The sequence below is a fragment of the Arthrobacter sp. KBS0703 genome (assembly GCF_002008315.2).
In the GTDB taxonomy this organism is placed as follows: domain Bacteria; phylum Actinomycetota; class Actinomycetes; order Actinomycetales; family Micrococcaceae; genus Arthrobacter.
Genome location: NZ_MVDG02000001.1, coordinates 112,131 through 168,470, shown reverse-complemented (window position 1 = coordinate 168,470; position 56,340 = coordinate 112,131). Strand labels below are relative to the sequence as shown.

The 56,340-nt window shown below is 66.9% G+C and carries 52 protein-coding genes and 2 pseudogenes (1 of these 54 cut by a window edge); 31 read left to right on the top strand and 23 right to left on the bottom strand.

The features are described 5' to 3' along the window. Positions 1-8: 8 nt before the first annotated feature. From B1A87_RS00790 to B1A87_RS00780, 3 genes are all read left to right on the top strand, one after another. Positions 9-746, top strand: coding sequence for a VOC family protein (locus tag B1A87_RS00790; protein ID WP_078028715.1), 738 nt, complete (start codon positions 9-11; stop codon positions 744-746). A gap of 727 nt (positions 747-1,473) precedes the next feature. Beyond that, positions 1,474-1,770 (top strand): hypothetical protein, encoded by a 297-nt coding sequence (locus tag B1A87_RS00785; RefSeq protein WP_078028716.1) that lies wholly within the window; start codon positions 1,474-1,476, stop codon positions 1,768-1,770. A 134-nt stretch (positions 1,771-1,904) separates the two neighbouring features. Beyond that, entirely contained in the window at positions 1,905-2,597 is a 693-nt protein-coding gene (locus B1A87_RS00780) for a DUF1345 domain-containing protein (RefSeq protein WP_078028717.1), read from the top strand. A 64-nt stretch (positions 2,598-2,661) separates the two neighbouring features. On the opposite strand, the gene B1A87_RS00775 is transcribed toward B1A87_RS00780, so the two are convergent. From B1A87_RS00775 to B1A87_RS00755, 5 genes are all read right to left on the bottom strand, one after another. After that, the gene (locus tag B1A87_RS00775) at positions 2,662-3,573 is read right to left on the bottom strand and encodes an SGNH/GDSL hydrolase family protein (protein WP_078028718.1); all 912 of its coding nucleotides are present in this window, start codon (positions 3,571-3,573) and stop codon (positions 2,662-2,664) included. A gap of 123 nt (positions 3,574-3,696) precedes the next feature. Next, positions 3,697-4,467, bottom strand: coding sequence for an alpha/beta fold hydrolase (locus tag B1A87_RS00770; protein WP_078028719.1), 771 nt, complete (start codon positions 4,465-4,467; stop codon positions 3,697-3,699). A gap of 79 nt (positions 4,468-4,546) precedes the next feature. Further along, positions 4,547-5,416 (bottom strand): SGNH/GDSL hydrolase family protein, encoded by an 870-nt coding sequence (locus B1A87_RS00765; protein WP_078028743.1) that lies wholly within the window; start codon positions 5,414-5,416, stop codon positions 4,547-4,549. Between the two features lie 121 nt (positions 5,417-5,537). After that, the gene (locus B1A87_RS00760; protein ID WP_078028720.1) at positions 5,538-7,265 is read right to left on the bottom strand and encodes a multicopper oxidase family protein; all 1,728 of its coding nucleotides are present in this window, start codon (positions 7,263-7,265) and stop codon (positions 5,538-5,540) included. 200 nt (positions 7,266-7,465) lie between these two features. Continuing rightward, positions 7,466-7,654 (bottom strand): hypothetical protein, encoded by a 189-nt coding sequence (locus B1A87_RS00755; protein ID WP_078028721.1) that lies wholly within the window; start codon positions 7,652-7,654, stop codon positions 7,466-7,468. On the opposite strand from B1A87_RS00755, the gene B1A87_RS22735 reads away from it, so the two are divergent. Continuing rightward, positions 7,653-7,790, top strand: coding sequence for a hypothetical protein (locus B1A87_RS22735; RefSeq protein WP_185982189.1), 138 nt, complete (start codon positions 7,653-7,655; stop codon positions 7,788-7,790). The two genes, B1A87_RS00755 and B1A87_RS22735, sit on opposite strands and share 2 nt — an antisense overlap. Here B1A87_RS22735 and B1A87_RS00750 read toward each other — a convergent pair. The 7 genes from B1A87_RS00750 to B1A87_RS00720 form a co-directional block, all read right to left on the bottom strand. Further along, a complete protein-coding gene (locus B1A87_RS00750) occupies positions 7,754-8,095 on the bottom strand; it encodes a hypothetical protein (RefSeq protein WP_144275678.1) in 342 nt (113 codons plus the stop codon). The genes B1A87_RS22735 and B1A87_RS00750 overlap by 37 nt on opposite strands. A 32-nt stretch (positions 8,096-8,127) precedes the next feature. Continuing rightward, on the bottom strand, positions 8,128-9,846 hold the full coding sequence (locus B1A87_RS00745; RefSeq protein ID WP_078028722.1) for a hypothetical protein: 1,719 nt from the start codon (positions 9,844-9,846) through the stop codon (positions 8,128-8,130). Positions 9,847-10,187: 341 nt separating this feature from the next. Beyond that, entirely contained in the window at positions 10,188-10,811 is a 624-nt protein-coding gene (locus tag B1A87_RS00740; RefSeq protein WP_078028723.1) for a dihydrofolate reductase family protein, read from the bottom strand. A 132-nt stretch (positions 10,812-10,943) separates the two neighbouring features. Further along, complete coding sequence (locus tag B1A87_RS00735) at positions 10,944-11,369, bottom strand: SRPBCC family protein (protein WP_185982188.1); 426 nt, start codon at positions 11,367-11,369, stop codon at positions 10,944-10,946. Between the two features lie 88 nt (positions 11,370-11,457). Further along, positions 11,458-11,715: a hypothetical protein gene (locus B1A87_RS00730; protein WP_185982187.1), complete on the bottom strand. Its 258-nt coding sequence runs from the start codon at positions 11,713-11,715 to the stop codon at positions 11,458-11,460. 307 nt (positions 11,716-12,022) lie between these two features. Further along, positions 12,023-12,718, bottom strand: coding sequence for a YcnI family protein (locus B1A87_RS00725; protein ID WP_144275677.1), 696 nt, complete (start codon positions 12,716-12,718; stop codon positions 12,023-12,025). A gap of 116 nt (positions 12,719-12,834) precedes the next feature. Further along, a complete protein-coding gene (locus tag B1A87_RS00720) occupies positions 12,835-13,449 on the bottom strand; it encodes a hypothetical protein (protein ID WP_078028726.1) in 615 nt (204 codons plus the stop codon). Positions 13,450-13,732: 283 nt separating this feature from the next. On the opposite strand from B1A87_RS00720, the gene B1A87_RS23395 reads away from it, so the two are divergent. Both B1A87_RS23395 and B1A87_RS23390 read left to right on the top strand, forming a co-directional pair. Beyond that, on the top strand, positions 13,733-14,746 hold the full coding sequence (locus B1A87_RS23395) for a rhomboid family intramembrane serine protease (RefSeq protein WP_260680558.1): 1,014 nt from the start codon (positions 13,733-13,735) through the stop codon (positions 14,744-14,746). After that, complete coding sequence (locus B1A87_RS23390) at positions 14,659-16,323, top strand: bifunctional lysylphosphatidylglycerol flippase/synthetase MprF (RefSeq protein ID WP_260680557.1); 1,665 nt, start codon at positions 14,659-14,661, stop codon at positions 16,321-16,323. The genes B1A87_RS23395 and B1A87_RS23390 overlap by 88 nt, the downstream gene beginning before the upstream one ends. Positions 16,324-16,352: 29 nt before the next feature. Here B1A87_RS23390 and B1A87_RS00710 read toward each other — a convergent pair whose 3' ends face one another. Then, positions 16,353-17,552, bottom strand: a complete 1,200-nt coding sequence (locus tag B1A87_RS00710; protein ID WP_260680556.1) for an alkaline phosphatase family protein — start codon at positions 17,550-17,552, stop codon at positions 16,353-16,355. Between the two features lie 230 nt (positions 17,553-17,782). Here B1A87_RS00710 and B1A87_RS00705 point away from each other — a divergent pair, with 230 nt between their 5' ends. Continuing rightward, the gene (locus tag B1A87_RS00705) at positions 17,783-18,421 is read left to right on the top strand and encodes a low molecular weight phosphatase family protein (RefSeq protein ID WP_078028745.1); all 639 of its coding nucleotides are present in this window, start codon (positions 17,783-17,785) and stop codon (positions 18,419-18,421) included. A 137-nt stretch (positions 18,422-18,558) separates the two neighbouring features. Here B1A87_RS00705 and B1A87_RS00700 read toward each other — a convergent pair whose 3' ends face one another. Further along, positions 18,559-19,095, bottom strand: coding sequence for a DinB family protein (locus tag B1A87_RS00700; protein ID WP_185982186.1), 537 nt, complete (start codon positions 19,093-19,095; stop codon positions 18,559-18,561). A 208-nt stretch (positions 19,096-19,303) separates the two neighbouring features. On the opposite strand from B1A87_RS00700, the gene B1A87_RS00695 reads away from it, so the two are divergent. Further along, entirely contained in the window at positions 19,304-20,389 is a 1,086-nt protein-coding gene (locus tag B1A87_RS00695; protein ID WP_078028746.1) for an LCP family protein, read from the top strand. Between the two features lie 100 nt (positions 20,390-20,489). Here B1A87_RS00695 and B1A87_RS00690 read toward each other — a convergent pair whose 3' ends face one another. Further along, on the bottom strand, positions 20,490-21,497 hold the full coding sequence (locus tag B1A87_RS00690) for an alpha/beta fold hydrolase (RefSeq protein WP_078028729.1): 1,008 nt from the start codon (positions 21,495-21,497) through the stop codon (positions 20,490-20,492). A gap of 269 nt (positions 21,498-21,766) precedes the next feature. On the opposite strand from B1A87_RS00690, the gene B1A87_RS00685 reads away from it, so the two are divergent. The 3 genes from B1A87_RS00685 (at position 21,767) to B1A87_RS00675 (ending at position 25,228) form a co-directional block, all read left to right on the top strand. Beyond that, positions 21,767-23,875, top strand: a complete 2,109-nt coding sequence (locus B1A87_RS00685) for a heavy metal translocating P-type ATPase (RefSeq protein WP_260680555.1) — start codon at positions 21,767-21,769, stop codon at positions 23,873-23,875. Positions 23,876-23,968: 93 nt separating this feature from the next. Further along, positions 23,969-24,457, top strand: coding sequence for a hypothetical protein (locus B1A87_RS00680; RefSeq protein ID WP_078028731.1), 489 nt, complete (start codon positions 23,969-23,971; stop codon positions 24,455-24,457). 138 nt (positions 24,458-24,595) lie between these two features. Beyond that, complete coding sequence (locus B1A87_RS00675; protein ID WP_078028732.1) at positions 24,596-25,228, top strand: DUF305 domain-containing protein; 633 nt, start codon at positions 24,596-24,598, stop codon at positions 25,226-25,228. Between the two features lie 224 nt (positions 25,229-25,452). Here the strand turns inward: B1A87_RS00675 and B1A87_RS00670 are convergent, their stop codons facing one another. From B1A87_RS00670 to B1A87_RS00655, 4 genes and pseudogenes are all read right to left on the bottom strand, one after another. Further along, the gene (locus tag B1A87_RS00670) at positions 25,453-25,887 is read right to left on the bottom strand and encodes a low molecular weight phosphatase family protein (protein ID WP_078028733.1); all 435 of its coding nucleotides are present in this window, start codon (positions 25,885-25,887) and stop codon (positions 25,453-25,455) included. Between the two features lie 89 nt (positions 25,888-25,976). After that, positions 25,977-27,392: pseudogene (locus B1A87_RS00665) on the bottom strand (FAD-dependent oxidoreductase). Between the two features lie 20 nt (positions 27,393-27,412). Further along, positions 27,413-27,835: an arsenate reductase ArsC gene (locus B1A87_RS00660; protein WP_078028735.1), complete on the bottom strand. Its 423-nt coding sequence runs from the start codon at positions 27,833-27,835 to the stop codon at positions 27,413-27,415. A gap of 152 nt (positions 27,836-27,987) precedes the next feature. Next, entirely contained in the window at positions 27,988-28,662 is a 675-nt protein-coding gene (locus B1A87_RS00655) for a helix-turn-helix domain-containing protein (RefSeq protein WP_078028736.1), read from the bottom strand. 46 nt (positions 28,663-28,708) lie between these two features. Here B1A87_RS00655 and B1A87_RS00650 point away from each other — a divergent pair, with 46 nt between their 5' ends. From B1A87_RS00650 to B1A87_RS00635, 5 genes and pseudogenes are all read left to right on the top strand, one after another. Beyond that, positions 28,709-29,449 carry an MIP/aquaporin family protein gene (locus B1A87_RS00650; protein ID WP_078028737.1) on the top strand — a complete coding sequence of 247 codons (741 nt, stop codon included), beginning with the start codon at positions 28,709-28,711 and terminating at the stop codon, positions 29,447-29,449. Positions 29,450-29,529: 80 nt separating this feature from the next. Continuing rightward, the gene (locus B1A87_RS00645; protein WP_078028738.1) at positions 29,530-29,880 is read left to right on the top strand and encodes a metalloregulator ArsR/SmtB family transcription factor; all 351 of its coding nucleotides are present in this window, start codon (positions 29,530-29,532) and stop codon (positions 29,878-29,880) included. A gap of 167 nt (positions 29,881-30,047) precedes the next feature. Continuing rightward, positions 30,048-31,025, top strand: coding sequence for a thioredoxin-disulfide reductase (gene trxB, locus B1A87_RS00640; protein WP_078028747.1), 978 nt, complete (start codon positions 30,048-30,050; stop codon positions 31,023-31,025). Between the two features lie 54 nt (positions 31,026-31,079). After that, positions 31,080-31,358 (top strand): annotated as a pseudogene (locus tag B1A87_RS24485) (FAD-dependent monooxygenase); the annotation flags it as partial. 80 nt (positions 31,359-31,438) lie between these two features. Next, entirely contained in the window at positions 31,439-32,695 is a 1,257-nt protein-coding gene (locus tag B1A87_RS00635; RefSeq protein ID WP_260681009.1) for an FAD-dependent monooxygenase, read from the top strand. Positions 32,696-32,974: 279 nt separating this feature from the next. Here B1A87_RS00635 and B1A87_RS00630 read toward each other — a convergent pair whose 3' ends face one another. Then, entirely contained in the window at positions 32,975-34,264 is a 1,290-nt protein-coding gene (locus B1A87_RS00630) for a multicopper oxidase domain-containing protein (RefSeq protein WP_221937546.1), read from the bottom strand. Positions 34,265-34,914: 650 nt separating this feature from the next. Here B1A87_RS00630 and B1A87_RS00625 point away from each other — a divergent pair. From B1A87_RS00625 to B1A87_RS00615, 3 genes are all read left to right on the top strand, one after another. Continuing rightward, entirely contained in the window at positions 34,915-35,715 is an 801-nt protein-coding gene (locus tag B1A87_RS00625) for a glycoside hydrolase family 16 protein (protein WP_144275676.1), read from the top strand. A gap of 1,209 nt (positions 35,716-36,924) precedes the next feature. Then, complete coding sequence (locus tag B1A87_RS00620) at positions 36,925-37,683, top strand: histidine phosphatase family protein (protein WP_139362728.1); 759 nt, start codon at positions 36,925-36,927, stop codon at positions 37,681-37,683. Then, entirely contained in the window at positions 37,661-38,635 is a 975-nt protein-coding gene (locus B1A87_RS00615) for an ADP/ATP-dependent (S)-NAD(P)H-hydrate dehydratase (protein ID WP_185982185.1), read from the top strand. Before B1A87_RS00620 ends, B1A87_RS00615 begins: the two co-directional genes overlap by 23 nt. Positions 38,636-38,704: 69 nt before the next feature. Here the strand turns inward: B1A87_RS00615 and B1A87_RS00610 are convergent, their stop codons facing one another. Further along, positions 38,705-40,066 (bottom strand): ABC transporter substrate-binding protein, encoded by a 1,362-nt coding sequence (locus B1A87_RS00610; RefSeq protein ID WP_260680554.1) that lies wholly within the window; start codon positions 40,064-40,066, stop codon positions 38,705-38,707. 607 nt (positions 40,067-40,673) lie between these two features. On the opposite strand from B1A87_RS00610, the gene B1A87_RS00605 reads away from it, so the two are divergent. The 8 genes from B1A87_RS00605 (at position 40,674) to B1A87_RS00570 (ending at position 51,378) form a co-directional block, all read left to right on the top strand. Then, the gene (locus B1A87_RS00605; RefSeq protein ID WP_078027540.1) at positions 40,674-41,096 is read left to right on the top strand and encodes a hypothetical protein; all 423 of its coding nucleotides are present in this window, start codon (positions 40,674-40,676) and stop codon (positions 41,094-41,096) included. A 28-nt stretch (positions 41,097-41,124) separates the two neighbouring features. Further along, entirely contained in the window at positions 41,125-41,589 is a 465-nt protein-coding gene (locus B1A87_RS00600; protein WP_078027541.1) for a DUF4383 domain-containing protein, read from the top strand. Positions 41,590-41,722: 133 nt separating this feature from the next. After that, a complete protein-coding gene (gene ctaD, locus B1A87_RS00595) occupies positions 41,723-43,474 on the top strand; it encodes a cytochrome c oxidase subunit I (protein ID WP_144275675.1) in 1,752 nt (583 codons plus the stop codon). 321 nt (positions 43,475-43,795) lie between these two features. Then, positions 43,796-43,999 (top strand): hypothetical protein, encoded by a 204-nt coding sequence (locus B1A87_RS24480; RefSeq protein WP_185982184.1) that lies wholly within the window; start codon positions 43,796-43,798, stop codon positions 43,997-43,999. 625 nt (positions 44,000-44,624) lie between these two features. Then, entirely contained in the window at positions 44,625-46,850 is a 2,226-nt protein-coding gene (locus B1A87_RS00585; protein ID WP_185982183.1) for a S9 family peptidase, read from the top strand. A 202-nt stretch (positions 46,851-47,052) separates the two neighbouring features. Further along, positions 47,053-47,754 carry a peptidoglycan-binding protein gene (locus B1A87_RS00580; RefSeq protein WP_139362729.1) on the top strand — a complete coding sequence of 234 codons (702 nt, stop codon included), beginning with the start codon at positions 47,053-47,055 and terminating at the stop codon, positions 47,752-47,754. Between the two features lie 6 nt (positions 47,755-47,760). Further along, positions 47,761-50,247, top strand: coding sequence for a hypothetical protein (locus B1A87_RS00575; RefSeq protein ID WP_260680553.1), 2,487 nt, complete (start codon positions 47,761-47,763; stop codon positions 50,245-50,247). A 324-nt stretch (positions 50,248-50,571) separates the two neighbouring features. Next, entirely contained in the window at positions 50,572-51,378 is an 807-nt protein-coding gene (locus B1A87_RS00570) for a class I SAM-dependent methyltransferase (protein WP_078027545.1), read from the top strand. A gap of 26 nt (positions 51,379-51,404) precedes the next feature. Here B1A87_RS00570 and B1A87_RS00565 read toward each other — a convergent pair whose 3' ends face one another. Next, entirely contained in the window at positions 51,405-51,779 is a 375-nt protein-coding gene (locus B1A87_RS00565) for an STAS/SEC14 domain-containing protein (RefSeq protein WP_078027596.1), read from the bottom strand. Between the two features lie 139 nt (positions 51,780-51,918). Here B1A87_RS00565 and B1A87_RS00560 point away from each other — a divergent pair, with 139 nt between their 5' ends. Beyond that, a complete protein-coding gene (locus B1A87_RS00560; protein ID WP_078027546.1) occupies positions 51,919-53,556 on the top strand; it encodes an ATP-binding protein in 1,638 nt (545 codons plus the stop codon). Between the two features lie 148 nt (positions 53,557-53,704). On the opposite strand, the gene B1A87_RS22725 is transcribed toward B1A87_RS00560, so the two are convergent. After that, positions 53,705-53,857, bottom strand: a complete 153-nt coding sequence (locus tag B1A87_RS22725; RefSeq protein ID WP_185982182.1) for a hypothetical protein — start codon at positions 53,855-53,857, stop codon at positions 53,705-53,707. Between the two features lie 200 nt (positions 53,858-54,057). On the opposite strand from B1A87_RS22725, the gene B1A87_RS00555 reads away from it, so the two are divergent. The 3 genes in view from B1A87_RS00555 to B1A87_RS00545 are tightly spaced (each overlapping or abutting the next) and all read left to right on the top strand, a layout consistent with a single transcriptional unit that may run on beyond the window. Then, positions 54,058-55,113, top strand: a complete 1,056-nt coding sequence (locus B1A87_RS00555) for a tol-pal system YbgF family protein (protein ID WP_078027547.1) — start codon at positions 54,058-54,060, stop codon at positions 55,111-55,113. Further along, positions 55,114-55,548 (top strand): hypothetical protein, encoded by a 435-nt coding sequence (locus tag B1A87_RS00550; RefSeq protein WP_139362725.1) that lies wholly within the window; start codon positions 55,114-55,116, stop codon positions 55,546-55,548. It begins immediately after the preceding gene. Continuing rightward, a protein-coding gene (locus B1A87_RS00545; protein WP_078027549.1) for a bifunctional diguanylate cyclase/phosphodiesterase crosses the window boundary here: on the top strand, positions 55,538-56,340 show its 5' portion. It continues 733 nt past the right edge of the window; only the first 803 of its 1,536 coding nucleotides appear in the window; it begins with the start codon at positions 55,538-55,540; its stop codon lies off the right edge, out of view. Before B1A87_RS00550 ends, B1A87_RS00545 begins: the two co-directional genes overlap by 11 nt.

Genomic DNA, 56,340 nt, shown 5'->3' with positions numbered 1-56,340 from the left:
CCCCCGGCATGGCGCTGCGACTTGTTCAGGTGAATTTCAAGGCCCGGGATGACTCGGCGCTCGGCCGGTTTTGGGCGGAGGCCCTCGGTTGGGGTGTGTCCAGCGAGGGACCCGGCGTGACCAATGTTGAACCTGTGGGCTTCGTCTGGCCGGATCCCGCCGCCGTCTGCGTCGATGTCGTCACCGTCCCGGACCCCGAGACGGTGAGGTACCGCGTGCACCTCGATCTCGCCACCACGTCTGCGGCCCATCAGGCGGAGCTGGTGGCGCGCCTGATGGAGCTCGGTGCGACGCCCGCAGATGTGGGCCAGGGTGATGTGCCGTGGACGGTCCTGGCCGATCCGGAGGGCAACGTGTTCTGCGTGCTGGAGCCGCGACCGATCTACCGGGACACCGGGCCGATCGCCGCGGTGGTGGTCAACTGCGCGGATCCGCGGGCCATGGCCCGGTTCTGGAGCGATGCCACGGACTGGACCCTGCACGAGGTGACCGATGATCATGCGAGGCTGCGTTCGGCCCAAGGCGTCGGGCCGTATCTGGAGTTCCTTCGCACGTCCGGCCCGGAGACCGTGTGGAACCGTGTCCACCTCGACCTGAGGCCGTACGCCGGTGACGACCAAGCCGCAGAGGTGGCCAGGCTACGGGCGCTCGGCGCCACTGATGCCGATGTCGGCCAGGGCGATGTGCCATGGGTATGCCTCGCCGACCCAGAGGGCAACGAGTTCTGCGTCCTCACCCCGGGCTGACGCCCCGTCACTGCTTGGCCATGCGCGCAGGCCCGTGCAGCGATCAACGGTGAGCGCGATCCAGGCGTGCTTGCGGACATGGCCAGTCAAAGAATGCGAGCCAAGATTCCCGAACTCACGGAGGCCCTCACCCACCCGGTTGACCGGACACCACGGATTTCTGATCCGCTTGCACCTGGACGTCATGGACGCCCAACTCGGGCCATCACCGACCTCAACTGGCATCCTGGGCCGGCACCGTATCTCAAAGCCGCGCTGGGAATAGCAGCAATGAGCGTTTCGCGTTCCAGAACCACGTACTTCAGCGCCAAATATCATCGAATCGCCGCCCGCCGCGGCCCTATCAGGACGCTCGTTGCTGTCCAGCACTCCATACTCCTGGCAATCTGGTACATACTCACCACCAGCGAGGTCTACTGCGACCCGGCCCGGACTACTGCAGCGACGCCTTCAGGAAAGCCGCAACACACGCCAAGGAATCTACGGCACCCCACTCTAGCCAGGCGCGCACCACACCAGCATCATGGGCAGTCCCCGCTGCTCCTGGCCGTGGACGTTCTGGCCGGGCTGTTCCTGATCTGCCAGAGCATCGTCACCGGGCACTCCGGATCGTCCTCGGTGTGGGGAGGCTAGGGCGAGCCCTTCGGGATGACCCCATTGACATCCAGCGGGCCGAGGTCTATTGGTTGGCATGTCCAACACCAACCAGACCATCCAAGGAGCAGATATGGACACCGCGCCCTACGGCATCGTGCATTTCTTCGCAGGCGGCACCAAGGACCAGTACGATGCCTCAATTGCCGCTGTCCACCCAGGCGAGGGGCTCCTGCCTGACGGCCAGATCTTCCATGCCGCAGGCTCTTCTGCCGGCGGTTGGACGATTATGGCTGTCCATGAGTCGAAGGAGAGCTGGGAGAAATTCCGCGACGGCATCCTCCTTCCCCGGATGCAGCAGGGCATCGAGGGCGGCTTCGCGTCGCCTCCGGAAGAGACCGTCATCGATCTGTACAAGGTGATGCCCTAGCGATTCGGGAGGACGCTGCCGAGGGGACCGGAGGGCGCTGGACCACCGGTCACGGCTCGGGACCGGCGCGCAGGCCCGTGCCGAACAACGCGGCGCTACCGCGGGCGGGCACTGCGGGTCCCTAGACTCATCAGATGTCCTTTGACGAGAAACCCGCTCCCCGGGCCGAACACCGCCTACCCGCCGTCATCGCGCTACTCGTCGCATTGGGCCTCTACGCCACCCTGCCCACCACCTTCCTTCCGGCTCTCCGGTACACAGTGGTGGCCATCGGGCTGCTGATGCTCATCCCGCTGATCGCGCTGAACCCGGCCCGCCTCCGCCGGCAGACCCGCTGGTCCAAGTACCTTGCCACCGGCCAGGCCCTGCTGCTGGTGGCCGCCAACGAGGTGGCACTGGTGCAGCTGATCATCCTGCTGACCTCCTCCGGGAAGCAGGACGGCCCCACCCTACTGCTTGCGGCGCTCCAGGTCTGGGTCACCAACATCATCGGGTTCGCCCTGGTCTACTGGGAGCTGGACCGCGGCGGCCCGGTCTCCCGCCGGCACGCCGACCGCAAAAACCTCCCGGCGGCCGACTTCCGCTTTCCGCAGGACGAGGACCACGACGCCGTCGAGGAGGTGGCCACCAGGTCTTCCGTGAAGACGGGCTGGGTGGCGTCCTTCGTGGACTACCTGTACTTCTCGGCGTCCAACTCCATGGCATTCAGTCCCACCGACACCATGCCCCTGTCCCCGCGGGCCAAAATATTCATGGTGGTTGAGGCCGCCGGCGGCTTTGTGCTCCTGGCCCTCGTGATCGCCCACGCGGTGGCCCTCATCAACTGAATCCCGCCTGTGGGCAGCACCGCCTCCGCGTGGGCGCCGCCTGAACTCGGCGCCCGTTTGAGTCCTACGCCCGCTTGAGCTGGGCTTTGTACACGGGCTCCGTGCCGTTGATCGGGGCCGCCGGCCGCTTTCGGTGCAACTGCGGGTGCATCCCGGCACCGAATACCGGCGCAGCCTGCGGCCGCTTCGCTTGCAGGGCTGCATCCCCCGGCTGGGGCCGGATGCGCCGCAGGACCCACGGCAGGAAGTAGGTCTTGGCCCAGACCAGGTCGTCGGCGCCCGCTTCCCGCCAGCTCCGCTCCGGCAGGGCCGGGGGCGCCAGCGGCTGAAGGGTGTGGGGCACGTTCAGGGTGTTCAGGACCATGATGGCAATGGTATGGTGCCCCAGCGGGGAGAAGTGCAGCCGGTCCGGATCCCACATCTGGGGGTCCCGGAGTTCCCGCAGAGCCCACAGGTCAGCCACCACGCAGTCGTGCCGGGCCGCGATGGCGTGGATATTCTCATTGAAAATGGCCACCCTGGCCCGGTTGCGGCTGAGCACGGGCGTGCGCCACCAGTCCGGTCCGGTGAACAGCACAACGGTGGCGCCGGTGGTCTTCAGCAGTTCAACGCCCGCGTCCAGCCTGGCAGCGAGCTTGTCCGGATTGCTGTTGTGGAACACCATGTCATTTCCGCCGGCCGAAAGGCTGATCAGGTCCGGCTTCAGCCGCAGCGCCTGGGCCAACTGCCTGTCGATGATCTCCTGCAAAAGCAAGCCGCGCACGGCCAGGTTCGCGTAGGCAAAGTCCTCATGGTCAACGCTGAGTTCCTCGGCCACACGGTCGGCCCAGCCGCGCCAGCCGCCCGGGCTGCGCTCCTCGGGATCGCCGATCCCCTCCGTAAACGAATCCCCCATCGCCACATAACGGCTCCAGGGATGCGGGGCTGTCCGGCTGGTGGCGGAACCACTGAGTTCAAAGCGGCCGACGGCGTCCATCGCCTTATCCTCTCCCTCGCCGCCCGCAGGCTCCCCAGCAGCTTGGGGCGTTACTGAGGTAACGCTTCCGATTCCGTCTGCATTCCAGTAATCCGCGGAAATTTGCGGAAGACGAGCTAGCGCCTAACTGAAGAAGTCAATCAGGACCGGGGCAACAGCCTCGGGGGCGACGCCGTGGTTCTGGCCTTCCAGCTTTTCCTGCTTCATGCCGGGAACGGCTGCGGCCACGGCGCTGATGGCAGCGCCTGCCCAAGACGGGCTCGCACCCCCGTAAATCCCCAACGCGGGGAGGTTAATGTCCGCGAACCTGTCCGCGGGAACGCTGCCGTCCCGCGTGAGCGTGAGGTCATAGGGCAGCGTGTGCGCGACGCCGAGGAGGGCAGGCCACCACGGCATGCTCTTCATCCCTTCGTCGAACTCAGAGCCCGTGTGGCGGATGAACAGTTCGATCGCGGCTCCCCGGTCTCCCGCGTCCACCGCCGCCTGGACCCGGTCCCGGAAGGCTTCCCAGGTTTCGTCCGGGGCCTGTCCGGTCAGATACGGCGGCTCATAGGCAGCCAGTTTGGAAATGGGCGCCCCGCTGGCCGCTGCTTCCAGCGCCAGGATGGCGCCCGACGAGTGGCCATAGGTGTAGGACGATCCGCCCGCGGCACCTATGAGGGCCGTCAGGTCCTCTATTTCACGCTCCGGGCTGTAGGGCGGACTGTCAGTGCTGTCGCCCCTCCCGCGCCGGTCATACGCGAAGACGGTGAAGTGCGGGGCGAGCAGGGGCACCAGCATGTCGGCCGAGCGCCGGTTGTTCAAAGCGCCGCCGATAATGATCAGGGCGGGTCCTTCACCGGTCCGTTCGAACGCGATCTTGGTGCCGTCGGCCGAGGTCTGGTGTTCGATCATTTACAGTTCCTGTTCGTCAGTGCCGGATACTTCGTCATAGCCGGATGCTACTTCATTGCCCGGTGAGGCGGCCCCCGAATCAGAGGTCCTGCGGGTGCGTCCCGATGAACGTTCCCGGCGGCATCCCGGCACCAAAGACCGGGCCGGCCACGGGCCGCTTCGCCTGCAGTTCTTCCTCGGTCTCATGCCGGATCCGCCGCAGCACCCAGGGGACCAGGTATTTCCTGGCCCAGACGAGGTCCTCGGCCCGGGCATGGCGCCAGCTGCTGTCCGGCAGGGCCTTGGGCCGCAGGGGACGCAGCGTGTGCGGAACATTCAAGGTGTCCAGCACCATCATGGCGATGGTGTGGTAGCCCAGCGGCGAGAAATGCAGCCGGTCCGGGTCCCACATCCGCGGGTCCGTCAGCGCCCGCAAGGCCCACAGGTCGGCGATCACGGCATCGTGCCGGTGGGCGATGGTCCGGATGTTCTCGTTGAAGATTGCCACCTTGGCCCGGTTGTGCCCGATCATCGGCGTCCCGCCCCAGTCCGGCCCGGTGAACAGGACCATGGTGGCGCCCGTGGAACTCAGCAGCCCGACGGCGGCATCCAGCTTGGCGGCCAGCTTGTCGGGATCGGTGCCGCGGAAGACAAGATCGTTCCCGCCCCCTGACAGGGCGATCAGGTCCGGTTTCAGCGCCATCGCCGGCCCCGTCTGCTGATCCAGGATCTGCTCCAGCAGCAGGCCCCGCACGGCCAGGTTGGCGTAGGCGAAATCCTCGTGGCCCACGCTCAGTTCCTCCGCCACGCGGTCCGCCCAGCCCCGCAGGCCGCCCGGGCTTCGGGGCTCCGGATCGCCCACCCCTTCGGTGAACGAATCCCCCAACGCCACGAACCGGCTCCACGGGTGCGGTCCCGCCATCCCTTCGACGGGACCGCGGCTCTCCAAACGGAAGCCGGAAGCGTTCATCCCCTCATCCTGCGCTTCGCCGCCAGCATCCGCCAGCGAAGGACGCACGACGCCGGCCCGGTCACCCCGGGAGGTGACCGAACCGGCGTCGTACTTCTTGAAAGGTCGGTGCATGGCAGCGTCAGGTCCCCTCAGGATAGGAGGCCTTGTAGTTCGACGCGTAGTGCCCCTCAACCTCTGTCTCATCGACGGGCTTGTCGGCGTTGATGGGATCGTTGTTGTTCAGGTCGCCGACGGCAAACTGGACCATCATGTCGTGGTCCTCGTGCACCAGGTTGTGGCAGTGGACCATGTACCGGCCGCCCTCGTGCTTGCCCGTATCGAACTGCATGAGGACAGTGACGGACTCGTTCTCCCCGGCGTAGAAGACGTCCTTCGGGCCGCCCTCCCAGGCGAAGGGCTTGCCGCCGTTGGTGTTCCGGCCGATGATCTTGCCGTCGATCAGGTGGATGTGCACCGGGTGGAACCAGCCGCCGGACTCGTTCACGATGGTCCACTGCTCCACCTGGTTCTTCTGCGGGTTCGCGAAACACCGGGTGAAGTTGGACTTTTCCACCGTGTCCCAGGTTTCGCCGTTGATGGTCCACTCCCCGCTCTTGCGCTGGACCCGCAGGATCCTTTTCGCCACGGCCATGTCCGGGGTCAGCGACATGGTGTCCAGGCCTCCGCTGTCCTTGGTGGGATGCTCGCCCGGGTCAAGGCTGGCCGGGATCGAGCCGATGGAATGGGAACCGGGAATCAATGACGGCGAATCCTCCACCACCTGGAACTTCATGACCTTGCCGGTATTGGCGAAGTCCACGTTGTTCTTGTTGCTCAGGTTCCGCAGCTCCACGGTCTGCCCGGGCTTGTACTTCCGGAAGTCGATCAAGACCTCATACCGCTCGGCCGTGCCCTGCCGCCAGGACGAGACCGCCTGGACCTTCGGGGTCATGCCGGCATCCGTACCCACCACATAGAACGGGGCACCGTTGGACAGCGCGAACCGGTAGGAGCGGGTGATGGAACCGACCAGGAACCGGAACCGGTAGATCTGCGGCTTCACCTTCATAGTGGGCCAGGGCACGCCGTTGACCATCACGATGTCGCCCCACAGGCCGGAATGGCCGTTGTCGTTGTATCCCAGGGAGCCGTCCGCGTTCAGCATCACGTCCGAGACCAGGATCGGCACGTCGAACTCGCCCTGCGGCAGCTGCTCCCGCTCCTGCTCGTTGGTGATGGAGTAATACGCGGCCAGGCCGGAGTACACACCCTGGGCGGTGAGCATGTGGTTGTGGTCGTGGTACCAGAGCGTCCGGGCCGCCTGCCAGTTGGGATACTGGTAGTTCTTCACCTTCCCCGGGGCGGTCCTGTCGTTTGCGTAGCCGTCGTACTGCGGCAGCGACGCCGAGCCGTGCAGGTGCGTCACCGTGTTGGACGGGTCCGGATACAGCAGTCCCTTGGTGGAAAGCCGGTTACTGATCCGCAGCTCGGTGCGGGTGCCCTGCTCCACGCGGATGGACGGGCCCGGAAAAATCCCGTTGTAACCGGCCAGTGTGGTGTTCAGGCCCCGGGCGATCTGGGCGGTCCCCGTCTTCTGGGTGAGGCAGTACTTCTCAAAGGGCTGGCCGTCCGGATCCCAGCCCTGCTCGTACGGGATCAGCTCCGGCGGCCGGCGGAAGGCGGCGGCGAAGGGAATCGGCATGTTCTTCGCCGCGAGCCTGCTCGGCGTGGTGATGGGAGTGGTGACGGTATCTGTGCCGCCCTTGGCCGGCACACCGGCCAGGGCGGCGTCCGCGGTGGCACCGGTCAGGGCAACTGCGCCGCCCATGATGCTCAGCTTCAGCACGTCGCGCCGTGTTGTTGCCATGAGGTCCTCCAGGAATTTTGGGTGGCGGGGGTGGTTTCGAGAACCAGCTTGCAACCCGGGCCTCCGGAAATCCTTGGAGGGTCCGGAGGTGCCGGCTGCAATGTTCCCCCAGATTGGGCCACCCCGCCGCAGGGTCCCCTGCCGGTCCCACTACACGGTCATACGGCAGGGTCCCAGTGAAGGGACCCCATTTGAAGCGTTCAGCCCCGGATGAGGGCGACGGTCAGGTTGGTTTCAGCGGCCGAATGGTCGCGGTTCATGGCCACCATGACAACCCGGTAGTTTCCGCGGTGCAGCTGGGCGATGCCCTCGCTCGTGAACCCGTTCGCTGTGTAGAACCTGACGGCACCGGCGAGAGCCTTGTCAGCGCCGCCTGTGACCAGCAGCATGGCGCTCCATTGGGGGGCCGTGCCGGTTGAGCCCTGGAGCTGCCCGGGCGGCAAGGGGACCTCCGCCGGCCAGTCCGCGGGCAGCGCTGGGGCTGTCTCTTATACACATCTAGATGTGTATAAGAGACAGGTGTAGGACGATCCGTCCGCTCTCCCGCCGCGGTTCCTTCCGCCGGCGCGGTTGCCGCCGCCGGCGTTTGGCTCCGAAGGGGGCAGCGCGGGCGCGGCAGCAGCTGCCCCCGCCGAAGCGCCGGGTGACGTGGCCGCCGTCGGGCCCGCCGCCGTCGTACTTCCTGCCGGCGTATGTCCTACCGGCGCATTCGCTGTCGCTGGTGCCGGCTGCGCCGTCGGCACCGGAGGAGCCGGGCTGCAGCCGGCGAGCACGCCTGTGGCGAGGACCGCCGAAGCGAGTCCCCGCCACAGGCTGGGGTGCGCGTTCATTTAGGCCGCGCTGCCGCCGTCGGCCTCCCGTGTTACCACGGAGAAGGCACCAGGGCGCCGGCGTTGTTAGTGCCTTCACCGTTGACCAGGAACGGCAGGTGGTACAGGTCGTTTGGCACAATCACGTCTCCGGGCTTCACGTTCTCCGGGAAGATGTACTCGAAGACCGGAGCGATGTACTGCCCGGGCTGGAGCCCGTTGGCCTTGGTGGGGGCGTTCTTGAAGCAGCTGTCCAGAGCGGCCTGGTTGATGGTGGTTGCCGTGGTGTTGACCGGCGTGGGCATGCACAGGCTGCGGACTCCCACGCGGACGGTACGGTCCGGCTGGCTGAGGAGGCCGGTGGGGGCCTTCGTGGCGCGGAGCCGGGCCCGCTGTGGCTGGGGGCCGGTGTTTTGCGTGGTGATGCCGCCCGTCGGCCCGGTAAGCGGGGCCGCGTTCTCGCCCGTCATTTCAAACGGCGTGATCCACCGGTTGAAGACCGAACCGTCGGCATTGCGGTCCTCGTAGTAGATATCCACCGGGGTCTTGACGTCCGTGGTTTCGGATTCGAGGAAGATCCTGTCCTGGGTCTCCTGCGCCACGCCGTTGGGTGCCGTCGCAAGGGGGTCCGCGGTGCCCACGCCGAACTCGCCGATCGCCAGGTAGCTGGGCTGCGTGCCGGGCTGGGTGTAGATGCCGAGGTTGGCCTCAACCGTGTGGGCCGAGATGTAGTCCGGCGACCCGTGAATGAGCGTTCCGGAGTAGTCCACCACGTCACCGATTTCGAAGGGCGCCTGCTGGTTGGCGTCCGGGGCGGTGGCGCTGATTCCCGGCACCGGCATCACATACTGCGAGCAGTACTTCTGGCCGGCCGCCGGGGCGCTGAGCTCTCCGCTGGCCGGCGGCACAACACCGGCCACGCTGAAGTTGCGGCAGGCAGGTACGGTGACCGTGGTGGCCGACGGTGCCAGCGGGCGGTTCTTCTGCGGGCACAGGGGGTCATCCTTGACGGACGGATCCGTGCGCGGGATGCACATGGGGTAGCCCGTGGCGGCGTGGATGGTGGGGTTGTCCTGGTCAACGCTGAAGCGGTAATCAGGCGACTGGCCGTTGCTGAACCGGCCGGTATCGGCGCCGGTGCTGTCGTGCAGGCCGGCGATCTTGGGGTCGTTCAGCTGGACGGTCACGGTTCCGCCCGCGGCGTCAGCCACCTTCAGGGCGCCGTTGGCGTAGTCGATCCCGGTGATTTCACCGCGGCCTGTATTGGCCGACTGCTGGGAGACAAAAGCCAGGCCGGCTATGTGGCGTGATCCCACGATGTTGCCGACGGCCCGCAGTTCCAGGCCGTCGACGCCGAGCGGAGCCGTGCCGCCGGTTCCATGGACGAAGTCCGCCCAGGTCAGCGTGTTGGCCGGCATCTGGACCACCAGGTTGCACGGGATGGTGATGAGGATGCCGTTGATGGTAACGGTGCCGCCGTAGTACTCGGGATCCGTCACGCCGGGACACGACGTGTTGTCGGTGTTGACGGTGGCGTTGCTGGCAAAGCCGGTGTCATCGAAGCCGCGGGCTGATGCTGCGGAGGCCGGTGTGGCCAGGGTGGGCACCACCCAGGGGGAAACGATTCCCTTCGGCGGTTTGGCCGTGCCGCCCTTGGCCAGGGCGGAACCCGTTCCGCCGGCCGCGATCAGCGCTGCGGCGGCGGCAAGGATGGTGATCTTACGAAGGGTTCGTGGACTTACTGTTCGTGGACTAACTGGAAGGTTCCTCATGGCTGTTCCTCTCGGAGATGCCGGTATCCGTATGCAGGACTGGGAAGCAGAGGGAGTTAACTCCAGAATCTCTGCGCTCAGGTGGGTGGGTGACTTGCGTTAAGCGTGCGAGGCTTATGTGTCTTTGCCGGGGCCGCAAAGGCTTCCAAATGGTTGCTGCTGCCAACTATCGGGAGTGCCCCTTGGAAAAACCCTGCAGACTTCCGGCGGCCGCCCCGCAGGTGGTGACCACCCCAAACTGAGCTCCCCCAAGGTGTTCACAAGTGGCCGGGCTCAACTGTGGCCGGCCTTGGCCCGGGCGGACCTGGCCCAATCGTCAAAGGCGACCCGCCCTGGCTGCGCTAGCCCTCCTGATCGACGGCGGACATATCGCCGACGCCGGGCGTGCCGTCGGCGAGCGCGTAGCGCTGCAGCACCGCACCTTTAGGTGAGGCGACCACCGGCTCGATGAGTGTGAGGTTCGTCGGAACCACCCCGTTGGCGAAGACCTTCTTTCCGCCGCCGAGGAGGATCGGATACACCCAGAGCGTGAGCCGGTCGAAGAGCTTCTCGGCGAACAGGGTCTGCACGAAGTCGAGGCTGCCGATGACGTGGATGTCCTCGTGCCTTTCGCGCAGGTCGCGCACGGCGGCGGCGACATCAGGACCGAGCAGCGTGGAGTTGGCCCAGTCGAGGGTGGGCGCCTGGCGCGAGGCCACGTACTTGGGAAGGCGGTTGAACAGCCGCGCGATGCTCCCCTCCGCATGCGGCCAGTACGAGGCAAAAATGTCGTACGTCCGGCGCCCAAGCATCAGCGCGTCCATCCCCACCATTCCTGCGTCGATCTGCTCGCCGACGACCTCGTCGATGAGAGGCGCCTGCCAGCCACCAAACGCGAAGCCGCCCTCAGCGTCCTCCTCCGGCCCGCCGGGCGCCTGCGCGACGCCGTCGAGCGTGGTGAACAGGTCGATATGGATGAGTCCCACGCCGTGCTCCTTGTCTGCTACCCGTCGTCGCCCGGCGGGATCACTTCGAGGCTGACACACGATCCCCCTGGGAAGCAACGGGTATCAACGGCTCACGCACGAGCCACTGCGCCGAAGGTTGGGAGACAAGCCCTAGAGCCGGTCGAGCAGCTCGGCGCGCTTCTTGACCGCGCTGACAAAGTCCGCCAGGGACTGGTTGGCGAAGCGCAGTGTGTGGCCGCCCAGCAGGTGCAGGAGCCCGCGGTGCTCGTCTTTTACGTGGAAGCTGGTCATGCCGTCCGCGGGTGCGAGCGTGAACGTGCGGGCGGTCGTCGAAACTCCTAGCGGCAGGCGGGCGGTCCAGACCATGACCCGGCCGGGCAGCTGCTGGACCCGCACCCGGATACTCCGGCGCCCCGTGCCCGTGGTGTGGAACCGGACCCGTCCGCCGTTGCGCAGCTCGCCGTCGACGGCTGTGATGCCGGATTCCCAGACTGTCAGGTTGCCGGCGTCGGTGAGGACCTCCCAGACCGTGGAGGGGCGCGCGTTGATCAACGCTTCGGATTCAAGGGAGTGCATGCGGGCAATGGTAGGGGGAGCGTGCTGCCGGTGGTCGTGTCCCGGCGGAAGTTCACGCACTGTTCGCCTGGCGGTACGTGGGTGCACGTCAGGCTGCGGCCGGTCCGGGATCCCGGTCCGGTGGAGACGGCAAGAGCCGGAGCGGGCACCGCAGGACACGCAGCTGATCGAGGTCCAGCAGTTGCCGGGTGCCTGTGCGGGCATCAAGAATCCAGAACATGTCCAGCTCCGGGACGACTGCCAGGACACGGCCCCGGTGCAGCGGACGGTCACCGCGCCAGGCTTCAGTTCGGTCCCCCGGGGAAAGTTCTGCGCAGGAACGGATATGCCTGCCTTCAAGGTCCATGACGGCTCCTTTCCCTGACTACTGGGACCAGTGTGGGCTCCGTTGGTTGCATCGACGTGACGCCCTGGTGACTTCTTCATGAATGGAGGCGATTCCTGGGTGTGTAGCTGGCCCCTGCGGCCGTCCCGTGGACAGGGCTCCGGACAGTGGTTGCTGTCCGGAGCCCTGTCCGTTCCTGTTCGCTCCCATGACTTCCGCGAACGCGCCCGCCATGGTGGCGCGAGGTGCTCAGGCTGGAGGCGCGGAGGCTACTTGCCCCGGGCCGGGCGGGTGCGCGCCAGGGCGGTCACGCCGGCGGCGAGGCCGATCAGTCCGGCGGCGAGCCCGAACCAGCCGGCGGTGTCGCCGCCGTTGGAGGACGCGGCGGCGGTGCTGCCTGCTGGCGCCGCTGCCGGCGTCGTCGCGGGGCCGTCGTCGCCTCCGTCGAGGCCGGAGCGGCCGCAGGTTCGGCGTCCTTGGCCGTGGTCACGAAGGAAGGGGCCGGGTGCTCGGGCTCTGCCTGGCCCTCGGCGGCCTTCTCGTTCCACTTCACCACGGTGCCATCGGTGTAGGTCTGCGCCGCGGGCAGGGTCACAGTGGTTCCCTCGTCAGGCAGGACACCGACGGAGAGGGAGAACGCCTGGTATTCGTTGGGCCCGATCTGGTGCGCGGCATCTGCGGTCCATACAACGCTGCTGGGCGCCTTGGTGATGGTGGCTCCGCCGACGGTGATCGGCTTGGGCAGATTGGTGGTGATGACTTGCGCCTTCCAGCCTTCAACCGGCTTGACGGACACCGAGGTGAACGGGGTGTCGGTGGGCAGCGTCACCTCGAGCTTGTTGGTCTTGGCGGTGGGTGATTCGTTGGGCACGTTGAAGGTCAGGTGCGTGAAGCCGCCTGCGGCCGGATCATCCGGGGCGACGTTGACGTGGGCGGACGCTGCGGCTGCGCCGGCGGCCAGGAAACCGGCTGCAATCGTGGTGGCGGCGGCGGTCTTGAGGGTACGGCGAACGGAGGTATTCATGGCGGGAGTGCCTTTCACAAAATGAAACGGATCGGGAACGGGCGGCCGGTGCGGCGGCCCGGGACAGCAGGCGAAGCGCCGCCGTTGGCCCTGTCCGTGAGTGAAAGGGACCGGCTCTAGGCGGCGGGCGCGGCCGCGGGAGGTCCCCGCCGGGAGGGCAGCCGCAACGCGGCGCCGGCCGGGCGAAGGATGGCCGGCCCTGCGGAGGGGCCGGGAACTCTCGCCGGAACAATGGCGGCAGGTTCGGGCTGCCCCAGGAGCGGGCGCAGCCAGCCGGCCAGGAATCCGAGGGCCCGCTCGCCCCGGGCCAACAGCAGCGCCGTGGCGACGGTAGCCACGGCGTGCGCGGCGATCATGAGCGCATCAGGGGCAGCAGTGTGGGCCGGCACGGCCACGGTCAAGGTCTCGTGGACCAACGTTGTTGCGGCGTGCCCGGCGTGGCCTGCCGGCATCACCTGATGGACCGCCGGCGGCGCTCCCACCGAGAGCGCGGCGAAAGCCCAGTGGAGCCAGAGCTGCCCCGCGCCAATGAGCCCGGTCAGAACCGGAAAAGACAGGCGGAAACGGGTCAGCGCGGCCACCGGGACCATGGTCACGGCGCACAGGGCCGCCAAAACGGACAGCGCCGGGAGCTGGCCCCCTCCGGCCAGGTGGCCGCCGGCTGCCAGACCGAACACGACTGATCCGATGAGTCCGGTGCGGAACAGCCGGAACGAAGCACGGGGATCCATCTGCGCCTCCTCCCATAGGGCCCAGACCGGTGTAACAACTCCGAGGCTAGGCAAACCAGCGTGGAGAAACCTTGAACAGCGATGGCCATTCGTCCCGGTTGCCACCCCGGATTGGTGGGCCCGGCAGGCTCGGCGCGGGTTCCATCCCGCCGGCGTCCTCACAGGCCGGCGCCCATGCGCCACCACCGTCCGGCGCTCACCAGCTGGCCGAAACGCGCCCGCTGCACGCGCCTGTGGGAGAATCTAAGGCGGCCAGCTCCGTCCGCCCGCGAAAGGAGTCCCGATGCCGCTGCCGCACCCCGGGCCCTCCCTTCCCCCGGGCCCCCGGCCGGATTCCCGGCTGGATCCCCGGACCCTTCGCGGTTGGTCCGGCCTTCTCCGCGGCGCCCCCGCCACCCTGTGGTTCGTTGCCGTGTTCTGGACCGCCGGCGCTCTGTCCTCCAGCCTCGCGTCCGGCCCGCCCGAAGCATTGCGACCGCACGTGGAGGGCACCGTGCATTCCCTGTCCGGAGACTGGTGGGCAGTGCTCTTATCCGGGTTCTGGGAGCGGGGCTTGCCGGGGTATGTGCTGGGCACGGCTTTGGTGCTGCTCGCCGGCATACCCCTGGAGCGGAAGCTGGGAAGCCTGCGCTTCGCCGCGGCGGCAGTGGGCGCACACGTTCTGGGCATCGCCGCCACGCTCGGCTTCCTGGCGGTGGCCGGATCACTGATGGGCAGCTGGACCCGGGACATGAGCGGGCATTACTTCGTGGGGCCCAGCGCGCTGGCCTGCGGGGCCGCCATGGCCGCCACCGCCGCCACCCCCACCCTGTGGCGGCGCCGCATCCGCGTGGTCATCCTTGCCGTGCTGATGCTGTTCGCCTTCTACGCGGGCGGTTTCGAAGACCTGGTCCGGCTCGGGGCCGCCGTTGCCGGCACGCTCCTGGGCCCGTTGCTGCTGGGCCGGGCGCCGCGGTTCGGCCGCCCCGCCGTGTCCCGGCACGAGGGCCGCGTCCTGGTGGCACTGCTCGTGGTGGTGGCGGCTGTGGGTCCGGTGGTGGCGGGGCTGGCGCCGCACGCGGTGGGTCCGCTGTCCGTTCTGCGGTACTTGTTCACGAATATCCAGCCCGTTGACCCGCAGACCCTGCAGGCGTTCTGCTCCCACCCGGCGGAGGCCAGGGACTGCGCGGCGGCCCAGCTGCAGCAGCGGGCGGCGCCGGCGGGCTCTTCATGGCCATCCTTCCGTCGTTTCTGCTGCTCCTGCTCGCGGACGGCCTCCGCCGCGGCCGCCGGTTCGCGTGGGCTGCGGTGCTGCTGATGCAGGTGGCACTGTCCGTGCTGGCCGTCATCACCATTGCCGGAGTCCTGCAGCCTGCGGTTCCCCCCGCGGGCCGCGAAGGGGTGGGCGGGATCGACCTGTCCGCCTATTCCCATCCGCTCAGCCTGGTGCTGCCCATGCTCCTGCCGGTTTTCCTGACGGCGGTCCTGTTCCTGGGGCGGACGCTGTTCCCTGTCCATGCCCCGCCCGGAACCTACCTGCGGCTGGCCAGCCGCGTGGTGGTTGCCTGGGTTCTGCTTGGCGCTGCGTATGTGGGCGCGGGGCTGGCGCTCGCCGGCGGCTTCACGCCCGCGCCGGGACTGCCCCAACTGATCGCCGACGTGCCGGACCGGTTTCTTCCGCTGGGCTTCCTGATGGATCTGTCCCCCGCCTTCTTTCCCGAAAGCACCGCAGCCGTGCTCCTGTACGAGGGCATCGGCGTCGTCTTCTGGGCCGTCACCGGCACCCTGCTGCTCCGGACCTTCCTGCGGCCGGCCCATGGCCGGCACAGCTCCGACGAGGACCGGGCCCGGGCCATCCTCAAGGCGCACGAGGGCAGCTCGCTGTCCTGGATGACAACCTGGGCCGGGAACAGCTACTGGTTTTCCTCCGGCGGGAGCTTCGTGGCGTACCGGGTCATCGCCGGGGTGGCGCTGGCCCTCGGCGTCCCGGTGGGGCCGCGGTCAGACAGGGAGTCCGCCTTCGGGGAGTTCGCCGACCACTGCCGGCTCAAGGGGTGGACACCGTGTTTCTACTTCGTGCCGCAGGACCTCCGCAACCACGCCTCCTCCCTGGGCTGGGGATCCGTTCAGGTGGCCCACGAGACCGTCCTGCCCCTGCACTCCCTGTCCTTCCGGGGCAAGAAGTTCCAGGACGTCCGCACCGCCCTGAACAATGCGACCAAGTCCGGCATCCGCGCGGAGTGGACCACGTACGCGGCTGCTCCCCGCTCGGTGCAGGCCCAGATCCAGGCCCTGTCCGAGGAATGGGTGGCGGACAAGAAGGTGCCCGAGATGGGTTTCACCCTGGGCAGCCTGGACGAGCTGGACGACCCCGAGGTCCGCTGCCTGCTCGCCGTGGACGGCAACCACACGGTCCACGCTGTGGCGTCCTGGCTGCCTGTCTACCGCAACGGCCGCATCGTCGGCTGGACCCTGGACTTCATGCGGCGGCGCAGCAACGGGTTCCGCGCCGCCATCGACTTCCTCATCGCCTCCGCGGCACTGAGCCTCAAGGACGAAGGCTGCGAGTTCATCAGTCTCTCCGGCGCCCCGCTGGCCCGCCCGCCCCGGGATCCGCTGGCGTCCCACCCCGTGGAAGACACCGACGGCGGCCTTGACCGGCTGCTCGACAGGCTGGGGGCCATGCTGGAACCCGTCTACGGCTTCCGGTCGCTTCTGGCCTTCAAGGCCAAGTTCAAGCCGGACTACACGCCCATGTACATGCTCTTCCCGGATGCTGCCGCACTACCCGCCATTGCCAACGCCATCACCCGGGCGTACCTCCCCACCGTCAAACTGGGCCAGGGCCTCACCTTGGCGCGCGGCCTGCTGGCCCGTCCCCGGGCGCACCCGTGATCTGACCGACGTGTCAGCGTCGGCACTTCTCAGGAGCCGGCGTTGTAGACGTCGGACCCGAAGCGGTTGAGGTCAGGGGCCGCGGCATAGCCGAGATAGGGAAGGTTAAAGGCGTCCTCGATGCTGGCCAGCAGGCTGTAGTGGTTGTAGGGCCGGTCACTGGCTGACCCGGCCTTGACCAGCGGTGACAGCAGGAGCGCTCCGACCCGGCCGCCGCCGGCGCCGCCGGGCAGCGACGAATCGGCGGTCTCCTTCCCCCTGGCCTCGTCAAAGGTGATGACCAGGAGCCCGTCCTGCTTGAAGGCGGCGGAGGACAGGATCTCCGGGACGTGCTGCCGGAGCCACTCGTCCGAGGTGGCAAGGCCGCCCTGGCGGCCGTCCGCGCAGGGGCTGTCGTGGCCGTCGTTGCACAGGTTGGGACTGATGTAGGACAGGTTCGGCGTGGTGGAGGCCGACTGGAGGTCGGTGGCGAGGTTGCTGAAGTCCACCACGTTGCTCTGGCACTCGGGTGAGGACGTGATCCCGGTGAAGTAGACGAACGGGTTGTGCCTGGTGGCGTATTGGTCGTCCGCGCGCGCCTTCTGGTTCGTGTCTCGGGCGCCAGGTTCCGGATGGCGGCACGGTGTCCCCATGTCCTCCATGTAGCCCTTCCACGTCTTCCCCGCGGCACTGAGCTGGCCGGCCAGCGTGGGTACGGAGTCGGGGTAGACGCAGCCGCTGCCCTGCAGCTGGCCCTGGGATGCTGTTCCGGTGACGCTAAAGGGCTCATACGTGGGGCAGTCGTCGCTGGTGGCAGGGTTGGGCCCCTGACCGGACAGCTGGGCGATGTAGTTGGTCAGCGATGAGTGGCCGATCGCGAAGTACTGCCTCAGGAGCTCGCCCTGCGGACGCAGGGTCCCGGACAGGTACGGGGCTTCAGACTGTTGGCCCCAGATGTCCCGGTACGACTTGTTTTCGAGGTTGATCACAAACACATGCCCTGGCTTTGCCGCCGCGGACGGGGAATTGGACCCGGCCTGGGAAGTCGACGCTGACCCCGATGGCGACTCGGACGGCGAAGGCGATCCGGACTGCGGAGGAGTGGTGGACTGGGAGGGAGACGGTCCGGGACCGGGGCCGGGCTGGCAGGCGGCGAGCGCCGCCACCAGCGCAAGGCACCCCAGCATGGTGGAGGCGCGGCGCAGGTTCCCGCTGCCTCCGTTCCGTATGCGGCTGTGGCCAGCGTTCATCAGATCCTGCCTCCTGAAGCCGAGCCGAAGCGCCCGTCCATCCAAGGTCCCATCGTGCCACCGGGTCCCCGGCAGCCAGATGAAGTGAACCTGAGAGTTCCATGGGAAAGGCGCTTCCCTGATCGGGTTCCGGGCCGCAGGCGATTCCCCCGGAGGCACCGGGCCTGTGCGTGTTAAGTTGAAATATGCGGACAGACCTGTCCGCCTCTGCCGCCGGAAAGAGCCAACACGTGGAATCGCCATCACCAGTCCGAATACTGACCGTCTGCACGGGCAACATCTGCCGCTCCCCCGTGGCGGAACGGCTGCTGCAGGCCGGGCTGGACCAGGTGCTGCCCGGCGGCTTCGAGGTCCGCAGCGCCGGAACCCGGGCCATGGTGGGCGATCCTGTCCAGCCGCTGTCCGCGGACATCATCCATACCTTCGGCGGCACCGCGGACGGCTTCGCGGCCCGCCAGCTCACCGGCAAGATCCTGCGCAAGGTGGACCTGGTGCTCACCATGACCTCCGGACACCGCGGTGATGTGCTCCAGCTGGACGCCTCGCTCCTGAAGCGGACCTTCACCATCCGCGAGTTCGCCCGGATGCTGGATGTCCTCGAGGAGCGGGAAGGCCACGCCGGCGGAGGCGAAGCGGCCGAGGCGGCCCTGCTGAATGGCGAAAAAATCTCCGCCAACGCCAAGCTGTGGCGCAAGCTCCCGGCACGGGCCGCCTCCGTGAGGCACCTGGCGCTTGCACCGGAAGCCGCGGACAACGACGTCGTCGACCCCTACCGCCGCAGCCCCGAGTACTACCGCCAGATGGAGGACGAACTGGCCCCGTCCATCATCTCCATCCTGCGCTTCGCCCGGCTGAACGTCCCCTCCTAACGCCGGCCCCGCCGACGTCACCCAGTACCTGGCCATAGTCCACCGCAACGCCGAGCGGCTGCTGAACCTGGTCACCGACCTGCTTTGGCGGAGAACTGCCAGGAGAGGGCCAGATTGCCCCTACCCCGGCATCAGGCTCACGGTCCCGTTTCGCGCGGGGAAAGGCTCAGCTGCCTGACATGGAAGTCGAAGTGGAGGGTGGGGTAGGCGTAGACATCGTTCAGCGTCATTCGTGGTGCGAAGAATGGGTCCCACCTGTCAGGGAACGGCATCGACCTGGACAGGGTGCCCGGGGTCTCGCGTTCGAGCCGTCGTGACAGCGAAGCGATGGTCTTCCCGAGTTTCGGGCCCATCCGCCTCCTGTTGTAGACCAACGAGGCCGCGCGGGACCCCCAATAGTTCACGGCATCGAAGGGACGGGTCCCGGCATTCAGCACCGCGGCGAACACTTTGCCGACGGGCACGGGCAGCCTGCTGACAGTGCGGACCAGGGGAAGGAGCGCACGGACCACCATGTATCCGAACACCATGTGGAAAAGCAGTTCTTCATTGGTCCACTTCGTGCCGTTGCTCCTGCGCCGGAGGTCCTCGGCCGTAGCGCCTTCCAACCAGGCGTCCAGTTCCCGGCGGGCACGGCTGTACCCCGCCAGGATTTGTTCCTTCGTCGGATTCACCCAATGTCCTCCCGCCGTCAGCCACGGCCCGCGACGTGGAATACGCCGACCGTCTGGCTTCATTATGTCGGCCTGACTGAAGTTGAGGCAGCCTTGCCCGGCAGCTGATACCGGCGCAGCGATGCGTGGGACATGCCTTCCGGCCATCACGAAAAACCTGCCCGCCGCCGTCGTTCTTTCCGGAGAACTTTGGTGGTACGGTCCGTTCATGGAACCCCGGCCTGACCCGGAGAAGACGGGCGGCGCAGCCCCCTCCGGAGGACCCGCGAAGCGCAAGCGGACGGCCTTCAGGGTGCTGCTGGCGGCACTGATCGTGATCCCGCTGGTGGCCGCCGGCTTCATCTTCAACCTGGCGAGGATCTGGAATACCGAAACGGCCACGCTCGAGACCGAGAGCCCGTCCGCAACCGCCACGCCCACGCTGACGCCCGCCGCGAAACCGTCCCCCACCGCCACGCCGCTGAAGCCGCCGGCCGCGCCCACACTGCCCATGAACATCCTGGTGCTGGGCAGCGACCACCGCCGCGGCGATCCCCCGGCCGCCAATGGCCTGCCCGACCAGCGCGCGGATGCCATGATACTGGTCCACCTCGCGCGGGACGGCAGGCACCTGTACGGCATCTCGATCATGCGCGACACCTGGGTGCCCATCCCCGGCTACGGCGAAGCGAAAATCAACTCGGCGCTGACGCTCGGCGGCGTGCCCCTGGCCGTGAAGACCGTGGAATCGCTGTTTGGCCAGAAGATCCAGCACGTCATGATGATGGACTTCGAGGGCTTCAGGGGCATCACCGAGGCGCTCGGCGGGGTGGACGTCAACGTCAAGGAAGCGTTCACCGCAACATTCGATACGCACCAGCACTTTCCCGCCGGCGTGAACAGACTGCAGGGCCAGCGGGCGCTCGAATTCGTCCGCGAGCGCCATGCGTTTGCCGACGGCGACTTCCAGCGGATCAGGGACCAGCAGACCTTCATCCGCGCCACACTGGCCAAGCTCCTCTCCGCCAAGACCCTGTCCAACCCCGTGACCCTGTACAAGGTGGTCAGCACGGCATCCCGGTACATGCAGGTGGACAAGGGCCTGAACGCGGCCACGCTCGCCAGCCTCGCCTACAGCCTGCGGAACGTCCGCCTGCAGGACGCCGTGTTCTTCAACATGCCCACCGCCGGGTTCGGCTTCAGCACCGACGGGCAGTCCATCGTCCTGCCGGACTACGGCGCCTTCTCCGCCGTCGGGGCGGCGCTGGGCCGGGACAATGTGGGGGCGTACGTGGCGCAGAACAGGCCCGGCTGACGTCCGACGGCGGCTGCTGAGTTTCGGCGTCAGACTTTCGACGGCGGCGGCTGGCTTTCGACGACGGCTACGGCGGCTGCTGGCACAAGAGCGTTGTTGGTTACCCCTGTTTGCCGAGGAACCCCGTGATGATTTCTGCCATGCGCTTGGACTGGGTCCAGTGCAGATAGTGTCCGCCCTCGAGCGTAACGATTTCCTGGTGTTTGACGTTGTTCAGCAGGGCCTGGGCTGCAGCGGTCTTGGTTGGTGTCGAGTCTGTCTTCTCGTCGGCGATGAAAGCCAGGACGGGCAGCCCATCGGGATAGTGGATACCCCTCAGCGCCGCCGCGTTGTTGGCAATTCGGGACGTTTCGTCGGCCACCGCGTCGTTGCCGAAGTTCCAGCTCAACATCAGGCGCATGCGTTCGAGCTCGTCGGCGGTGTAGGCGTCACCGTCCGGCGCCGCCAGGCCGGGCGCGATTGCGGTGACGTCACGGACCAGTCCGGTGACGGAGAGTGCCCGTTCCCAGTTGATGCCCGGCTGCGGGTCCTCGACCGGTTCGCTCCCCGGTTTCGGTATAGTGGCATCGATTCCGATCACTGCTGCCACTTCCTCGGGATAGCGGTTGGCATAGTCCAGGGTGTAGAAGCCGGCGATGGAGTGTCCTGCCAGTACATATGGCTGTTTGATGTGGAGCCGGGTCAGCACTTCATGGAGTTCCGTGCTGATGTTCTGGTTGGTCCGCGGGCCGGCGCTCATGTCGCTGTATCCGTAGCCGAATCCTTCAACCACCGTGATGTCGAAGCCTGCGAGCTCGCGGATCAGCGGGGCGAAGTCCAGGCCGGGCGCCGGTGTTCCCAGTCCGCTGAGGAGGACGATCGGCTGGCCGGCATGTCCGTTCCGGTACACGTTGATCCCGCCGCCGCTGATTGCGATGCGTTGGCCATAGGGGCTGATGCTGGATTTCTCTGACCGCTCAAGGATCAGGTTCGTCGCCGTCGAGATGAGCACCAGTCCCAGCGCGATCAGCGCCGCGATGCCGGCGGCCCGCAGCCTGCGGCGCGACTTGCGGGCGCCGCCAGCGGGATCCGAAGGCTGTCCGGAAGTCCGGCGTGAAAACAGGCGCATGATGAGCCTTTCGATGCCCGAAACTGTCTACGCGTGCCCTGCCGGCCGAGTCTGCGGTTGTTGAAGCCTACGTCCTAACGTTGGCCCGGCGGCGATCTGGTCCAAGCCTAGCCCTCCCCGCTTTCGCCGGTCCTTGACTTGCATACCCCCCAGGGGTATATTTCTGGTGTTGTCAGTGAAGTGGTATGTCCAGGCCGGTGCTGCTGCACCGCCGTCACAGCCGTTCAACCCCAGCGCTTATCGAACCGTTTCGAATGAATGGAACTGACATGCGCGAAACCGAATCCCGTAAAGAACTCCCCGTGGCTGCCTCGGCTATCGCCACTGCTCCCGCCCATGGCGGCCACCATGGAGGACACGGCCCCGACGATGACCACGTCGTCCACACCCACGGCCAGCACGCCGGGCACAGCACGGCCATGTTCAAGGACCGGTTCTGGCTGACCCTGGCGCTGTCGGTGCCTGTGGTCTACTTCAGCCCGATGTTCGCGCATCTGCTTGGCTATATGCCGCCCGACTTCCCCGGGTCGGCCTGGATCCCCCCGGTCCTGGGAACCATCATCTTCTTCTACGGAGGCATGCCGTTCCTCAAGGGCGGCCTGAAGGAACTGAAGTCCCGGCAACCGGGCATGATGCTGCTGATCGGCATGGCGATCAGCGTCGCCTTCGTCGCCTCCTGGGTCACCAGCCTGGGAATCGGCGGCTTCGACCTGGATTTCTGGTGGGAACTGGCCCTGCTGATAGCCATCATGCTGCTGGGCCACTGGATCGAAATGCGCGCCCTCGGCTCCGCCCAGGGAGCCCTCGACGCTCTCGCGGCCCTGCTGCCGGACGAGGCGGAACGCATCACCGATACCGGAACCGAGACCGTGAGCCTCTCCGACCTCCGCGCCGGGGACGTGGTCCTGGTCCGTTCCGGGGCACGGATGCCGGCAGACGGCACCGTCATCGATGGGCAGGCCGAGTTCGACGAATCCATGATCACCGGCGAATCCAAGACCGTGCTCCGGTCCGCCGGCGACGCCGTCGTTGCCGGAACGGTAGCCACCGACAACACCGTCAAAGTCCGCGTCACCGCCGTCGGGGACGACACCGCCATGGCCGGCATCCAGCGCCTCGTCGCGGAGGCCCAGGCGTCCTCCTCCAGGGCGCAGGCCCTGGCCGACCGGGCCGCGGCCTTCCTGTTCTATTTCGCCGCGGGCGCCGGGGTCATCACCTTTATCGTCTGGACCCTGCTGGGGAATGTTCCCGAGGCGGTGACGCGCACCGTGACGGTGCTGGTGATCGCCTGCCCGCACGCCTTGGGCCTGGCCATCCCGCTCGTGATCGCGATCTCCACCGAGCAGGCCGCCCGCACCGGGGTGCTGATCAAGAACCGGATGGCACTGGAGCGCATGCGCACCGTCGGCGTCGTACTGTTCGACAAGACAGGCACCCTGACCAAAGGCGAACCCGAACTCAAGGATGTCGCCACGGCCGAGGGCGTGAGCCAGGACGAACTGCTCGCCCTCGCCGCCGCCGTGGAAGCGGACAGCGAGCACCCCGTGGCGCGGGCCATCGTCCGTGCAGCGCGCCTGCATGGCCTCGCCATCCCCCGAGCATCGGGCTTCAGCTCCATGACCGGCCGGGGCGTGCGCGCCGCGATCGACGGCCGCATCATCCAGATCGGCGGCCCCGCCCTTCTCAAGGAAATCGGCCTCGCAGAACCTGAAGCCCTGGCAGCCACCAGCCGGGGTTGGATGGAGCGCGGCGCCGCCGTGCTGCACATCGTGGACGGGACCCGGATCCTCGGCGCCGTCAGCCTCGAGGACGCGGTGCGTGAGGAGTCCAGGCAGGCCGTCGCCGCCCTGCAGCGCCGGGGCATCAAGGTCGCGATGATCACCGGTGACGCCCGCCAGGTCGCCGCGGCCGTGGCGGGGGAACTGAACATCGATGAGGTCTTCGCCGAGGTCCTTCCGGCCGACAAGGACAAAAAGGTGGCCGAGCTTCAGGCCCGGGGTCTGAAGGTGGCCATGGTCGGTGACGGCGTGAATGACTCCCCGGCCCTGGCAAGGGCCGAAGTGGGCATCGCCATCGGCGCCGGTACCGACGTCGCAATGGAGTCAGCCGGTGTGGTCCTGGCAGGCAACGATCCCCGTGCGGTCCTGTCGATGGTCGATCTGTCCCGGGCCAGCTACCGGAAGATGTGGCAGAACCTCGTGTGGGCCACCGGCTACAACATCATCTCCGTCCCGCTGGCCGCCGGGGTGCTCGCCTTCGCCGGCGTCGTGCTCTCCCCGGCCGCCGGCGCGGTCCTGATGTCCGCCTCCACCATTGTGGTGGCCCTGAACGCCCAACTGCTGCGCCGGGTGAAACTGAACCCCGCCGAGGTTCGTTGACCCGGAAGGCGCCAAACGACCGGGAATACCGGAACACCACCAGTTCACGCCCGGTAGCCTAGACATCGCAGCCCGAACGGAAGGAGGAACCTCATGACCGCATCCCACCGGAACGCCGTGTCGGCGGCCCTCCACCGCGCTGGCCTTCTGGCAGGCCTCCTGGCCGTCCTCGCCGGGATCCTGGGCATGCACGTCCTCACGGGCACTCACAGCATTCACGCCCCGGCCGCCCTCACCGCCGCCGCGGACGCCGCAATGGAGCATGCAGAACCCGCAGCGGCCCATGGCCATCCGGAGGACGAGGTCGCTGAGGCGTCCCCGGCCCGTCTTTCGTCGGACGGGCACAATACTCCCGGCGTCATCGCGGAGCATTGCTCGTGCTCCGATAGCTGCGCGGGCATGCCAACGATGACGGTGTCCTGCACCCCGCTGGGGAAGACCGGGTCGCTGTCCGCCCCGCTGCCGGGCACCGCGGTGTTCGGCACCGTTTCCAACGCCACAGCACCCGGGGCGGTGCCCCGGTCCTATTCCTACCTTCCCGGCAGTCCTTCACCGGGTGAGCTGTCCATCAGCAGGACGTAAAAGAGCCGTCCGCCGGGAACAACCACTTCCGGCGCACACCCCCTTACTGAGGCGCCCGTTGGGCTGCCCGACCGCATCCGCTGATACACTCCCGTGCGGCGCCATGCGCCGACTGATCTTTGAAGGACCTGATTTCCCATGAACAAGAAACTTTTCCCCCTTTCCGCCACTGCCATCGCCGCAGCACTGGCCCTGGCCGGCTGCGCCAGCGGCTCCGGAGCCGGATCCTCCGGCACATCCACGCCCGGCACGGACCAAGGCAGCTCCTCGTCCAGCGCGCCCTCCACCACTGCCCCCGCTTCGGCCGCGGAACACAACGCCGCGGACGTCACGTTCGCCCAGATGATGATCCCGCACCACGCCCAGGCCGTTCAGATGAGCGAGACGATGCTCAAGAAGCAGGACATTCCGGCCGAAGTGACCACACTTGCCACCAAGATCAAGGCGGCCCAGGGACCCGAAATCGACATGATGACCGGCTGGCTGAAAGGCTGGAACGAACCCATGACGGGGCCCTCCGGCCACAGCATGAACGGGATGAACGGGATGATGGGGGATGGAGACATGAAGATGCTCGACGCCGCCCAGGGCACGGAAGCAGCCCGGCTCTTCCTGAAGCAGATGATCGCCCACCACGAAGGCGCGATCATGATGGCCAAAACCGAGAACACCGCCGGCAAGAACACGGACGCGGTGAGACTCAGCAAGGACATCGTCAGCGCGCAGGAAGCCGAAATCCAGGAAATGCAGAAACTGCTGGCCGCCCTCTAGCCAGCACGTTCGGGCACCGCCCCGCCGCCCCTTGCGGCGGGGCGGTGCCTGCTACACCCATTTCCGTCCTTCGATCCCGCGGAGCTTTCATGCGTATCTCATCCAAAACCCCATCCCGGTCCCCAGCCGTTATGGCCGGCGCCACCTTCCGGCCCTCCGACGCCTCCTGACATGCGTGACCCGTCCAGGGTCCTGACGGGCGGATACCGCGGGGGCGGGCATGCCTAGTTCCCGGTGAGCTCCGCGTAGAGCTTATGGACTCGGGCACTGATGTCGTCCCGGACCAGACGCATGCGTTCCATGCCTTCGATGCCGCGTTCCGACGGTTCGTCCGTTTCCCAGACCTCGAAGCGGGTGCCGTCGTGAGGTTCGAGCTTCGCTTCGGTGCCCAGGATGATGACGGCGTCCACGGCGTCCAGGATCTCGCCGGTCACGGGCTTGGGGTGTTCGCCGGTGATGTCGATGCCGAGCTCGGTCAGGGACTCCACGGCCTGGGGATTGAGGGACTTGCCCGGTTTGGTGCCCGCGGAATAGACCGTGACGGCCCCGCCCGCGAGCTGGTTCATGAGGCCGGCGGCGAGCTGGGACTTGCCGCCGTTCTTGCTGCAGACGAAAAGCACGGTCGGTGTCTTCTGGGCGTCGGGTGTTTCCTGGGTCATGAGTGTGTTTCCTTTGTGAGTGGGTCGGCTGTTAGTGGGTCAACCGGGGACTTGGCAGCAGTCCACCGATGGGTTCATAGGCTGGATTCCTAGTTGATGCCGGAGCGGCCGTGGGTCAGTCCTGTGGGGAAACCGACGAGCACCGGTTCGGGTGTGCCGCAGCAGCCGCTCTCCGTGGAGGCCGCGGACGTCGCAGTCCCGGCGGTGGCGGGGACGTCGCAGCTGGTGCCGGCGTCGGTGGAGCAGACGCCGGTTTCGGGGAGTTCGAGGTGGACGGTCTCCGCGGCTTCACGGTCTCCTGCCAGGGCGGCGACGACGGAACGGACCTGTTCGTAGCCGGTGGCCAGCAGGAACGTCGGGGCACGGCCATAGGACTTCATGCCCACGATGTAGAAGTCCTTGTCCGGGTGGGCCAGGACCTTCGCACCGTGCGGAGGGACGGTGCCGCAGGAGTGGAATTCAGGGTCAATCAGCGGCCCAAGCTCCACCGGAGCCTCGACAGCAGGGTCAAGGTTGAGGCGGAGTTCACGCAGGATGTCCAGATCGGGCCGGAAGCCGGTGCAGGGCACCACGATGTCGGCCTCCAGGATGCGGCCGTCCACGGATTCGACGGTCACCTGCGAGTCGAGGGATTTCAGCGAGCTGATGCCGAAGCCGGTGTGCAGTTCGATGGTGCCTGCCTCGACGAGACGGCGCAGGCGGGCACCGAGCTGGCCTGTCTCTTATCGGGCACCGAGCTGGCCGCGGGCGGGAAGCCCGTCGGTGCCGCCGCGGCCGTAGACCTTCTCGGCGGAGGCACCGCGGACCGCCCAAAGAATCCGAGTGTCCGGTTCTTCCTTGGCCAGGTCGGCGAGGCTGATGAGGGTGTTGGCGGCAGAGTGGCCGGCGCCGACGACCAGGATTCGGCGCCCGGCGAAGGCTGTGCGGTCGCGGCCGGTGACGTCGGGCAGCGGTGGGGAGATCCGGTCAGCGGCCGTGTCTTCGCCGATGGCCGGCAGCCCTGAGGTACCCAACGGGTTGCGGATGGACCAGGTGCCGGAGGCGTCAATGACCCCGGCCACGGTGTGGTCGCGGGTTTCGCCGCCTTCGTGCTCGACCCGGACGACGAAGGGTATGGCGTCGCGGTTGCGGACATGGGTCTTATCCAGCCCCAGCCGGGTCACTGCGACGACGCGGGCGGCGGTCTGCAGCCGGGAAGCAATCTCCGGCAGCGCGGCCAGCGGGGTCAGATAGTCGTCGATGAGTTCCCCGCCATAGGGCAGGGCCGTGGGCCGGGGCGATTCCCAGCCGGAGGCTTCGAGCAGGCGGACGGCGGCGGCGTCGGTGTTGAACCGCCATGGTGAGAACAGCCGGATGTGGCGCCACTGCTCGATGGCCGCGCCCGCCGTCGGGCCTGCTTCGAAGATCAACGGTTCCAGGCCGCGTTCGATCAGGTGCGCCGCGGCGGCGAGACCCACGGGGCCGGCTCCGATGACGGCGACGGGAAGGTTCTTCGCTGAATCCATGGTGTGGTGTCCGGGCGGGGTTATTTGGCGGCGGGGATGAGGGAAGCGATCAGGCCCTCGATGCGGGTCTTGATCTCGTCGCGGATCGGGCGGACAGCGTCCACGCCCTGGCCGGCCGGATCTTCCAGGACCCAGTCCTCGTAGCGCTTGCCGGGGAAGTACGGGCACTCATCGCCGCAGCCCATGGTGATGACCACGTCCGATTCTTTGACAGCCTCGGCGGTGAGGACCTTCGGGATCTCGGAAGACATGTCGATGCCGAGCTCGCCCATGGCCTCGACGGCGGCCGGGTTGACCTTGTCGGCGGGCCGGGAGCCGGCGGAGCGGACTTCGATTTCACCCTTGGCCAAGGTTGTCAGGAAGGCGGCGGCCATCTGTGAGCGGCCGGCGTTGTGGACGCAGACGAACAGGACGGAGGGCTTCTTGGCGGTTTCGGTGCTCACGGGGGGGTTCTCCTGGACTCAGTTAGGTGTGGATCGGCTTTGATGAGGTCATCGTTCCCGCACAACTTTTACTGACTGGACATTGATGATTGTCGATGCGTGCAGTATCGGACAATAGATCGACACTTGTCAATATTGCGGGTTTCCGGGTTTTAGGCGGCATGCAGGCGGGGTGCAAGGTCGCTGATGCGGCGGGCGATGTCAGTAAAGGCGCCTTCGAAGGCGTCCTCGGTGTTCAGCCGGAGCGGATCCGGAACGGACCAGTGGATCCCTCCCAGGTTGGGGATTTCCTCGTGGGCGTTGTCGCACACGGTCACGACGAAGTCTTCATCATGCGCCACCTCATCCAGCCGGCGCGGGGGAAGGTCCGCAAGAGCGACGCCATGGCGGCGGGCGACATCAATGGCGCCTGGGGCGATGCGGTCCGCGGGGTGCGTACCCGCCGAGGTCGAGGGGATTTCGCTGACCTGGTTCCAGAGTGCGGTGGCCAGCTGGGACCGGGCGCTGTTCCGGGTGCAGACGAAGAGGATGCGGCGGGCTCCGTGTTCGCGGCCGGGAGCCAGTCCTTCCAACGCTCCTGCGGCGAGCCGGATGTAGCTGCGGCGCTTATCCGCTTCAGAACGGCGGCGGGCGGTCAGGCCCGCGCCTTCCAGGGTGCGCAGGTGGTGGGACAGCAGGTTTGACGGCATCCCGAGTTCGGCCTGCAACTCCGTGGGGGAAAAGTCTCCCAGGGTCAGCAGGTCCACGATTCGCAGCCGCGCAGGATCCGCGAGGGCTGCATGCTTGGCGACCCGCACCCGGAAGATTTCAAATGGGTCAGTATTCATTGATTCAATTTTGACTGAGTAAATATCTTTGCGTCAAGCTGTTGGTATGACTTCTCAACAACCGCCGCTGTGGCGCCGCGCAGTCGCCGAACTGCTCGGCACCAGCCTGCTCGTGATGATCGTCGTCGGCTCCGGGATCGCCGCCCAGCAGCTTTCCCCCAATGACGTCGGCCTGCAGCTGCTCCAGAACAGCACGGCGACGGTGCTGGGTCTGACGGTCCTGATCCTCGTGCTCGGACCGGTGAGCGGCGCCCACTTCAATCCCGTGGTGTCCCTCGCCGACTGGATCCTGGGCCTGCGCAGCGGCTCCGGACTGACCCTGCCAGAGCTTGGCACGTACATCGTTGCGCAGACCGTGGGTGCAATCGGCGGCAGTGTGGTCGCGAACGCCATGTTTGAGGTGGGAACCTCCATCTCCGCGAAGGAGCGCGCAACCACGGGGCATCTGCTGGGCGAGGTCATCGCGACGGCCGGGCTCATCCTGCTGATCTTCGCCCTGGCGGCCACCAAGCGGGGCGTCCTCGCAGCTCCGGCAGTGGGCGCTTACATCGGAGCCGCGTACTGGTTCACGTCCTCGACCTCGTTCGCGAACCCGGCCGTGACAGTCGGCCGCATTTTCAGCGACACCTTTGCCGGCATCGCCCCGGCGTCCGTTCCCGGCTTCGTGATCGCCCAGCTGATCGGCGCGGCAGCAGGCCTTGGCCTCCTCATCATTCTGTTCCCCTTCGCCGGCCGCACGGCGGACGACGCCGTTCTGCCGCGCAGTTCCGAAACGGCCAGGCCATAGCGTTCGGCCGCACCCGGGGCGGGCCGAGACGTGCGCCGCTCATACATTGATGATTGTCAATGTTGGGGCATAATGGGTACATGAAATCGTTGCCTGTACTTGAGCCGGCCGCGGATGAAGCGTGCTGCGCTCCGGCGGGAATGCCTGGCCTCGGCGCTGAGGAGGCGAAGCAGAAAGCCGTGGTCTTCAAGGCGCTGGCCGATCCGAACCGGCTGCGGCTGCTCTCCATCGTCAAGGCCGAGGCCTCCGGTGAATCCTGCGTGTGCGACCTGACCGAACCCCTGGACCTGGGCCAGCCCACCGTCTCCCACCACCTGAAGATCCTGGTCGATGCAGGTCTGCTGCACCGCGAAAAGCGTGGCACGTGGGCCTATTACTCCCTGGTCCCCGGCGCCCTGGAACAGACGGCCGCACTCCTGGCCACCCTGTGACTGGGCCGGAACGCACCCTGGTCACGTGCAAACCTTGATTGAAAACCCCGCGCTTGTTGCACTTGTTTATGCGGCTCTCAGTAAATGCCAGCCCACAAATTGCCATGCCCAACGAGTCTGAGGAAACGGAGCCACCCTTGAGTTCCAAGAACGCCAAGCCGGAGAACATCACCACCGAGCAGCTGATCATCATCGGGTCCGGCCCTGCCGGCTACACCGCCGCAATCTACGCCGCCCGCGCCGGCCTGGAACCGCTGGTGCTGGCCGGGTCCGTTACCGCCGGCGGCGCCCTGATGAACACCACCGACGTCGAAAACTTCCCCGGCTTCCCGGAGGGCATCCAGGGGCCCGAGCTCATGGACGGCCTGCAGCAGCAGGCGGAACGTTTCGGCGCCAAGGTGGTGTTCGACGACGTCACGGAGGTGACGCTGGCCGGGCACCTTAAGCGCGTGGTCACCGGCGGCGGCGACGTGCACCAGGCCCCGGCCGTCATCCTCGCCACCGGCTCCGCGTACAAGGAACTCGGCCTGACCGAGGAGAAGAAGTTCAGCGGCCACGGCGTCTCCTGGTGCGCCACCTGCGACGGTTTCTTCTTCCGCGACCAGGACATCATCGTGGTGGGCGGCGGCGATTCCGCGATGGAGGAGGCCACCTTCCTGACCCGCTTCGGGAAGTCCGTGACCGTCGTCGTCCGCAAGGGCGAGCTCCGCGCCTCCCGGATCATGGCCCAGCGCGCCAAGGACAACCCCAAGATCAGTTTCGCGTGGAACTCGGCCGTCTCCGAGATCCACGGCAACGGCAAGGTCACCGGCGTCACGCTCAAGGACACCCGCACCGGCGACACCCGCCATCAGCCAGCCACCGGCATCTTCGTGGCCATCGGGCACGTGCCGCGCACCGAGCTGGTGGTGGGGCAGGTGGAGCTGGACGCCGAGGGCTACATCAAGGTTGATTCACCCACCACGTGCACCAACCTGTCCGGGGTGTTCGCGTGCGGCGACGCCGTGGACCACCGCTACCGCCAGGCCATCACCGCCGCGGGCACCGGCTGCGCCGCGGCCCTGGACGCCGAACGGTACCTCGCCGCGCTGGACGACGCCGACAGCATCGCCACGGCCCTGGTGGAGGAACCCACCCACGCCTAAGCCCCTCGCCCCCCAACCAACCTCGAAAGCGCGGGGTGCGGGACCGCCGTCGTCATGCTTGAAATCCCTTCCATTTCCAATCTATGCCCCGCACGGGGGCTTGCGGCAAGCCCCGGGTCGTGGCGCATACTCGCCGGAGGCCAGAAGCTAGGGAAGGGGAACAGCAGAATGAGTGTGACCGAGCATGCGGTGGTGATCGCCGGAGGTGGCCCGACAGGGCTGATGCTGGCGGCCGAGCTGGCGCTGGCGGGCGTCGATGCCGTCATTGTCGAGCGGCGGACCAGCCAGGACCTCGCCGGCTCCCGCGCAGGGGGCCTGCACTCGCGCACCATCGAGGTCCTCGATCAGCGGGGGATTGCCGATCGGTTCCTCTCGGAGGGACAGCCCAGGTCGCGGGGTTCGCCTCCACCCGCCTGGACATCAGCGACTTTCCTACCCGCCACCCGTACGGGCTGGGGCTGTGGCAGAACCACATCGAGCGCATCCTCGCCGGCTGGGTCCGCGAGCTGGCGGTTCCGATCCACTACGGCCATGATGTGACCGGTTTCGCGCAGGACCGCGCCGGCGTCGACGTCGAGCTGTCCGACGGCAGGTCGCTGCGGGCGCAATATCTCGTCGGATGCGACGGCGGCCGCAGCCTGGTCCGCAAAGCGGCCGGCATCGATTTTCCCGGCTGGGATCCGACCACGAGCAGCCTGATCGCCCAGGTCGAGGCCGCCGAGGAGCCGGAATTGGGCATGCACCGCAACGCTTTTGGCGTCCATTCCTTCGGCAGGTTGGAGTACGAGATCCGCAACGGCGAGGTCACATACAAGGACGGGGGGCCGCTTGGGGTCATGGTGACCGAAGAGCACGTCGGGGCCACGCGCAAACCCACGCTGCGCGACCTCAGCGAAGCGCTCGTCGCCGTATACGGCACCGATTACGGGATCCACAGCCCCATCTGGATCTCCAGGTTCACCGATATGTCGCGGCAGGCTGCCGCCTACCGCGACAGGCGGGTCCTCCTGGCAGGCGACGCCGCGCACGTACACTACCCGGTGGGCGGACAGGGCCTCAACACCGGCGTGCAGGACGCCGTGAATCTGGGATGGAAGCTCGCCCAGGTCATCAAGGAAACATCACCGGAGAGCCTCCTGGATACCTACCATGCGGAGCGCCACCCAGTTGCTGCCCGCGTGCTGCGCAACACCATGGCGCAGGTCGCGCTTGGGCGTCCGGATGACCGTGCCAAGGCCGCGGCCGAGACCGTCTCCGAGCTGCTCGGCATGGACGAGCCGCGCAAACGGTTCGCCGCGATGCAGTCCGGCCTGGACATCCACTACGATCTCGGCGAGGGGCACCCGCTGCTGGGACGCCGCATGCCCGATCTAGACGTCGTCACTGCCGGCGGTCCGCGACGGGTCTTCACCCTGCTGCACGATGCACGGCCGGTCCTGCTGAACTTCGGTGAGCCGGGCGGCTTCGGCCCCGCTCCGCGGCCCGACAGGGTCCAGTTGGTGGACGCGCAATACACCGGTACGTGGGAGCTTCCGGCACTCGGGGAGGTCGCTGCCCCCACAGCCGTGCTGGTCCGGCCCGACGGATACGTGGCCTGGGTGGGAGACCGGGCCGAGGCAGGGCTCGCCGACGCGGTGACCACCTGGTTCGGACCGCCTGCCGCGGCGTAGGGCACCGGCTTCAGTTACCCCGCGATGGAAGAATGCAGACGCGGCGCGGAGCCACCAATGACGAGGAGAGTTCCCCCGACGGAGGCAGAACCCCCGGCCCGGAGGACGGCAGGCATCGGTGCGGATCCGATACCGGCTCCGTTGTGCCGGCGGTGAATGAGCCCGTCCTCGACGTTTACACGTAGGGGTAACGGCCGGACCAGCGAAGCGGGGCGTGCGCCTGTCCGCGCCCAGGATAGGCTGCGCGGACAGGCGGCGACTGGTGTGACATCGACGGGGCTAGTGACCCGCGTGCGAGGCCTGGACCGTGCTGCCCTGGGCGGCGGCTGTGCTGTTTTGGATTCCGGTGGCGCTGGGTTCCGAACCGTCGGCGTTCAGCACGCGGTAGCGGGTGAGCATGCCGGCGCTGATGTGGTCGTTGACGTGGCAGTGGAAGAGCCAGGTTCCCACGTCGTCCGGCACCATATCCGCCACCACCATGCTGGCGGGCAGGAGGTTGACGACGTCGGTGCGCATCCCCAGCGCCGTCACGGTGTTGCCGTGCCAGTGCGGCGTGTGCAGGTCGACCTCGGTGCCCATGCCCATCAGGTACCAGCGCACGTGTTCGCCTTTGCGCATGGTCATCGACTCCAGCGGCTGGTTGCCGTAGACGTAGCCGTTGATGGAGTGCATCAGGTTGCTCTCGCCGAAGGCCTCGTCGTCGGCCTTGACCGTAGGAGGCTTGCCGGCGAACTTGTCGATGTTGCGCTGCAGGTAGGGGCTGGCGTTCTCGTTGCTGACCTTGAACTGGAGGAAGAACTCGCGGTCCACGTCGCTCGGGGTTCCGTCGTCGCGGGCGGCGCTGGCCTTGGTGATCACCATGGGGCCCACCAGGCCGGAGTAGTCGTCCGCCACCTCGTCGGTGTGGGAGTGGTACATCCACATCACGGAACTGCCGTCCATGGGTCCGGGTCCGGCGCGCTCGGGCACCTCGTAGCTGTAGGTGTAGGTGCTGCCGGGTGCCACGCCGTCGTCGCCTTTCGCGGCCCCGCCAGTGCCGTCGTTGTACGGCGCGCCTTCGCTGCTCTTGTCGTAGAACACGCCATGGACATGGACCGACGCCGGCCGGTCCAGGTTGTTCTTGAAGACCACCTTGATGGTGTCCCCGACGACGCCGCGGATCACCGGCCCCTGGAAACCCAGGTGCTCCTCGGCCGCGGTACGCGGCTTGAGGGTCTTGAACGACGAGTCGGTGTACTCCTGGTACAGCGACTTGATGTAGGTGCTTCCGATCCGCTGCGGCCCCTGCTTCGTGAAGACCTGCGCGGCCTCGTCGAAGGGCTCACCCGTGATCTGGTTCTTGCCGGTGGGCGCGTAGTTCCACTCCACCTCGTTGGCCGCGATGTAGTACGTGCGGGTCCGCGGCACGTAGTTGCTGGCGGCATTGGCTTTCACGGCCGCTGTCCCGGAGCCGTAGAACCCTGGCGCCAGCACGGCCAGAATCGCCAGCACGATGATCATGAGACCCCACCAGGGCGAGACGGACAAGAAGCCCGCGCGCCCCTTCAAAACAAACTCATGGTTACCCATGGCGTTCCTCCCCTTGAACGTTGAATTTTGGCTGGCCGGATTTGGCCTCGCCCGAATGGGAGCACGCTAAGGCCGCCCAGTTGTGAATTCCTTGGGGAGCTCAGACGGGCGGGGCGGTCACCACCCGGGTGGGGCGCCTGCTGGAAGACCCGCAGGTTCTTCCAAGGCAAGTTCCCCGACAGCCTGCATCGGCACGGATGTCTTCTTCTCACCGGGCAGGTATCCGACGGGCACGGATTCCTCCTCTGTCCTGTAAACGCTCGATTAGGTGACCGTTGCACGCCAGGCCTTCCCGACCGCGCCAAGCGTTGTCTTCTAACCCGTCACGACATCTATGTTGCCTAAACGCCGTTCATCTCGGCGCGGTGAAAGAAGCAGAAGCATGCTCTTAGGAAACCACCTGGCGGACCCCCCAAATTGGTGGCCTGAGGCAACCTGTCTCGGATGGGTCCTTGGTTTCCTCAAGGCAGCCCTGCCAGAGTGACCCCATCCCCGAAGCGGACGGCCCGCGCACCGTCCCCTTGCGGGGCGGGACGGCCGGACCCGGTAGCATTCCTTCAGGTATCGCCGGATCCGGCCACCCAAACGGTCCATGCACTCCGGTTACAACAGCCCGACGGCGGAGGAATATGTAGGGCAGAGGAGACCTCATGCTGTTGATGCGAACGCTGCCCGCGGCTGCCATTGCCGCAGCCGTGTTGACCCTCGCCTCAGGAAGCTTCAACGGACCCCTGTCCGCGCCCGTGCAGGTGCAAGTGCCGGCACTGCACAGGGAACTGGCCGTGACCGCGGCCCCCAACAACGTCCAGGCCGCAGTCCTCCGGGGATGGGGCCCGGTGAAGGCAGGTGACGAGTTTTCCTACACCGGGGCACCCAATCCCCGGAAATGGAAGGTTTACGACGGCGCCGGCCACGCGGGCAAAGGTATTCGCAGCCCGAAGGCGTGGAATGTGGCCAACGGCGTGGCCACCGTCAGCGGGAACGCCTACGGCGCGACGGGCGGGATGGCGGCAAAGTTCGCCCAGCAAAAATACGGCCGATGGGAAACCCGGATGAGAACCAGCGTGCGGGACCCGAAATACCACCCCGTGCTGCTCCTGTGGCCCAACGGCAACAGCTCCCCAAACTGTGCGGAGGTCGATTACGGCGAATCCCTCACCGACACCACCCTGATCAAGTTCGCCCTGCACTACGCGTGTGCCGGACTGCAGAGCTATCAGACCCGGGCTGAACGGAAAATCGACACCACCCAATGGCACAACTACGCCGTGCAGTGGACCTCGACCAGTATCACCGGATACATTGACGGCGCCCTGTGGTTCACGGACACCAACCGGGCACACGTGCCGCCGGTCGGAATGCACCAAACCCTCCAACTCGACTGGTTCCCGACCGGAAAGCCCACCAAGCCAAGTTGGATGCAGGTCGACTGGGTCCGCGTATACAAATGACACCGAGTGGCAAAGCCGGGTCTTGTCTTGGCCGGTAGGTTCGGTGGATTAGTTGGGCGGAGATGAGTTGAATAAGCTGTCCGGGCAGCGGCTCAGGCAGCCAGCTGCGCTCCCGTGCTCGGAACCGGACCGTAGTAAGTGCCCGTCACGGAGCACTGCCCGGAGGACGTTCACTCGGCCCTGGGCCAGGGACGGCAGCGCTTGAATGTGGGCTTGCCATCGCCGCGTTTGCGGTCGTCATAGCCACGTGAGGCGACGCAGCTTTTCACCACCGAGAGCGCGGAGATAGAAGTCCTGCAGCAGACGACGCCAGCGAACCGGTTCGTGGTTTCGAAGACGATCGGGTCTCCGCCGGTGGCGCCTAGGAATTCGGCGGTCAGGACCGGTCCGAAGCCAGGCTTGGACGAGGCCGGTAATAGCGGACCACCGGATCCCCCATCCCGTTGGACGTCCAGTCCGGCGCGGTCGCATGTGCCGGCTCCGCACGGTGGACATCCTGCTAATTACGCCTCGCCCGGTAGCCGCGACCCCAGAACGGCCCCGGCAAACCCCTGAGGCAACCACCGGATTTGTGCAGAGGGAGCGGACTTCAGCGCGGTCGAAGAATCCGATGCCCGACTCGCGCCGGATGAAATCAACGTCCGGCCCCGAGCCGTACTCGGCTTGGTCAGTGCAGCTGAGCGGTTCGCCTTACACGAGGCGGCCGCAGCGACCCCTACCCGGGGTGTCCATACCCGTTGCCCGTTGCCCCAAGGGGGCAACGGGTATCCTCTGGACCCGCCGCACGAGGCGGACCCTTGCATCGGAGACCTCTGTAAATCCTGGCGGTTTGTGCATTCATCTGCCGAAACACCACCGGTGCCGGTTGCGGGATCCGGCGCCGGCTCCGGCGATTTCTGGTTGGTATCAGCCGCATCACCTTGGACTCCAGAAATCCACACATTGGTACAAGGCGCGTGGCCTAAGGTGGGGCTGGCCGCCCCGAAATTGCCCCCTTGGCCTTCGGGCCGGTTGCTCAAAGCCGGTCAATCACCGTGCATTCTTCCGGCCCACATTTCAGTCCGCCGGCATATTTTGCTGGCCGGGCGGGTACGGCGCTAGTAACGTGGAGCATTCGCACGCCTAGGGCAACGGGGAGTGGAAATCGTGGGCAATGACGGAGCAGTCAACGGCAGGGCAATCAACGGCACGGCGGTAAATGACGGAACCGTGCCTGCCGGCTGGACTGCGGGGGCGGTGGAACTCATCCTGGTCCGGCACGGCGAGAGCCAGGGCAATGTGGCCGCCACGGCCGCCCAGGATTCCCGAGCGGACGTGATCGATGTCCCCGCCCGCGATGCCGACGTCGAGCTGTCCTCCACAGGGCGCGAACAGGTCCAGGCCCTGGGCCGGGCGCTGGCGGACGTCCCCGAAGACCTGCGTCCCGACGTCGTGATTTCCTCGCCCTACATGCGCGCCTACCAGACGGCCGAAATCGCCGTCGGCACGGCGAGCTGGCCCGTTGCCGTCCGCACCGACGAGCGGCTCCGCGACCGCGAACTGGGCATTCTGGACATGCTGACCCGCCTCGGCGTGGAGAACCGGCTGCCGGAAGAAGCAGAACGACGGCGGTGGCTGGGTAAGTTCTACTACCGCCCGCCGGGCGGGGAATCCTGGGCGGACGTGGCGCTGCGGCTGCGGTCCGTGCTCGGCGAACTGAACGCGCTGGGCAGCGGCCACCGCGTGATGCTGGTCTGCCACGATGCCGTGGTGCTGCTGTTCCGCTACGTCCTGGAAGGCATGTCCGAGCATGAACTCCTGGACCTCGCGGCGAGCACCACTGTCCTCAACGCGTCCGTCACCCGGTACGTGCGGCCGGACGGCGTGGGCCCGTGGACGCTGGAGAGCTTCAACGTGGCCGAGCACCTCACGCAGCAGGGCGTCGAGGTGACCGAGCACGCGGGGGATGCCAGTGTCCACCCGCGCTGAGTCCGCTTCGCCCGGCCAGAGCACGCCGGCACAGATCACGCCGGCGCTGCTCCGCGGTTGGCCGCTCCCCTCCGCTGGCGCGGACAAGTATTCCCGCGGCGCGGTGCTGGTGATCGGCGGGGCCAGGCGCACTCCGGGTGCGGCATTGCTGGCGGGAACGGCGGTGCTCCGGGCGGGAGCGGGCCGGCTCACCCTTGCCGTGGCGGAGTCCGTGGCGGTGCAGCTGGCCGTTACGCTGCCCGAGGCCGGAGTGGCCGGGCTGCCCGAATCCGCCGGCGGGTCGGTGGGTGCGTCCGGGCTGAAGGCCGTGGCTGAGGACCTGGAGTCGGCGGACGCGGTGCTGATCGGGCCTGGCCTGGACGACATCGACGAGACCGAGGCGCTGCTGCGCGAACTCCTTCGGCGGGAAGCGGAGCGGGACGCGGGGCCTCGCTCGGGACGCGGCTCAGGTGGCGGCAAGGGCGGCCATGCCACGGTGATCCTCGACGCCTATGCGCTGGGCTGCCTCCCCCAGCTGCTGGACGAGCTGGAACCGTGGGCGGGGCGCCTGATCCTCACACCGAACCCCAACGAAGCCGGGATCCTGCTGGGGCGGGACACCGACAACCTTGCCGCCGACGTCGTCGAAATAGCGGAGAAGTACCGTGCCGTGGTGAGCTGCCAGGGCGTGATCGCGCGTCCCCCGGGCGGGGATGCGCCCGAAGGTGCGGACCGCTGGGAGATCACCACCGGATACGGCGGCCTCGGAACGTCAGGAAGCGGCGACATCCTGGCCGGGACCATCGCCGGGCTCCGGGCCCGGGGCACCACCGACGCGCAGGCCGCCTGCTGGGGCAGCCACCTTCATGCCGCCGCGGCGGACCGGCTCGCGAGCAGGTTGGGCAGCGTCGGCTTCCTGGCACGGGAACTGGCCGATGAGCTGCCGCCGCTCATGATGGAACTGAATACCTAGGAGTTTCCCGGAGGGCACGGCACCGGGCGGGTCGAGGCCCATCGCCTCACGGATCACTTCACGGAACGATCACTTCACGGAGCCGAGAATCGAGCGCAGGGATGCTGCGGCCTTTTGCGCCGCCGCCTTGGGCTCGGCTCTGCCGGTCGTGACGTCGCCGACTGCCTTGGCGATGGGCAGTTCCGTCAGCGCGGCGCCGGCAAGATCGCCTTGGCCCTGGATGATGCCCCAGTGCCTGACCTCTTCGGCACCCTGCAGCAGCACGGCAAGCACGTCCTGCGAGTAGAACTTGCCCAGCGGTTCCTGTTTGCCGATCCCCACCGGCATGGTCTTCCACGCGTCGGTGAATTCAGCAGGCTTGCCGGGGCTGCCGGCACGGACCGGAAGGCGCTCCTCCGGGACGATCGCGAGCCAGTCAGCGTACCCGTCGCTCATGACGTATTCCACGAACCGGCGGGCGGGATCCGCGTCCGAGTCTTTGGTGATGGTCCAGGACGTGATCTCGCCGAACTGGGCCGGCTGCTTGCCACTTGGACCGAGGATGCCGGCCACCACTCCGGTGTTCCTGGCCAGGAAGCCGGGATCTGACGTGCACTCCGGGCAACTGGGTTTGGCGTCGGTGCGGAGTCCCGCCAATTCGTCCAGCATCATCGTGGGCCAGACGGCCATCGCTGCCTTGCCGGAGAAGTACGCGTTCCGGACCGTGTCAATGTCCTGGAGCCCGGGCCCGGAGTAGTTCTTCAGTATGTCGCGGTAGAACGCGAGCGCAGCCACGCATTGTGGACTCTCGAATGTGATGCCGTTCTTGGCGTTGACCATTTCGCAGCCGTTTCCCTGCGCGATGTGCTCGAAGGACTGCTGGGTGAATGCCTGGCCGGGTTTGTTGGCTGCGACGAAGCCCGCCATTTGGGGGGTGTCAAGCTTCTTTGCGGCCGCCATGATGTCTGCGTACGTCTTGGGTGCCGCCAGCCCCGCCTGGGCGAACAGGTCCTTCCGGTAGTACAGGAGGTGCTGCCAGGAGGAATCGGGAACGGACAGCTGCTTGCCGCCTTCCCTGGTCAGTTCCAGCGCACGCGGGGACCACGTGTGCTCGCCCAGGGCGAGGATGACGCTGGCATTGAGATCGGCATTCACCAGGCCGCTGGCGGCCAGGGTCCGGACCTGGCCCAGCGAAATGGAACCGATCACGTCAGGGAGGTCGCCCGAGGCCGCCGATGAGGCCACCATCTGCTTGAACCGGTGTGCGGGTATTCCCACAAGGTCCACGGTCACGCCCGTGGCGGCGGTGAAGCGTTCGACGATTGCACGGGACTTGGCCATGCGGTCCGGAAGCGTTTCCGTGGTCCAGACGGTGATGACGTGAGGTTCATTCTCACCGGGGTTAGGCTGCCGCCCCTCGTTTGGCGTACAACCCACCATCAAGGCTGCCACCAGCGAAATTGCAGAAGCGAATCCGGCCTTGGCCCGGCGCCTCGTCCCATTCACTTGGTTGCTCCTGCCTGGACGTGCCCGCAGAACAGGTGCAGCAAAGTCGACTATCTGTGACCTCTCTGCAGCCCGGAGACCTGCCTCCAGCGTATCCAAATTAGCGAAGAGTGTCAGTAGTAGGACGCGATCAGCCGCAGACGCGGGTGACATCGGCGAGAGGGCTGGGCATAGGGACGGCCCCCGGCCCTATGGCCGGCGGGCCGTCCTGGCGGGAGGCTTCCGGACATTGCTGCCGATGCGCTATCAAGCGCGGTGGCGTGCTCCCGGGCTAACCGCCCCATGTGGCAGCCAACTTGAAAGTTCGGAACCTCCCGTTCCATACCAGCTGATCTATGCCCGCTGGTATAAATTTTTTATAGCACCGGAATGAACTGTTCGCAAGCATTTTTCCGGGATTGCCGGCGCCCCGGCGGCCGGCGCCGGCCCTGGATTTCCGGGCTTCAGCAAGGGGCCGGCGGCTCTTGTTTGCCGGGCGGGCCGGGGTTATTTTAAGCGTGGGATTGACCTCAAAAAGTCGGGGCAAAGACGCCCAAATAATAGGAGCCCGTCGATGTCGACCATCTCCAACGCGCACCTCCCAGGCGGGGCGCACCGCCCGTCCGGTGATCGTTTATGGTGCCCCGAATGCCGGACGGACGAACATCTGATCGTCGAATCCATTGAGGCCTTGCATCCGCCGCAAAAAGGCCTGGTGGATGTGTCCTACACGTGCGTTGAATGCGACTTCTTCTATGCCCACCCGGCAAACGTCCACGACGTCGCCGCCGTCCTGAACCGCCACGGCCAGGTGATCGGCGTCCTGCAGTTCGGCGGTGAATACTTCCACTGCGCAACCCCGATGGTCTCCGTGAGCTCCGGAACCAGCAGCATCTACGGCCATGAGCTGGCCCGGCACCACACCATTCACGATGTCCATCTACCCACACGGCTGCTGCGCTGCGGCTGCGGGTTCCAGATGGAAGTGCCGGACTGATCCGGCCAACAACAAAGGAGAGGGCAAAATGGCTACTACCCATCACACGGCTGGTGCAAGGTCCCGCATGCAGCTGGCGTCCCAGGCTGTCGGGGCAGTATTCCTGCTCTTTGGCATCCTTGGTTTCATCCCCGGAATAACCACCAACTACGGTTCGCTGGGCTTGGCCGGGCATTTGTCCGAAGCAATGCTTCTGGGCGTCTTCCAGGTTTCCATCCTGCACAACATCGTCCACATGCTCTTCGGCGTGGCCGGCATCCTCATGGGCCGCACTGCTGGGCAGGCAAAGAACTTCCTCCTGTACGGCGGAATCGTCTACTTGGTCCTGTGGATTTACGGCTTGCTGATCGGCCACGAGACGGCGGCCAACTTTGTCCCGGTCAACACCGCGGACAACTGGCTCCATTTCCTGTTGGGCGTCGGCATGATCGCTGCGGCGCTGCTTCTGTCCCGCCAAAGCTCCACCGTGCGCGGACCAGTGACCGGGCACTGAACGTTTGCCCTTTTGCCGGGGTGCCGCCCGGGGCTATCCTGATGCCGTCGGTTCAGCGAACCGCCCACGGTCCGGCCGGCACCTCAGCCCCTGACAAGGGGCGTTGAAGCGCGAAGCCGGGGAGTGGCAGACGATGACCGCATATCAGCACCCAGCAGGACTAACTGCTACTGCAGCTCCCCGCGTGGTGCCCCTCAAAAAAGGCAACATGGTGGTCAAGTGGATCACCTCCACCGACCACAAGACCATCGGGTACATGTACCTGATCGCCTCGTTTATCTTCTTCCTCCTCGGCGGCGTGATGGCACTGCTCATCCGCGCCGAACTGTTCGAACCCGGCATGCAGATCCTGGTGACGAAGGAACAGTACAACCAGCTGTTCACCATGCACGGCACGGTCATGCTGCTCATGTTCGCCACCCCGCTGTTCGCCGGGTTCGCCAACGTCATCATGCCCCTGCAGATCGGTGCCCCCGACGTCGCCTTCCCGCGGCTGAATGCACTGGCCTTCTGGCTCTTCCTCTTCGGGTCGACCATCGCGATGTCCGGCTTCATCACCCCGCAGGGCGCGGCATCGTTCGGCTGGTTCGCCTACGCTCCGCTGCACAACACCACCTTCACCCCGGGTGTGGGCGGTGACCTGTGGGTCTTTGGGCTGGCGCTCTCCGGTTTCGGCACCATCCTGGGCGCGGTCAACTTCATCACCACCATCATCTGCATGCGCGCCCCGGGCATGACCATGTGGCGCGTGCCCATCTTCAGCTGGAACACGCTGGTCACGGCGGTCCTGGTCATCATGGCCTTCCCGCCGCTGGCCGCCGCCCTGTTCGCCGTCGGGGCCGACCGCCGCTTCGGCGCCCACATCTACGATCCGGAGAACGGCGGGGCCGTGCTCTGGCAGCACCTGTTCTGGTTCTTCGGCCACCCCGAGGTCTACATCATCGCGCTGCCGTTCTTCGGCATCGTCTCGGAAATTTTCCCGGTCTTCAGCCGCAAGCCGATCTTCGGGTACAAGGGCCTGGTCTACGCGACGATCGCCATCGCCGCGCTGTCCGTGACCGTGTGGGCGCACCACATGTACGTCACCGGCTCGGTGCTGCTGCCGTTCTTCGCATTCATGACCATGCTCATCGCGGTGCCCACGGGCGTGAAGTTCTTCAACTGGATCGGCACCATGTGGGGCGGCTCGCTGACGTTCGAGACCCCCATGCTGTGGAGCCTGGGCTTCCTGGTCACGTTCCTCTTCGGCGGCCTGACCGGCATCATCCTGTCCTCCCCGCCGCTGGACTTCCACGTCTCCGATTCCTACTTCGTGGTGGCGCACTTCCACTACGTGGTGTTCGGCACCGTGGTGTTCGCGATGTTCGCCGGCTTCTACTTCTGGTGGCCGAAGTGGACGGGCAAGATGCTCAACGAGCGCCTCGGCAAAATCCACTTCTGGATGCTGTTCCTCGGCTTCCACGGCACGTTCCTGATCCAGCACTGGCTCGGCGTTGAAGGCATGCCGCGCCGCTACGCGGACTACATGCCGCAGGACAACTTCACGTGGATGAACCAGTTCTCCAGCTTCGGCTCGTACCTGCTGGGGGCGTCCATGATCCCGTTCTTCTGGAACGTCTTCATCACCTCCCGCCGCGCCGAGCGGGTTGAAGTGGATGATCCCTGGGGCTTCGGTGCGTCGCTGGAGTGGGCAACGTCCTGCCCGCCGCCACGCCACAACTTCACGTCCCTGCCGCGCATCCGCTCGGAGCGCCCGGCCTTGGACCTGCACCACCCGGAGCTGCGGGTGCGCGAACACGAGACGACGCACTCCCCGGCCGCCGAGGTTCTCGGCGCGGCGGACATCGGCTCACGCGACGTGAAGAACCCGAATCCGGAAAAATGACGACGGCGGCCGGCGCGATAAAGCCTCGACGCTGAGACTCCCGCGCGCAGACCATGCCACACGATAAATATCCCGGACACGGCCCCAGGGCTTACTTCCTGCAAGGCCTGCGTCCTGGAAAAGGTTTCGTTCTGGAGGGCTGACTTTCCGGCTGAGTTGCCCGCCGCCGAGTAACGGCGGCCCGGGCAAACAGCGACAGCCGGCGTATCAAGCAGCCGCGGCTGCCGGAACCCTGCCCGCAATGGTTCGAGCACCGGCGTCTGACGGTGCCAGAACGCGGACGTTGCATTCGGACTGCGACGGGTCGATGGACCGCGGCAGGTGGTGCGTTTCGGAGCATTCCCGGAGCTGTTCAAGAGCGGACGGCTCGACGCGCGCGTGGGAGACGTCCACAACGAGCTGGAGGCCCTGCCGGAGGTGGTTGGCGCGCTTCATGACGACGTAAAGGGCCTGGATGCTTTGGGCGGTTACATGTCCCTGGGCGGCGACCTGAGCTTCGCCGCAATCGAGGTCCACCCGGACTAAAACCTTGAGCTTGTGGTTCAAGAAAACTACTCCCCTCATGCACGGCCGCGACGCTGCGACCGACAACTACCCTAACCCGCATGTGACGCAGATAACAGACGAAGGCCGAATATTGCGTCACGTTCCTGATTGCGGCTTCCCGCGGCGCGGCTTGGGTATTGCCGCAAACACGGCAACGCGGGGGCACGGATGAGCCTAGATCCTGCGGATCCAGCGGTACGTGCCCCCGCGTTGTGGACTGCGGGTGGACGGGTTCTTAGCTGCGGGTCGGGTCCGGGCGCAGCGGAGCCGGCCCCGGGTCCGGCACCGGCAGCGGAGATGTGTATAAGAGACACCGGCGGCTCAGGGGCGGGGAAAGGGCTTGGCGGCGCGGGTCGCGAAGGATCCGGCGGAATGGGATCGGGGCCAGGTTCCGGCGGGAACGGGTCGGGTTCGTGCACTGGCGGAATGGTCATGGCTCCCCCTCGGCTGCAGGATTGGTTCCGGTTTGCGGACGCGAGTTCAGGATACGCCCGGGCCGGGAACGGGGACAGGCTCCGGCGGGACGTTGGTTGGCCACATTCGCGTCTCTCCCCCGGTAGCGAACGGCCGCCCAAATGTCAGTGCGGCTCTATATATTGAGGGAATGACCCAGACTCCGCTGCAGCACACCGCAACCACCCCCGCCGCTGCCGTCCCCCTCCCTCCCGTTGCCAAGAAGGTGCCCGCCGAGCGCACCCACCACGGCGACACGTTCGTGGACAACTACGAGTGGCTCCGGGACAAGGAATCCGAGGAGGTCGTGGCGCACCTGAAGGCCGAGAACGCCTACCAGGAGGCCGTCACCGCGCACCAGGGACCCCTGCGCGAAGCCATCTTCCAGGAGATCAAGGGCCGCACCCAGGAAACGGACTTGTCCGTTCCCCACCGCAAGGACGGCTGGTGGTATTTCAGCCGCTCGGCGGAGGGCAAGGAATACGGAATTCACTGCCGCGTCCGCGCCCAGGACACCGGCAACCCGGTGGCCGACTGGACTCCCCCCGCAGTGGAGGCCGGCGTCGAAATCCCCGGCGAAGAAATCCTGCTGGACGGCAACGTGGAAGCTGAAGGCAAGCCGTTCTTCTCGGTGGGCGGCACCGCCGTGACGGTGGACGGGAACCTGTACGCGTACGCCGTGGACAACTCCGGGGACGAACGCTTCACCCTGCGCATCAAGGACCTCCGCACCGGCGAGCTGCTGCCGGACGTCATTGAGAACGTCTTCTACGGGGTCTCCTTCTCCCCCGACGGCACCCGGATCTTCTACACCGTGGTGGATGACTCCTGGCGGCCGTACCAGGTCAAGTCGCACGTGCTGGGCACGCCGGTCTCCGACGATGCGGTGATCTACCAGGAGGACGACGTCGCTATGTGGCTGGGCTTTGAGCTCTCCTCCGACCGGCGTCACCTCGTGCTTGGCATCGGCTGCTCGGAGTACAGCGAAACGCGGCTGCTGCGCTTCGACGATCCCGAGGGCAGCCTGACCACCGTCATCTCCCGCGACGAACGGGTCCTGTACGAGGCCGAGCCCTTCCTGCTCGACGGCCAGGAGCGCATCGTCATCACGCACAACCGGAACGCCGTGAACTCGATGGTCTCGCTGCTTGACCCGGCCGAGCTCGCCAAGCCGCTGGCGGAGCAGCACTGGGCCACCGTCGTCGAGCATTCCGATGACGTCCGCGTCAACGGTGCCGGCGTCACGTCCACCCACCTGGTGGTTTCGATCCGCAAGGACACCATCGAGCGGGTCCAGGTGATGTCCCTGGCCGGGCTGGGCACACCCGCCCAGGAACCGCCCGTGGAACCGGCGTTCGACGAGGAACTGTACACGTCGGGCGTGGGCGGATCGGACTACGAAGCCCCCGTGATCCGGGTGGGCTACACGTCCTACTTCACGCCGTCCCGCGTCTACGACTTCGTGCTCCCCACCGCGGAGCAGCCGGCCGGCGAGCTGCTGCTCCGGAAGGAAAGCCCGGTGCTGGGCGGCTACGACTCCACCGATTACGTCGCAACCCGCGAATGGGCCGAGGCCGCGGACGGCACCAAGGTCCCGCTCTCGGTGCTGCGCCACAAGTCCGTTCCCCAGGATTCCACCGCGGCCGGGCTGGTCTACGGTTACGGCTCGTACGAGCTGAGCATGGACCCGGGCTTCGGCGTTGCCCGGCTCTCGCTGCTGGACCGCGGGATCGTGTTCATCATTGCGCACATCCGCGGCGGCGGCGAACTGGGCCGGCACTGGTACGAGGACGGCAAGAAGCTCACCAAGAAGAACACCTTCACGGACTTCATCGCGGCCACTGACTGGCTGGCCGCGTCGGGTTGGGCGGCCCCGGACCGGATCGCGGCCATCGGCGGATCCGCGGGCGGCCTGCTCATGGGCGCCGTGGCCAACCTCGCGCCGGACAAGTACGCGGCCGTCCTGGCGCAGGTGCCCTTTGTGGACGCACTGAACACCATCCTGGATCCGGAGCTCCCCCTGTCCGCACTGGAGTGGGAAGAATGGGGCAACCCCATCACCGACCCCGAGGTCTACCAGTACATGAAGTCGTACACGCCCTACGAGAACGTCCGCGAGGTGGCCTACCCCAAGATCGCGGCGGTGACGTCCTTCAATGACACCCGCGTCCTATACGTCGAACCGGCCAAGTGGGTGCAGATCCTGCGGTCCAAGACCACGGGAACCGAGCCGATCGTCATGAAGATCGAGATGGACGGCGGACACGGCGGGGCCTCCGGCCGGTATGTGCAGTGGCACGAACGGGCCTGGGACTACGCCTTCATTGCCGATTCCCTCGGCGCCACGGAACTGCTGCCTGGTGCCGGGTTGAAGTAGGGCCCGCCCGCGCTGGCCTGTGGAAACGGTTGCTCCGCGGCCCTTTTGAGCGCTCAGAAGGGCATCTACGGAGCAAACGGCGCATACAGATCGTAATCATGCTTACTATTGACTCGCATACGGGCATCTTTGGTGCACCTGTCCGCTGGGGGCAGGGAATCCGGTGCCGGAACTGGAGCATGGCGTGAGCAATGAACAGGACTTGACCCCGCTTTCCGACGACGAACTGATGGCGCATTCGGGCACGGCCCTGCCGGACAAGGAAGTCGCCTCCGTACTTGACCTCAACGCAGACCTCGATCTGGGCATCAGCGCCGCCGCGCCCATCGACCTCGCCGTTGCGGCAAATGCCAACGTTGCCGCCCCGATCGACGCCGCGGCGTCCGCCAACATCCTCTCCTTCGGCTCGGAATCGCAGGCCCTTGCCGACCAGGGCGTCATCATCGACCAGGGAATCACCGCCGATGCCACGGCCGATTCCACCCAGGACAGCACCATCACCCAGGGCAGCGGCACGGCGGACGGCGGAACTGTCGACGGCGGGACTCCCGCGTCAACGGACGGCGGCGCGGTGGACGGTGGCCAGGTACCGTCCGGCACCACTCCGGGCGGCACTGTTCCGGACGTCGGAGCCCTGCCCGTGGACCCCTCCACAGCCCTCGACGGTGACCTCCTGAACGTCAACGTGGACCTCACCGCCGACGCCGACATCGCCGCCCCGATCAACGGCGCCGTGGCGGCCAACGCCAACGTGGCCGCGCCGATCGACGCCGCCGTAGCCGCCAACATCGGATCCATCGACAGCGACGCGGTCGCGGTGGCACAGCAGGACGCCATCATCACGCAGAACATCGACGGCGAAGCCACCGCCTCCGCCGACCAGCAGTCCGATCTCCAGCAGTAGTCCCGAATGAACACTGCGCCCGGCGGGCCGTCGAGCATGGACGGCCCGCCGGCTTCCCCACGCCTGCAGCCATCCCGACGGCGGCTTCCGCCCCGGGTGGACCGTCAGCGCCAGGCGCCCCGGCCGCCTGTCTCTTATACACATCTGCGCGAGGTGCCTTCCCGCGCCGACGGCATCCAGCTGATCGGCGAAGCCAAGGGCTCCGGCTACCGCGAGCCCCCGTCCCTGGTGCGCCGTGCAGACGGCCAGACCATCCAGCTCACCCGGCTGCTGTTCCTCGTCCTGGAGGCAGTTGACGGCATGCGGGGCATCGATGAAATCGCGGACCTGGCCGGCTCGCGTTTCGGCCGACTCGTCAGCGGCGACAACGTCCGGACGCTCATCGAGAGCCAACTTTTGCCGCTCGGGTTGCTGCAGCTCGCCGACGGCTCCCAGCCCGAGGTACGGAAATCCGATCCCCTGCTGGGCATGCGATTCCGCTACACCGTCACGGATCCGGAGCGCACGCGCAGGCTGACGGCCCCGTTCGCGGCGCTCTTCCATCCGCTCATCGTGGCTGCCGTCATCGCTGCGTTCCTGGCCTCCTGCTGGTGGGTCCTGATGGTCAAGGGGCTGGCGTCGGCCACGCACGCTGCCTTCGCCAATCCGTGGCTGCTGCTGTTGATCTTCGCTGTCACGATCCTGTCCGCAGGCTTCCACGAATTTGGCCATGCCGCGGCCGCGCGCCGGGGAGGAGCGAGTCCGGGCGCGATGGGCGCAGGCCTCTACCTGGTCTGGCCGGCGTTCTACACGGATGTCACCGATTCCTACCGTCTGGGCAGGGGCGGCCGCCTGCGGACCGACGTCGGCGGCCTGTACTTCAATGCAATCGTTGCCGTGGCCATCATGGGCATCTGGTGGGCCACCGGCTTCGATGCGCTGCTGCTGGTTGTGCTCACGCAGATACTGCAGATGGTCCGCCAGCTCATCCCCCTGGTCCGCTTCGACGGGTACCACATCCTGGCCGATGCCACGGGCGTGCCGGACCTGTTCCAACGGATCAGACCCACACTGCTGGGGCTGCTCCCGTGGCGGTGGCGCAGCCCCGAGCCCGAAGCGCAGGCCCTGAAACCCTGGGCCCGCGCCGTCATCACCGTCTGGGTCCTGGTGACCGTTCCGCTGCTCCTGATCAGCATGGTGCTTATGGTGATCTCGCTCCCGCGGCTGCTGGGCACGGCCTGGGCAAGCCTCCAGCACCAGCAGGCCCTGCTGTCCGGCAGCTTCTCGAATGGAGACTTCGCGGACGCAGCGGTACGGGTCCTGGCCATCGCCGTCGTCGCTCTTCCCATCCTGGGCACTGCCTACATGCTGTTCCGCCTGGCGCGGCAACTGGGCGTGTGGCTATGGGCGAAAACCAAGGGGAAGCGGCTGCAGCGCGGAACCGCCATGGCCGCCATCGCCGCGGTTGCCGCCGGGCTGGCCTGGGCCTGGTGGCCCGCGGGGGACAACTATCGCCCCGTGCAGCCCTACGAACGTGGCACGCTCTTCGATGCCACCTCCGCGATCTATCCCGCCCTGTCCGGCGGAGACGGAGCCCTGCGCGAAGGCCGGGCAGGCCAGACAGTTGCACTGTGGCCGGACGGCGCGCCGCTGCCCACCCGGGACAGGCCGCAGCTCAGCCTGGTCCTCGTCCCGCGGGGAGGGACAGCGCCGGCTCCGGCCCGGGGGGACCAGCCGAATCAGGGTGCGGACACCACCCGCGAAGCCGCGCCTCCGCCGTCGTGGGTCTTTCCTTTCGACCGGCCCGCGGGTCCGGAGGAGGACGGCAACCAGGCACTCGCGGTGAACACTACCGACGGCTCGGTGACCTACGACGTCGCCTTCGCGCTGGTGTGGGCCGGCGGCGGGCCCGTGGATACGCGCAACGAGGCCTACGCCTTCGCGAACTGCGCGGACTGCGCGGCGGTTGCTGTCGGTTTCCAGGTGGTGCTGATGTTGGGCCAGACGGATGTGGTGGTCCCCGAGAATCTCTCCGCAGCAGCGAACTACAACTGCGTGCGGTGCCTGACCTATGCCCTGGCCAGCCAGCTTGTACTGACGCTGGACGGACCCCTCAGCGAGGACGGGATGGCCCGGCTCAGCAGCCTGTGGCAGGAAATTGCGGAGTTCGGGCGCGGGTTGCAGGACGTTCCCCTCTCCGAAATCCAGGGGCGGCTGAACGCCTACAAGGAGCAGCTCATGGAGCTCATCCGGAACGACCCCAGCGCTTCCAAGGCCGCCGCGCCCGGCAGTGACCCGACACCCGGTTCGACGGCTACGCCCGGGTCTGGCTCCGGGTCTACGCCCGGGCCTGGCTCCGGCGGGTCTGGCTCTGTCTCTTATACACATCTAGATGTGTATAAGAGACAGGCGCTCCGACACAGGGCGCGACGCCGGCCCTGCACCGTCGAACGTGCCGGCCGGCCCCGGCGCGACTGCTCCCTCGGGCACGGTCCCCGGGAACACGACTCCTAACCCGTCAGCCACCACGGATCCGACGCCGCCCGCGACGGATCCGGCGTCCGATCCAGCGGCAGGCGCGGAGGCGGCCACTCCCGGCCAGGCCGCAGCCGCACCTTAGCCCACGCACGAGCCCACCAACCCACGCCCCGGCCGAGCCCATCGCGGCCGCGATTCACCAAAAATGGCCGCCTGAAGGGTCTCCCAGGCGGCCATTTTTGGCGAACCGGCGGAGCTCCCGGCGTAATGTCGCGGCTTGAGGACCCCACAACAGCCCAAAGCCCGGTGTTCCGCGCGGAATCGGGCCCGGCACAGCGCATGACGGCATATATTTGAACGATGCTCTCGGCGCTGAAGAAATACCTGCTGATCCCCAAACTGGTGAGGCTGTCCTCTGCGGCGCCCAGGGATCCGCGGCAAGCCTGGGACCAGTTCTGGGGCAACGTCCGCGCCACCGGTGCGGGCGGCGACGTGCTGTGGGACACCGGCGACGACCACGAAATGCTGGGCTACGTGGAACAGCTGAAGCGGCAGCTGAACCCGGACCTGCCGATTGTCGACGTCGGCTGCGGCAACGGCACGTTCAGCCGCCGGCTTGCCGCGCACTTCCCGCATGTACTGGGCGTGGACGTCTCCCCCAACGCCGTTGCCCGCGCGCACTCCGAATCTGCCGGGCTGGAGCGGGTGTCATACCTGGCGGCCGACATGACCGCTCCCGGGGCGTGGCGCGCGGTGGCCGATGCCCTTGCCGCCGCCGGGGTGGCCGGAGAAGCGAACATCTTCATCCGTGGTGTCCTGCATGTGCTCAAGCGCCCGGCGCAGGCTGCCCTCGCCGAGCAGCTCCTCCCCCTGGTGGGCAAACGCGGGCGGGTGTTCCTGGCCGAGACGGACTTCCGGGGCAACGCCGTCGAGTACGTGAGCCATCTTGGGGCCACGCTTCATTCCATCCCCGCTCCACTGGAAAAGGCGATCCGCGGCCTGCCCATGCCCGGCCGCTTCGGGCCGGCTCAGCGCAGGCGGGCGTTTCCGGAGCTGCGCTGGGACGTGGTGGAGGACGGGCCGGCCGTCATCGAAACCCGCCCGCTGACATCCCCTAACCAGTCCGAGCAAATCCCGGGCTACTTCTCAGTGCTCCAGGCCCGCTGACCGGTGGAGGAAAAACCGCCCCGAGCTTAGTGGTCCCTCAACCAGAGGAGGGCTTCGCGCTCCGACGTGAAGAATTTCGTGGGACACGGCACCTTGTTGATGCCCAGGAAAAAGTTGGCAATGACTCGGTCCACGGGTGAAGAACCGAGTAGCGCGATCCTCGATGCCTGGCACGGCCTGCCGAACACTGCCCTCGCGGCACGGCTCACGTCTGCGGTGGTTGCCATGTCCACGAGCATGGGATGGCGGCTCTCCCCGCAGAGGATATTGACCCGCTCCATGGCGGCTTCGGCGTCCTCCTCTGTAAGGCTCGCTCCCCGGGCCCAGGTCAGCCGCAGGAGCCCCTCGGGGTCCAGCTCCAATTCAAACAGGGCGTTCCGGCCGCTGGCATCGGCATCCACAATCAAGACCTCCGCGGTGGCTATTGAGACAACTATCAAGCTACAGGCCTCCGCGTTCGCGGCCAATGCGGTCCACGTGCTGATAATGTGAGTCGAAAATCACGGTAGCCGCAAGGGCTCGCGCACAACAGGGGGCACAGTGGTCCAGGCTTCGCCGGAACATCTTTCCGCGCCGCGCGACGCAATCGTCGCCATACCCGAGGCGGAACGGCTGCATGCTACCGCTTCCGTCCTCACCGGAGCGGGCTACACTGTGCGCACCGCTTCCGACACCGGAGCCCTCGCCGCCGAGCTGGAACGCAACCACGCCGCCGTCGTGCTTTTGGATACGGCACTGGCCGACGGGTACACGTGGGAGGGCACACCGGTGCTCCTCATCGTGGACCTCGCCGGAGACTTTGACCTGGCGCGGCTTGAGCCGTGGGGCATCGCCGACTACGTCTCCCGCGGAGCCGACGGGGAGGAACTGGCCCACCGCGTCGAAACACTGATCGGCCGGTCCCGGGAACGCCGCCGGATCCGCGCCCAGGCGGAGTTCCTGCGCGAGAGCCTCCGCAACGTTTCCGCCGCCATCCGCGGCACCAACAGTCCCCAGCAGATGGCCGGGCACCTCGTCCGGGGCTTCTTGGAGTCGCTGGGCACGGACCAAGTCTGGTTCACCACGTTCCAGGACACCCGCGTGCCCCGGATCACCGCCCAGTGGTGCAAGCCCGGGCTGCCCCCGCTGCCCGACACTTTGGGTTCCTATGAGGACGCGGCCCGCGAACTGGCGACGTCTCTCTGGGCAGACGCCGAGGTCCTGGCCGTCTCGGACCACCAGACCGATCAGGGATCTCCGCTGGCCGACGGTCTGCAGACCTGGTGCGGGCTGCCCTCCGTCCGGTCATCGATCGCGGTTCCTGTGGGCGACGGCGACTCCGCGCTGGGCATCATCTGGATCACGCAGCTGGACGCGCCGCGCGAATGGACCCGGGCCGAGATCGCCCTGATCCAGCACGTGGCGGGAAACCTCGCCCACAGCCTCATCCAGGGCCACCTGATCAGCGCCCAGGTGCAGGTGCTGCAGCAGCTGCGGGAACTGGACAAGGCCAAGACTGACTTCCTGGCCACCGTCAACCACGAGCTCCGGACTCCGCTGACGTCCATTACCGCCTATCTGGACATGATCCGCGACGGCGCCGGCGGCCCCGTGCCTCCGGGCATCGAGTCCATGATGGAGGTCATCTCGCGGAACTCGGACCGGCTCCGGCGCCTCATCGAGGACATGCTCACGGTGTCGCAGCAGGACGGCTCCGGAAACCTGAACCTCAAGCAGGTGGAGCTGGGCCAGGTGCTGCGGATCGTGGTGGCGGCCCTGCGCCCGCTGGCCGAATCGCGGAACGTCACCATCACCGGCGCCGATTCCCACGAGGACGTCAAGATCCAGGCCGACGAAGCCCAGCTCGAGCAGGTCTTCACCAACATCGTGGCGAACGCCATCAAATTCACGCCCGACGGCGGCCGCATCAGTATCAGCTTCATGCCCGAGACCGCGGGCCAGTCCGCCGTCGTCAGCGTCGCCGACACCGGCGTGGGCATTCCCGAACAGGAAATCTCCCAGGTCTTCACCCGGTTCTACCGGGCCTCCAACGCCTCCTCGGCGGCCGTGCCGGGCAGCGGGCTGGGGCTGGCGATCGCCCACGACATCGTGCACCGCCACGGCGGCTCGCTGGACCTGACCTCCACCCTGGGCTCGGGGACCACCGTTTCCGTCCACCTGCCGCTGACCGGACCGTAGCGCAGCAGCGTGGACTCAGCGGCGCCGGCTCAGCGGCGCCGGCTCAGCGGCGCCTACAGCAACCACCCGCCAAGAGCCGACATATGGAAACTGCCCCGGACCGATGGGTCCAGGGCAGTCCAAATTGTCGCGTTTGAGACCACGAACTTTAGTGAGGCCACCAGCCGATCTGCGAGTAGCTGACCGTTTCTGTCGAGGAGGACGAGGTGACGTCCTTGTCCTTAGCGGCGTTCGCAGGAGCAGCGAATCCGGCAACAGCCAGGATGCCGGTCATGAGGAGTGTTGCGGCTACTTTCTTCATCCGCTGTTCCTTTCGTTGTGATGTGAATTACTCATTACGGCGACAGTATACGTTCTTAATCTCAAGTTTTAGTCAAGTCAATTGCTGTCATTTCCGAAGAATTTCACCGGGGCCCACGGCAGGGGCGATATCGGCTGTAACAAGCGCCATTCCGCGGGGGAACGTCGGCGTTCTGCGCCCCGGCATGGATAATTGTGAGCATGTCTATGCCGCGCGACTTGTCACCCTTCGTGATTGCAGAATTGGCTGCCCGCGAAAGCTGGAAGCGGCGGGACTACAGTGCCGGTTTTACCCAGGCCGGGGAAGCCGCCGACATGGCCAGGGAGGTCGGCGATGACCTGAGCTGGTGGAAGATGGTGCTGCTCCAGGCAGAATGCCTCCGTGACCAGGGATCCGTTCAGGAATGCGTCGATCTGGCCCGCCAACTCACCGAGCATGAGGTGGCTGGCTCCGCGCCGGACCTTGGAGCCCGTGCCCAGATCCTGCTGGCGGTTTCCCTGCAGGGTGTGGGAAGGCTGCCTGAGGCCGTGCAGGCGGCGGCCGCCGCAGCCCGCCTCGTGGCCGGCGACTTCGAAAATGTCTACCTGCACCTCCAGGCCCAGCAGGCCCTCATCGCGGCCCTCGCTGAAAGCGGCAGGCTTGAGGAAGCATGGCGGGAGTGCCTGGACCTCGAATCACTACTCACTGACCATGTGGACGAGGACACCGCCGGCAAGGCCTACTGGGTGATGGGCAACGTTGCGTTCCTGAGCGACCGGGTCAACGAGGGCAGCCACTACCACGACCTCGCGGCAGGCCAGCTGTCACCGTCCAAGGATGTGGACCTTTGGGCACGCTTCAACCGGGGCTCCGCGGAAATGCGCCTGCACGCCCAGCTCGGCAACGCCGCGACCCTCCGCTGCATCGAGCGGGCCGAGCTGGCCACGGAAGTTGTGGGCGGCAGCGAACGCGACATGCTGGAAATGTCCCTGGTCCGCGCCCACTGGTACTACCTCACCGGCGACATGGATTCGGCGATCAACCTGCTGGAACCGCTCCGCAGCAAGTTCCCCGTCCTCGCAACGCAGACCGCCGCCGAGGCCTCCTTCATTCTCGGCAAGGCCCTCATGGCACAAGGATCCAGCACCAATTCCATGCAGATATTGGAAGAGGCGGCTACGCTGTTCGATACGGCGGCTGCGCCGGAGCGGAGCGCAACGGTGCGGACGTTCTTGGCCTCGGCCGAGAACCACCAGCAGTTTCTCCAAGGGGGGTAAGTGTCAGAGACAACAGTGGCTCCAGGCCCTGCGCCGGACCTGCCCCTGCCGCCGGCCGGTGGAGGACTGCCCGCACCTGCCGTGACTCTTACGGTGCTGCCAGACCTGGCCGTGAAAGCCGTGCTGCCACGCGGCGCGGACCTGGACGCAACCGGCGCCGCCCAGTTGAGCGAGCAGCTCGGTGAGCTGGCCGGAGGCCGCCGGGTCGCCGTCGTACTTGAACTGACCGGCGTGGCGTCCGTGAGCCGCACCGCGCGGGCCGCCTACGCGGCCATTCCCTCGGTGTCCGCCTGGGCGTTTGTTGGCCAAAGCCCCGTGGACAGGCTGCTCGCGCATTTCCTCCTGGGCGGGGAGTTCAGCCTGGTCCCGGCGCAGTACTTCACGTCGGACGCCGAAGCCCTTGACTGGTTGAGACGCCTGGACAATGTTCACTGACGGCGATCCGCGGCTGGGGCGGCTACTCGACGGCATTGTCCGGCTCGCCTCCGGGGAGCTCCATTCGCGCATCGAAATTTCCGACGCCCGGGATGAGCTGGACGCCGTCATCATGGGCACCAACCTGCTCGCCGAAGACCTCCAGATCATCTACCAGGAACTGGAAGACCGGGTTGAATCCCGCACCCAAATGCTCAACGCGGCGCACCTGGAGCTGCAACAAATGGCCCTCACCGATACCCTGACGGGCCTTTTCAACCGTTCCGCGCTGGTCAGCGCCCTGAAGGCCGCCCAGGCGGAAGCGGCCGACGGCGGGCTGCCGCCGGCGCTGCTGCTGCTGGACCTTGACGCCTTCAAGAGCATCAACGATTCCTTGGGCCATTCCATGGGCGACCAGGTGCTGGCCGCGGTGGGAAGGCGGATCCAGTCCTGCGTGCGCGACACCGACATGGTGGCCCGGCTGGGCGGCGACGAATTCGCCATCCTGCTCCCCGCCACCAAGCCGGCCAAGGCCGCGGCGGTGGGGAACCGGATACTGGACGCCCTCAACGGAACCCTCGATGTGGACGGCAAGACCATCCGCTGCGGAGCCAGCCTGGGGCTGCGCATTGCGGACCCCGGCGAGACCTCCGAGGAACTGCTCATGGAGGCCGACATCGCCATGTACGCCTCCAAGGCTGACGGCCGCAACAAGCTGCGGGTGTTCGAACCGGCCATGCTGCACGCCCGGCAGCTCCGCAACCAGCTGGTGGGAGAACTCCGCGAGGCCATTTCCGGATCACAGCTGGTGCT

Coding starts and splice junctions, on each gene's coding strand:
- B1A87_RS00710 (WP_260680556.1), bottom strand. CDS start 17,552: ATGAACGCTGGCCACAGCCGCATACGGAACGGAGGCAGCGGGAACCTG.
- B1A87_RS00765 (WP_078028743.1), bottom strand. CDS start 5,416: ATGAACGCTTCCGGCTTCCGTTTGGAGAGCCGCGGTCCCGTCGAAGGG.
- ctaD (WP_144275675.1), top strand. CDS start 41,723: ATGACCGCATATCAGCACCCAGCAGGACTAACTGCTACTGCAGCTCCC.
- B1A87_RS00780 (WP_078028717.1), top strand. CDS start 1,905: ATGTCCTTTGACGAGAAACCCGCTCCCCGGGCCGAACACCGCCTACCC.
- B1A87_RS00760 (WP_078028720.1), bottom strand. CDS start 7,265: ATGGCAACAACACGGCGCGACGTGCTGAAGCTGAGCATCATGGGCGGC.
- B1A87_RS00555 (WP_078027547.1), top strand. CDS start 54,058: ATGTCTATGCCGCGCGACTTGTCACCCTTCGTGATTGCAGAATTGGCT.
- B1A87_RS00625 (WP_144275676.1), top strand. CDS start 34,915: ATGCTGTTGATGCGAACGCTGCCCGCGGCTGCCATTGCCGCAGCCGTG.
- B1A87_RS00615 (WP_185982185.1), top strand. CDS start 37,661: ATGCCAGTGTCCACCCGCGCTGAGTCCGCTTCGCCCGGCCAGAGCACG.
- B1A87_RS00645 (WP_078028738.1), top strand. CDS start 29,530: ATGAAATCGTTGCCTGTACTTGAGCCGGCCGCGGATGAAGCGTGCTGC.
- B1A87_RS00685 (WP_260680555.1), top strand. CDS start 21,767: ATGCGCGAAACCGAATCCCGTAAAGAACTCCCCGTGGCTGCCTCGGCT.
- B1A87_RS00670 (WP_078028733.1), bottom strand. CDS start 25,887: ATGACCCAGGAAACACCCGACGCCCAGAAGACACCGACCGTGCTTTTC.
- B1A87_RS00725 (WP_144275677.1), bottom strand. CDS start 12,718: ATGAATACCTCCGTTCGCCGTACCCTCAAGACCGCCGCCGCCACCACG.
- B1A87_RS00680 (WP_078028731.1), top strand. CDS start 23,969: ATGACCGCATCCCACCGGAACGCCGTGTCGGCGGCCCTCCACCGCGCT.
- B1A87_RS00750 (WP_144275678.1), bottom strand. CDS start 8,095: ATGAACGCGCACCCCAGCCTGTGGCGGGGACTCGCTTCGGCGGTCCTC.
- B1A87_RS23395 (WP_260680558.1), top strand. CDS start 13,733: ATGCCGCTGCCGCACCCCGGGCCCTCCCTTCCCCCGGGCCCCCGGCCG.
- B1A87_RS00770 (WP_078028719.1), bottom strand. CDS start 4,467: ATGATCGAACACCAGACCTCGGCCGACGGCACCAAGATCGCGTTCGAA.
- B1A87_RS00575 (WP_260680553.1), top strand. CDS start 47,761: ATGAACACTGCGCCCGGCGGGCCGTCGAGCATGGACGGCCCGCCGGCT.
- B1A87_RS00630 (WP_221937546.1), bottom strand. CDS start 34,264: ATGGGTAACCATGAGTTTGTTTTGAAGGGGCGCGCGGGCTTCTTGTCC.
- B1A87_RS00730 (WP_185982187.1), bottom strand. CDS start 11,715: ATGGACCTTGAAGGCAGGCATATCCGTTCCTGCGCAGAACTTTCCCCG.
- B1A87_RS00675 (WP_078028732.1), top strand. CDS start 24,596: ATGAACAAGAAACTTTTCCCCCTTTCCGCCACTGCCATCGCCGCAGCA.
- B1A87_RS00585 (WP_185982183.1), top strand. CDS start 44,625: ATGACCCAGACTCCGCTGCAGCACACCGCAACCACCCCCGCCGCTGCC.
- B1A87_RS00720 (WP_078028726.1), bottom strand. CDS start 13,449: ATGGATCCCCGTGCTTCGTTCCGGCTGTTCCGCACCGGACTCATCGGA.
- B1A87_RS00755 (WP_078028721.1), bottom strand. CDS start 7,654: ATGCTGCTGGTCACAGGCGGCGCTGACAAGGCTCTCGCCGGTGCCGTC.
- B1A87_RS00735 (WP_185982188.1), bottom strand. CDS start 11,369: ATGCACTCCCTTGAATCCGAAGCGTTGATCAACGCGCGCCCCTCCACG.
- B1A87_RS23390 (WP_260680557.1), top strand. CDS start 14,659: ATGGCCATCCTTCCGTCGTTTCTGCTGCTCCTGCTCGCGGACGGCCTC.
- B1A87_RS00695 (WP_078028746.1), top strand. CDS start 19,304: ATGGAACCCCGGCCTGACCCGGAGAAGACGGGCGGCGCAGCCCCCTCC.
- B1A87_RS00600 (WP_078027541.1), top strand. CDS start 41,125: ATGGCTACTACCCATCACACGGCTGGTGCAAGGTCCCGCATGCAGCTG.
- B1A87_RS00745 (WP_078028722.1), bottom strand. CDS start 9,846: ATGAGGAACCTTCCAGTTAGTCCACGAACAGTAAGTCCACGAACCCTT.
- B1A87_RS00605 (WP_078027540.1), top strand. CDS start 40,674: ATGTCGACCATCTCCAACGCGCACCTCCCAGGCGGGGCGCACCGCCCG.
- B1A87_RS00775 (WP_078028718.1), bottom strand. CDS start 3,573: ATGGACGCCGTCGGCCGCTTTGAACTCAGTGGTTCCGCCACCAGCCGG.
- B1A87_RS22725 (WP_185982182.1), bottom strand. CDS start 53,857: ATGAAGAAAGTAGCCGCAACACTCCTCATGACCGGCATCCTGGCTGTT.
- B1A87_RS22735 (WP_185982189.1), top strand. CDS start 7,653: ATGGCGCTCCATTGGGGGGCCGTGCCGGTTGAGCCCTGGAGCTGCCCG.
- B1A87_RS00790 (WP_078028715.1), top strand. CDS start 9: ATGGCGCTGCGACTTGTTCAGGTGAATTTCAAGGCCCGGGATGACTCG.
- B1A87_RS00785 (WP_078028716.1), top strand. CDS start 1,474: ATGGACACCGCGCCCTACGGCATCGTGCATTTCTTCGCAGGCGGCACC.
- B1A87_RS00570 (WP_078027545.1), top strand. CDS start 50,572: ATGCTCTCGGCGCTGAAGAAATACCTGCTGATCCCCAAACTGGTGAGG.
- B1A87_RS00655 (WP_078028736.1), bottom strand. CDS start 28,662: ATGAATACTGACCCATTTGAAATCTTCCGGGTGCGGGTCGCCAAGCAT.
- B1A87_RS00690 (WP_078028729.1), bottom strand. CDS start 21,497: ATGCGCCTGTTTTCACGCCGGACTTCCGGACAGCCTTCGGATCCCGCT.
- B1A87_RS00650 (WP_078028737.1), top strand. CDS start 28,709: ATGACTTCTCAACAACCGCCGCTGTGGCGCCGCGCAGTCGCCGAACTG.